This window comes from Pseudorhodobacter ferrugineus DSM 5888 (genome assembly GCF_000420745.1).
GTDB lineage: Bacteria > Pseudomonadota > Alphaproteobacteria > Rhodobacterales > Rhodobacteraceae > Pseudorhodobacter > Pseudorhodobacter ferrugineus.
The window spans coordinates 1-57671 of record NZ_ATVN01000019.1; the positions used below are offsets into that span (position 1 = coordinate 1).

Sequence of the window (57671 nt, forward strand, 5' to 3'; positions counted from 1 at the left end):
CGACAAATGATGAGGCAGGATGTCGTAGCGCGCCGCGACATCCACGACCCGGGCACCGGGCTGCAGGCTTTCAGCCACGATCCGCGCTTTCACATCATCCGGCCAATGCCGCTTGCCGCGCCGTCGAGGTTCCACGACCTCGCACCGCCCCACAAAACCCTCACCACCATCCGCCATGCAAAACCTCCATCTGCTACCGCAGACCTTCTCGCAGGCGCATCACGCGTCAGGAATACATCAAATCAATGGGCTGGAACCACCGCATACGGTAAACCTACGTCATTCAAAACTGTATAAAAATCATGGCGTTGAAAGGTAGATTCAATATTCCGCCACTCTGGTTTCGAGTACTTTCCAAACTTGTCACAGGAAGTGAACCAAATATTTTTCCTGTTTTCAGAGAAGTATCTCTGAATTGCCTTCGGAACAAAATGGTGTCGACGCGACCGCCCACTCATCACTCACCCCTCCAGGCCGCGCAGGCGTGCGCGCCCGTTGTTCACTCAAAACGCTCCACTGGAGCGTTTTGACCCTGCTCACGCAGGGTCGTTCACAACCCCAATAAACTCCCGCCATTCCCCCTTGCTCATGCCCGAGGTCTCTTGCGTGACCTGCTCACCTTTAAGCATCCGCCGCACGCAATCAATCGCTTTTGACGAGAGTGTCGCCCCGCCCATCCGGTAGTCCTCAAACGCGGCAAAGGCGATGGGCACCCAGTCGGCGACCACTTTGCAAATCACATCGGCATAGACGCGGATTTCATATTGGGCGTGGGGGTCGGCGCGTAGGCGGAGGAAGTGGAACAGGTTGTGCAGGTCCACCTTCCAATACCATTGGGTATAGATATTGGCGGGCAGGTTCATGCGGGCGAGTTCACGGGCGAGGCCTTGCTGGGGGCTTCCGTCGGCTTGGGTTTCAGACAGCATCGCCTCATAATGGTCATAGGCGGTATTCGAATCGCGTTTGAGCATTTCGAGCACGCGGGCGGCCTCGGCCCCCTCTAACACAGCGCCGCGGCCTTGGTTGTTGACCACCGATTGCGCGGCGAGTTGGTCGGGCGCGGGGATGTAAAACTCTCGGTCCAGAATCGAATAGCGCGCGGAATATTCGTTCACATTGGCGGTGCGGTGGCGGATCCATTGGCGGGCCACAAAGACCGGAAGTTTGACGTGCAGCTTGATTTCGCACATCTCGAACGGGGTGGAATGCCAGTGGCGCATCAGGTAGCGGATCAGGCCTTCGTCGTTGGAAACATGTTTGGTTCCAGCACCATAGCTGACACGGGCAGCCTGCACGATGGCGGCATCATCGCCCATATAGTCGATGACGCGAACAAAGCCGTGATCCAGCACTTCGTGGGCGTGGTACAGATGCGCCTCCATCCCTTCACTCACCGCGCGCAAGGTGGGTTTGGGGGTGGCGCGTTGGGCGGCGATTTCGGCAAGCTGGTCGGGGGATAGGGGCATGGCGGCCTCGTGTAAAATATGTGTTCAGGGTGTAGGCCCCATATCTATGGGCCGCTTGGGCTGCAGCATACGAGATAGGGGCGGGCATGGGCAAGTGGGGCTGGTTTTGCCCGCGCGTGCCGTTTGGGGCTCTTGGCCGCTCGCCTTTGCTGCGGTTTACCCTATAGTCAGGCCAGAACGGATAAGAATAGGAGATGTTTATGGCGATCAAATACCTGCACACGATGGTGCGCGTATTGGATTTGGAAAAATCCATCGCGTTTTTTGCGCTGTTGGGGCTGGTGGAAACCCGCCGCTACGAGAATGAAAAGGGGCGGTTTTCGTTGATTTTCATGGCACCGCCGGACCAGCCGGAGTGCCCTGTCGAGCTTACCTATAACTGGGATGGCGACGAGGGTTTGCCAAGCGACGGGCGGCATTTTGGGCATTTGGCGTACCGCGTTGATAATATTTATGAGACCTGCGCCCATCTGGCGGCCAATGGTGTCGTGATCAACCGCCCGCCGCGGGACGGGCATATGGCCTTTGTCCGCAGCCCCGACAATATTTCGGTTGAATTGCTGCAAGCAGGCGACGCTTTGACACCCGCCGAGCCTTGGGCCAGCGCGCCGAATATCGGGCATTGGTAAAGGCGCGGGTTGCGGGGTTTGGGTATAACCGCGCAACCCGACGGCTTGGCGGGGCCAAGGGCGGATAGATATTTAAGCCAAAGAGAATTTGGGGTCGTGGTCTTTTAAACCAAGGGTTTGTTCAGCAGCGCCATTGCGGCGGTGTGGATATCGGTATTCGCGGCGGCGAGAACTTGGCCGCCCTGATGCGCCGGGCCGCCTTGCCAGTTGGTCACCAAACCGCCTGCCGCCTCGATCACCGCGATGGGGGCTTGGACGTCATAGGTTTGCAAGCCTGCCTCGATCACCAGATCAACCTGCCCTGCCGCAAGGAGGGCATAGCCGTAGCAATCCATCCCGTAACGCACGAGGCGCATGTTGGGAACCACACGGCGGAACGCGGCGTGTTCGGCGGGGGTCCCCACCTCGGGAAAAGTCGACAGCAAGATCGCCTGCGACAAAGGGCGCGGGGCGCGGCATTTGAGGGGCGCGCTGCCCATCGGGCCGTTCATTTGCGCCGTACCAAAGCCGCCTTCAAAGCGTTCCTGGATATAGGGTTGGTCGATCAGGCCATAGATGGGGCCATTGGCATCCGCGATGGAGATCAGAACGCCCCAAGTGGGTGTACCAGACAGGTAGCCACGCGTGCCGTCGATCGGGTCAAGTACCCAAGTCAGGCCGGATGTGCCAGAGGTGGTGCCGAATTCTTCGCCCAAGATGCTGTCTTGCGGGCGGCGACGGGCCAGAATGGCGCGCATGGCGGACTCGCTGGCGCGGTCGGCCACTGTAACAGGGTCAAAATGCGTGGTTTCTTTGGTATCGGCTGTCAGCCCCGGGGTCCGGAAATGCGCCAAGGTGGCAAGGCGTGCTGCATCGGCGAGTTCAGCGGCAGTTGCGCGAATATCGGCGATTTCAGATTGGCTGAGCATTGGATGTCCCCATAAAGCACTGTCCCGCGCTACCCGTTTCGGCAGCGCAGGTCAATAACGGGGTACTGTCAGGCCGCTTCGCTAAGGACGCGGGCCAGGTCGAACAGGCGACGACGCTGTGCCTCGGGGATGGCATAGTAGGAGCGCACGAGTTCGAGCGCCTCTTTATCTGCCAACATATCGCCTTCAACGCCGCGCGGCACTTCGCGGGCGTCATCGATCCCTTCGAAGAAAAAGCTGATCGCAACGCCCAGCACTTCGGCGATATCCCAAAGCCGCGAGGCCGAGACACGGTTCATCCCCGTTTCATATTTCTGGATTTGCTGGAATTTAATGCCAACACGATCTGCAAGCTGTTGTTGCGTCATGCCAACCATCCAACGACGGTGACGGATACGCTTGCCAACATGGGCGTCTACAGGGTGCTTCATCACATACTCCGCTAGTTTTTGTACAACCGATACAAGTTAACAAGCAAAAATCATGCCAAAATGGAAAAGGGTGGCAAAAATTGTGAAATTGCAACTTAGGCCGACCCAGACCTATCCTTTTAGACAGGTCGCCCTGACCCGAAAAACAGGTCTTGCGTGTGGCGTGCGGCGTTCTCCGTACAGGTGCCCCGAAGTCGCATCACTCGCTATATGCGTGTTTTCTATTTTGCATTGCATTATGCGATGATTTTCGGAATTGGTTGCAAAATGCAATGACTCATTCCGCTGGCCATTGGCAATCTTGGCGGGTATTTTCGGGGAAACAGGTACAAGGGGGCAACGGATGCGAGCATTTCAGGTGGAAACGATTGGCGCGGCGCCGCAATTGCGCGATGTGGCAACGCCAGTGCCTGCGCGGGGGCAAGTGCGGGTGCGCATCATGGCCTGCGGTTTGAACTTTGCCGATTTGCTGATGGTCAAGGGGACGTATCAAGAGCGCCCCGCCCTGCCCTTTACGCTGGGCATGGAAATGGCCGGTGTGGTGGAGGCGCTTGGTCCGAATGTCACCGAATTGGCTTTAGGTCAGCGGGTGGCGGTGTTTGCGGGCATGGGCGGGCTGGCCGATATGGGCTGCTTTGATGCGCGCGCCTGCACGCCCTTGCCCGATGCGATGGGGTTTACCGATGCGGCGGCGTTTCAGGTCGCTTACGGCACCAGCCATTTGGCGCTGAACCACCGCGCCCGGCTGCAACAGGGCGAGACGCTGCTGGTCATGGGCGCTGCGGGCGGTGTGGGCCTGACGGCGGTTGAAATTGGCAAACGCATGGGCGCGCGGGTGATAGGTACGGCGCGCGGCGCGGACAAGTTGGCGGTTGCCAAGGCTGCAGGCGCCGACCATGTGATTGACAGCGAGGCGGGCGGGCTGCGTGACGCGCTCAAGGCTTTGGGCGGCGTTGATGTCGTCTATGACGCGGTCGGCGGCCCTGCGTTTATGGAGGCGATGCGCGCAACCAACCCTGAGGGGCGGCTGATCCCGATCGGCTTTGCCGGTGGCGAGGTGCCGCAGATTCCCGCAAACCATCTGCTGGTGAAAAACCTGAGCGTGATCGGCCTTTACTGGGGCGGCTATCTGAAATTCGCGCCCGAAACCTTGTCTCGCAGCATGGCGACCTTGTTTGACTGGTATGACGCAGGCGGATTGCGCCCGCATATCAGCCATGAAATCCCCCTGCCCCGCGCCCAAGAGGCCCTTGACCTGCTGCGCGACCGGAAATCTACGGGCAAAATCGTGGTCACCATGACCGACGCCTGATTTCATCTTTGTCCAAATACTCCCGCCGGAGGCAAAGGTTGGGCCAAGACACTCCTTCGCAAGCCGATCCCGCCTATTGCCTGCCTTAATCGGCCAAAAACACGGGCGCGGTCATGCTGGCCGGAATTTCGGCCCCCAGCCGCGACAGGATGGTCGGCGCAAGGGACAATTGGTCCAGCAACACCTCGCGGCTTGGCCCTTTTGCGGGGCCGAAATAATACAGCGCGAAATCTTGCTGGTCCTCGCCCGCGCCGCCGTGATGGCCGCGCATCGACTGGCCGTGATCGGCGGTCACGATCACCTCATACCCCGCTTTGCGCCACCGCGCGATCCACGGGGCCAGCGTGGCATCAAGGGCATAAACCGCATGGTCCATTTCGCGGCAGTCATGGCCAAAACGGTGGCCCATGCTGTCCAGCGTGCAGGTGTGCAGCATGCCGTAATTCAGCCCGAACCGTTCGGTCAGCATGGTCAGCGTGGCGAACAGGTCATAATCGGCGGGGGTGGTCTGATTGATCAGGTTATAGCCATACATCGTGTGAAAGCGGCCGTGGTTGATGGTCTGGCTGTCCGGTTCATCATATTCCAGATCGCGCACCGGATCAAAGGGCGCGCGGTTGAAAAACTCGGACCAAAAACTGTGGGCAACGGCCCCCGTGACACCGCCTGCCTTGCGGGTTTGGCCAAAGATATCGGGTTGGGTCAGGCGTTTCACGGCCTCATTCCCCCAAGTGCCATGCACCTGCGGCGGGGTGCCGGTGTGAATGGTGGCATAGCAAGACGCGGATGTAGACGGCAGCGTGGCGCGCATTTTCCACACCTGCGCCTCGCCCTGCGCAACCCAGCCTTCAAGATTGCCAAACAGGCGGCGCCAATTGGCATAGGGCACGCCGTCGAGGATGATGAGGAGGAGTTTTTTGCCCATTGAACCACCTTTTGCGAAGGTTGCCAGCGGCAGGAGCCTCCGGCGGGGATATTTTCAAACAGAAAAAGGGAGACAGGAGTTGCGGGGTTAGTTTCCCGCCGCCTCCATTTTACGGTTCGCGATGGTGCGTTCCAGCCAGCCGAGTTCCATTTCAGGGACCGAAGACAGCAGCAGGTCGGTATAATCATCAAAGGGCGGCGCCAGAACTTCGGTTTTGGAACCGTAGCGGACCACGCGGCCTTGATACATCACAGCGATGCTATCGGCGATGGCGCGGACGGTGGCAAGGTCGTGGGTGATGAACAGATAGGCCACGTTTTCAATCTTTTGCAGATTGAGCAGCAGCTTCAAAATGCCGTCCGCGACCAGCGGATCAAGCGCCGATGTCACCTCGTCGCAAATAATCATCTTGGGCTTGGCCGCCAGCGCGCGGGCAATACAGACACGCTGTTTTTGCCCGCCCGAGAGTTCGGCGGGATAGCGGTCGATATAGCCTTCGCCCATCTCAATTTCATCCAGCAATTCCTGAATGCGCTTTTTCTTGGCATCACCGCGCAAGCCGAAATAAAATTCCAGCGGGCGGCCGATGATAGTGCCCACGGTTTGGCGCGGATTCATTGCGACATCGGCCATCTGATAGATCATCTGCACCTCGCGCAGATCATCGCGGGTGCGGTTTTCAAATTCGGGCGCAAGGGTGCGGCCGTTAAAGGTTATCTCGCCTTTCGATGGCGGCAAAAGGCCGGTGATCACACGGGCAAGGGTGGATTTGCCCGAACCAGATTCGCCCACGATGGCCAATGTTTGCGCCTCGGGCAGATCGACAGTGACATCCTTTAGCACGTCAAACTTGGTCCCGCGATAACGCGCGGTGATGCCTTTGACCGAAAGTACAGGCGCGCCGCCGGTTTTTTCCTGATGATCGATAGAGCGCACCGACACCAACGCCTGCGTATAGGCCTGCGCGGGCGTGTTGATGATATGGTCTGTGGTGCCGTATTCCACCATCTTGCCGCCTTGCAGCACCAAAATATGGTCGGCTATCTGCGCCACAACGGCCAGATCATGGGTGATATAAAGCGCGGCAACTCCGGTTTCGACAATCGCGCGTTTGATCGCGGCCAGAACCTCAATCTGCGTGGTGACATCCAGCGCGGTTGTGGGTTCATCAAACACCACCAGATCGGGTTTCGGACACAGCGCCATCGCCGTCATCACCCGCTGCAACTGCCCGCCCGACACTTGGTGCGGATAGCGATTGCCGATGGTTTCGGGCTTGGGCAGGCCAAGCTGGGCAAAGAGGGAAATGGCGCGGGCCTCGGCCTCTTCCTTGCCCATCAACCCGTGGTGCAAGGTTGCCTCGATCACCTGATCCATCAGTTTTTTCGCGGGGTTAAAGGCGGCGGCAGCGGATTGGGCAACATATGTCACTTCGCGCCCGCGCAAGGCGCGCAGGCCGGAAGGCCCGACCTTCAGGATGTCGCGGCCGTTGACGAACACCTCGCCCCCCGTGATGCGCACACCACCACGCCCATATGCCATAGACGACAGGCCGATGGTGGATTTCCCCGCGCCGGATTCGCCGATCAGCCCCAGCACCTTGCCCTTTTCCACCGTAAAACCTACGCCTTCGACGATGGTAATATCGCGTGGCGCCTCGCCCGGTGGATAGGCGGTGGCCTCGATCTTCAGGCCTTTGACCTCTAGCAAAGCATCGCTCATCCGCGGCCCCCTTTCAGGCTGGTGGTCCGGTTAAGCACCCAATCGGCCACAAGGTTGACCGAAATCGCAAGGGTCGCAATGGCAAAGGCAGGGTACAGCGCGGCAGTGATCCCAAACGAGAGCCCCTCTTTGTTTTCCTTCACAATCCCGCCCCAATCGGCCATCGGCGGCTGCACCCCAAGCCCAAGGAAGGACAGGGTTGAAATGAACAGCACAGCAAAAATGAACCGCAGGCCCATTTCCGCCACCAAAGGCGATAGCGCGTTGGGTAGAATTTCGCGGAAAATGATCCACAACTGCCGCTCGCCACGCAGGCGGGCCGCCTCGACATAATCCATGACAGTAATATCCACGGCCACCGCGCGCGACAGACGAAACACCCGCGTGCTGTCCAAAATTCCCATCACCACAATCAGAATAGGCAGCGTCACCGGCATCACCGTCAGCACCACAAGGGCGGAAATCAGGGTCGGGATCGACATCATCAAATCAACCAACCGGCTGAGGATTTGATCGACCCAGCCGCCTTTGACAGCTGCAAAAAACCCAAAAATCGACCCCAGCCCGAACGAGATCAGCGTGGCCATTGTCGCCACGAAAATCGTGGTCTGACCGCCATAAATCATCCGCGACAGCATATCCCGGCCAATCGTATCGGTGCCCAGCCAATGGGTGGCAGATGGCCCCTCCCATGCGTCGCCCACAATTTCGGCCACGCCATACGGCGAAATAAAATCGGCGAAGATGGCGATAGAGAAATAAAGCCCGGTAAAAAACAGCCCGATCAGGGCCGAGATTGGAATGCGCATCAGCGTGCCCCCTTCATTTCGGATGCCGCAAGCGCGGGTTGGCAAGGATCGACACCACGTCAGCCACAAGGTTCAGCCCGATATAAACGGCGGCAAACACCAACCCGCAGGCCTGCACCACCGGCACATCACGCTTGGACACATGATCGACCAGATATTGCCCCATGCCGGGATAAACGAACACCACCTCGACCACGACCACGCCCACCACCAGATAGGCAAGGTTCAGCATGACCACGTTGACCACCGGCGCAATCGCATTGGGAAGGGCGTGGCGCGCGATAATCGTAAACTTGCGCAGCCCCTTCAGTTCGGCAGTTTCGACATAGGCCGATTGCATGACGTTCAAAATCGCCGCCCGCGTCATTCGCATCATATGGCCCAGAACCACCAGAACCAGAACCAGCACCGGCAAGGCGATAGAGTTCAATTTTTCAAAAAACGTCATCCCGTCATTGATCGCGGCAAGGGACGGGAACACCCGAAACTTGACCGACAGGAAAAACATCGCGATGTATCCCAGCAGGAATTCGGGCACCGAAACGGTGGCCAGCGTCACCGTGGAAATAACGCGGTCGGGCCAGCGGCCCTGATAGCGGACCGCGATCAACCCCAGCAAAATAGCCAGTGGCACGGCCACGACAGCAGCAGAGATTGCCAGAAACAACGTATTGCCCAAACGACTGCCCATTGACGTGGCGATATCCTGACCATTGCTAAGCGCTTTGCCAAGATCCCCTTGCAACGCATTGAACAGCCATGAAAAATATCTTGATATCGCAGGCTCGTTCAGCCCCAGTTCCGCCCGCAGGTTGGCCAGCGATTGCGGGGTGGCGGATTGGCCCAGAATGGATTGGGCCACATCCCCCGGCAGAATCTGCGTCCCGACAAAGATCAAGACCGACGCCGCCAACAGCAGGAGCATGCCCAGCGCCAAACGCTGGGCAACAAGTTTTACGACCGGATGCACCCTTAGGCCTGCCAGCACTTAATGGCGGCTTGGTCGTTCATCATGTCGCCGTTCGGGTTGCCAACCCAACCGGCCACTTTGTCATTATGCGCATCAAGGAAATCGTTGAACATCGGCAACAACAAACCACCTTCGTCGCGCACAAGATCCGCCATTTCGCGGTACTGCGCCTTGCGCTTGTCCTGATCCAATTCGGCCCGCGCCATCATCAGCAGCTCATCAAACCGCGCGTTCTTGAACTTGGTGTCGTTCCATTCCGCAGATGAGATATAGGCCGTGGCATACATCTGATCCTGAGTCGGGCGACCGCCCCAATAGGACGCGCAGAACGGCTGCTTGTTCCACACTTCGGACCAATAACCATCATTCGGCTCGCGCTTGATTTCCAGCGGAATCCCGGCCTTTTGGGCCGATTGCTGGAACAGCGCGGCCGCATCAACAGCGCCCGGAAACGCTGTGTCTGCGGTGCGCAGAATGATAGGGCTGCCGTCATGGCCGGATTTCTTGTAATGCTCGGCCGCTTTTTCCAGATCGAATTCGCGCTGTGGGATGGTGTCGTCAAACAGCGGATAGGCCGCGTTGACAGGGATGTCATTGCCAACCGACCCGTAGCCGCGCAGCACCTTGTCTACCATTTCCTGACGGTCCATCGCATATTTCAACGCCAACCGCAGATCAACATTGTCAAACGGCGCAGTATCCACATGCATGACAAACACGTTTTGGCCACGGCCTTGGGTTTGTTGCAGCGTGACGCCCGGTGCCTTGCCCAACAATGCCGCGATTTTCGGATCAATCAGGTTGGCCATATCGACCTGCCCCGATTGCAACGCAGAGGTGCGCGCCGTAACATCATTGATGATCAAAATCTCGGTCGTATCGAAATGCCCGACGCTGTCATCCCAATAGCCGGCATAGCGTTCAAACGTGTGGCGCACGCCAGGTTCGTTCACGATAATCTTGTACGGGCCGGACATGATGCCGCTTGCCGGATTGTCGATGCCACCGCCAGGCTGGATCAGCAGGTGACGGTCAGCCATCAGATAGGGAAGGTCGGCGTTCGCATCGGTCAGGGTGATTTCAAACAAATCGCCTTCGGCGCGCATCGACGCAATGCCCTTCATGATGCCCAAAGCACCCGAAGTGGCCTTTTCATCCGAATGGCGCTGCATGGTTTTCAGCACGTCATCGGCAGTCAGCGGGCTGCCGTCATGGAAGGTAATGCCCTGACGGATCTTAAACGACCAGACCTTGGCATCGGGGCTTGCGCTCACCTCTTCGGCTACGCGCATATCAAGGGTGTTGTCGGGATGCACCCGCACCAGCGGCTCACCGATATGGGCCATGACGTTATAGGGGGCCTGGCTTAGCGTCAGCGCGGGGTCAAGGCTGTTCGAGCTTTCCCCACCGCCAAGGCCCAGCTTCAGGTGGCCGCCTTTTTTCGGTGTACCGCTTTGCGCAAAGGCAATCCGTGGCATGGCGGTGGCCGCCCCCAAGGCCGCAACACCACCAATGAAACCGCGGCGGCCCATGCGGGCTGCGTCAATCCGGTCAATCAATTTTGCAAGGTCGTCTTTCATTCTCTTCTCCCCTAAATTCAGCACGCGCTGTTTTTGTTGTTTGTTGAGTCAATAAAGCCGCATAAATCTGTTCAAGCAACATTTACTTTCGTTCCAAACGCCGTTTTTGCTGGCTTGGCTGTTGAAAAAATGTCGCCTGCAAACAAGTTCTTGTCGCGTTTAGACAGCTTTGCCCAAAAGCGCAACCGTTTGCCCCCCCCGCTGTGCCGGCCTGTGCCGGCCTGTGCCGCCAGCTTTAAACAAAGTCACGCGGCACCGACTCGTTAAACGCGCGTTCAAAAACCAGCGTTTCCCCATCCCACGCGCGCAAAGTGGCATGAAACACCAGCGCCTCGGGCGTGCTGCGCATCTGGGCCACCGCTTGGGTGCGAATAGCCCAATCACCGCCCGCCGTGGTGCCCGCCGCGTTGCCCGCCTTGCCTTGGCGTGACAGGCTTTGCTCCCACACAATACGCGTCACGGCATGGCTTGGGTCGGCGGGGTCAACTTCGAACCGTTCGACCATGTCTTCGGCAGTGATCAACCCGTGATCCAGATATTCAATCCGCCCCGAACCGTCCTCGACCACCAGCGCCACCCGCCCCGAAAGCAGGTCGGTTTCCACCCGCCGCGCCGCATTGGCGGGGGTCAGAAAACGGCAGTTGATGGGCTTGGCCGATGTCGGTGGCGGCGGCACCCACTCCCCCGCCCCTTCATGCGCTGGCCCCTCATGCGCCCCCTCATGCACTGGCAACGCCAAACGGCCCTCCAGCAGGGTCAAGGTGGCAGCAACAGGGCTGGGCACAAGGAACGGGAAATAGGTGGTGGACAGGGCCAACCGCAGATGATGCCCCGCTGCAAGACAATAGGCCATGTCGTCCAGCACCACCTCGGCAGTCACCGCCTCGCCAGGGGTCAGGCGGCAGGGCTGTTCCATGCTGTCGCGGTGGCACAGGTTCAACATGCCATGCGCAATACGCACCGATTGCCCATTTGGGGCCACATCACACAGTCGCGCCACAATAAACGCGCGCGGCTGGTCAGACCGCAACCGCAGCCGCAACCGCGCCGCCCCCAGCAGCGCCAAAGGCGCGTCCAAGACCGTGCCGTCGAAACACACCGACAGCGCATCGTCGGGTGCCTGATCGCCCGGCATTTCGGCATTCAACCCCATCGGGAAAAACTCGCCCGCCGTCAGGCCAAGGTCGGGGCGGGTGCAAACGGCGGTTGCCAGCGCGCCCCCCGAACCACCCAAAACCCCACCTGCGGTCAATGCCAGTTCCTGCACCATGACCCGCGCCGATGGCAACGCATCCTCGGCCACCCACCGCCCCGCGCGGTCTTTGGTGCTGGCATCGGGTGGGGCGCTGTCCATCATCCAGACACGATAGGCAGGGTCCGCCTCGGCCCCGTTCTCCACGCCCTTCAACCACCTGTCCCACCAGCGCAGCGCCTCATCCAGAAAACCGATCGCAGGCCCCGGCACGGCCTGATGCGGGTATTGATGCACCCAAGGGCCGACAATCGCCTTGGCCCCCGCCACGCCGCGCACCAAATGCGCCGATGTGTTCATATAGTTGTCTGCCCAACCTGAAAAGCTAAGGACAGGCACCTCTATGCGGCTGAAATCCTCACAGATCGACCCGTGTTTCCAATAGGCATCGCGCGCCTGATGCCCCGCCCAGCGCGGCGCCAAAAACGGCTCGGCCTCTAGGCGCGCCAACCAATCCTCGCGCCAGTCGGCCCGCAAAACGCGGTCCGCAGGGCGCGACGAATAGGACAACATCACCGCCCCCCAGCCCAAATTCTCGCCCAGCAAACAGCCGCCCTTGAAATGAATGTCATCGGCAAAACGGTCGGTCGTCGAACACACCGCCACCACCGCCTTCAAAGCAGGCGGCTGCAAAAACGCCGTTTGCAAGCAATTGAACCCGCCCCAGCTTTTGCCCATCATCCCCACGCTGCCCGAACACCACTCCTGCGCGGCCAACCACGCAATCACATCGCAGGCATCCTGCAATTCCTGCGCGGTATACTCATCCGTCATCAAGCCTTCACTGTCGCCATTCCCGCGCATATCCACCCGCACCGCGGCATAACCATGCCCCGCAAAATACGGATGCATCCGCGCATCGCGCCCCCGCGTGCCGTCCCGCTTGCGATACGGGATATATTCCAGCACAGCCGGAACGGCACCCGCCCCCACCGCCCGCCAAATCCGCGCCGACAACCGGCAGCCATCGGGCATCACAATGCCCACATCTTCCTCGACCATCACCTCATACGGAAACTCTGTCACCACGCGCATAACCCGCCCCCGATTTCATCTTTGCAAAAATACTCATCTGTCTTTGCCCCCATCCCCGAGGTCGCAAAAAGAACAGACCGCCCTTGCCATCCGCCCCATCAAAGGCGCAGACAGCCACAAAGGCAAGCGCACAAACGGGGGATACCATGACCAAACCGAACATCCTGATCTTGATGGTCGACCAGTTGAACGGCACCCTGTTCCCCGATGGCCCCGCCGATTGGCTGCATGCCCCCAATCTGCGTAAACTGGCCGCCAAATCCGTGCGCTTTGCCAACGCCTACACAGGGTCCCCCCTCTGTGCCCCCGGTCGCGCCAGCTTTATGTCCGGCCAGCTGCCATCCCGCACCCGCGTCTATGACAACGCCGCCGAATTTCAGTCCGACATCCCCTGTTTCACCCACCACCTGCGCCGTGCGGGGTATGAATGCACGCTCTCGGGCAAAATGCACTTTGTCGGCCCCGACCAGATGCACGGCTTTGAACAGCGCCTGACCACCGACATCTACCCCGCCGATTTCGGCTGGACCCCCGATTACCGCAAACCGGGCGAACGGATTGATTGGTGGTATCACAACCTCGGGTCGGTCACGGGTGCAGGCGTGGCCGAGATCACCAACCAGCTGGAATATGACGATGATGTCGCCCATCAGGCCCGCCAGAAACTGTTCGACCTGTCGCGCGGCAATACCACAGGCGGTGACGCCCGCCCGTGGTGCCTGACCGTCAGCTTCACCCACCCGCATGACCCCTATGTCGCACGCCGCAAATACTGGGACCTCTACAACGACTGCGCCCATTTAGACGCCCCCGATGCCATTCCTTACGCCAACCAAGACCCCCACTCAAAACGTCTGATCGACGCCTGCGACACCGATAAATTTACCATCACGCGCGATCATATCCGCCGCGCCCGCCAAGGCTATTTCGCCAATATCAGCTATATCGACGATAAAATCGGTGAAATCCTGCAAACACTGGAAGACACGCGGCAAGAGGCGATCATTATTTTCGTGTCCGATCACGGCGATATGCTGGGCGACCGTGGGCTGTGGTTCAAAATGAACTTTTTCGAAGGGTCGGCGCGCGTGCCCCTGATGATAAGCGCCCCCGGCCTTGACCCGCACCTTACAACCACGCCCGTCTCCACCATCGACGTGACCCCAACGCTGTGCGATCTGGCAGGTATTGATATGTCCGCCGTGATGCCGTGGACCGATGGCACATCGCTGCTGCCATTGGCCAAGGGCACGGAACGCACCGACCCCGTGGCGATCGAATACGCCGCCGAAGGGTCGATCACGCCCTTGGTCATGCTGCGCTATGGCAAGTGGAAATACACCCGCTGCTTGGCCGACCCAGACCAGTTGTTTGATATCGAGGCCGACCCGCAGGAACGCCAAAACCTTGCCACCGACCCCGCCCACGCAGGCACCCTGCAAACCCTGCGCGCCAAGTCTGAAAAACGCTGGAACCTCGACGCGTTTGATGCGCAGGTCCGCGAAAGTCAGGCCCGCCGCTGGGTGGTGTACGAGGCCTTGCGCATCGGCGGCTATTACCCGTGGGATTTCCAACCCCTGCAAAAAGCATCCGAGCGTTATATGCGCAACCACATGGACCTGAATGTGTTAGAAGACAACAAACGCTTCCCGCGCGGGGAATAACCGCATCAGCCACGAACCAACAAAAAGCCACCACAGCCTATGACATCGAACAGCTTCACCTATAGCAAAACGCAGGGTCTTGCCGACCTGCGGATTACCTTTTTCCCCAAACCAACCGAGGGCCAAACCATCGCGCAGGCCCGCACCGCGTTTGAACTCATGTCCCAACACAATCCCGCAGGGTTCATGCCGCTGGGGGCCTATAGCTACAGCCATTCGGTGTTTCCGGCGGCCCGCATCGGGCGCTATTGCTCCTTGGGTGAAAACATCACGGTTATGGGACAGGCCCACCCGACAACTTGGGTCACCAGCAGCCCGCTGCCCTATAAACCCATGCGGCGCCGCCGTTTGGGCATTCAAGGTCAGGCCTTTCCGCTGGAATTTGACGAGGCGCAAAAACCCGTCACCATCGGCCATGATGTCTGGATCGGCCAGAATGTCCTGCTCAAAGGCGGCATCCATATCGGCACGGGGGCGGTGGTCGCCAGTGGCGCGGTGGTGGTCAAGGATGTCGCCCCCTACAGCATTGTTGGCGGCAATCCGGCCCAGCTTATCAAACCCCGCTTGCCCACTGATATTGCCGATGCCCTTCTGGCCTTGGAATGGTGGCAATACGACTATACCGGCCTGCAACATCTCGACTTTTCATCGCCCGAGGCGTTCTTGCAAGATTTCCCCGCCGCCACCGACCTGCGCCCCCTACCCGACATCCGCCGCACGGTGTTTGACCATATTGCGGCTAAGGCGTAACCTCGCGCCTCACGGACCCAAGGGCCTGATCGCATGCGTCACCTTACCCAAGGAACACGAAGTTGGGCCCCAAACCTAGAGCGTTTCGACGTTACATTGACCCAGCATACATCTCATAACAGGTTGAAAGGTTTAACCTCAGGCAAGGTTATGTGAGTCAGGGTTAAGTCGAAACGCTTTAGGCATGAAGCCGTGCCGCCGGCATCGCTCAGCTTTCCGCCAACCACGTCCGCGCGGCGTCCAGCTCGCTCAGATCAAAGGTCCGCAGCTTGGTCGCCATAAACGCCCCCGCCGCGCGTGATAGCGGGCTGATCCAGCCCATATCCGTCACCACGGCGCAATGCGTGATGTGGGGGATGATCTTGATATCAAATTTCATCCCCTTCCACAGCATCATCGGGTCAAACCCCTGAAAATCCTCGATGATTTCCAGCAGTTTGATCTTGCCATGTTCCTCGACAAAATCCTCTAACGGCCCCGACAGCGCGTCGAAATCGGCCTCCGTCACTTTGCCCGAAACGGTAAACTCGAATGTCTTGGTGTCTGGAATGGTGCGATAACTGGTGGTCATGGTCATACCCTCCGTTTGCGTGGAAAGACCAGTCTATCACAAAGCCCGATGGCGCGCTTTGAACCAGATCAACCGCAACCGCACCGCCCTGTTGTCCGCGTTGTCCGCGTTAAAATCAGGTTAATAAAAACCGCGTTACCCTGCGAAATCAACGGCTTGCAGAAATGTCCGCGCGCGGTCATTCAGCCGTTCTGATCGGCCAAAATCACCTCGGCCCCTTTCCAGCCCATCAAAATCGCAGGCGCATTCGTATTGCCCGCGATCAGGTTCGGAAAGGCCGAGGCATCACACACCCGCAAGCCGTCCACCCCTTTCACCCGCAGCCTATTGTCCACCACGTCCCCCATCCGGCAGGTACAGGATGGATGATAAACCGTCCCCGACCGCGCCCTGAAATCGGCAATCAAATCGGCGTCCGAACTCACCTCCGGCCCCGGCCGCAACTCCTCGGCAATCACCTTTGCCATCGGGCCCTGCGCGGCGATTTTGCGGATAAATTTCACCGCCGCTAACATCTCGGCCACGTCATGATCGGTCGAATAGGCGTTGCCCACAATTTGCGGCGCCTCAAACGGGTCAGAATTCCGGATTTTCAACCACCCCCGCGACGTGGGGCGGCAATTCGACAACCCGATCGACAGCCCCGAAAACGGGTCCGGCGTCAGCAAAGGCCGCTCACCCACCCGTGGCACAAGGGTCGAGAAAGCCTGCATATAAAGCTGCATATTCGGGCGCGTCAGATCGGGCGAGGTGCGGAAAAAGCCCCCGGCATGGTTGATACTTTTCGACAGCACCCCCCGCCCCTGCAACAGGTACTGCATCCCCACCAACGCCTTGCCCCACCACGGGCGCAGAATGTCATTATAGGTCGGCACCGTCATGCGGTAGGTATAGTTCAGCCCCTGATGGTCGTTCAAATTCCCGCCCACATGGGCATTGTCAACCACCACAGGCACACCCATTGCACCCAAATGCGCAGCAGGCCCGATGCCCGAAAGCTGCAAAATCTGCGGCGAATTGATCGCCCCACCGGCCAAGATCACCTCGCCGGCAAGGATCACATCGCGCTTGCCGCCGCGCACCACCTCGACGCCAATCGCCCGCTTGCCTTCAAACACCACCCGCGTCACATGGCAGCCGGTCCACACCTCCAGATTGGGACGCTTCATCGCGGGCCGCAAAAACGCGCGCGCGGTCGAGTTGCGCCGCCCGTTCTTGATGGTCATCTGGTAAACGCCTGCACCTTCTTGCCGCGCCCCGTTAAAATCCGCCGTCTCGGGCAGGCCCGCCTGCGCACAGGCGTCTAAATAATTGCGGACCAACGGGTGCAACCCGTCCTTGTTGGCCGAAATAAACAGCGGCCCACCCGCGCCCCGCCACGCATCCGGACCCGCCTCATTATCCTCAATCGCGCGGTAAGCGGCGAGTGCCGCGTCCCAGCCCCAATCGGCGCCGCCAACCGCGCCCCATTCATCATAATCTTCGCGCTGGCCGCGGATCCACACCATCGCGTTGATGGATGACGACCCCCCCAAAACCTTGCCCCGTGGCCAGTAATCGCGGTTGCCACCCAGCCCCGGATCGGCATCGGTTTCATAGGCCCAATTCACGGCCTTGTTGTAAAACAACTTGCCATAGCCCAAGGGCATAGCCACAAAAAACCGCCGGTCCGACCCGCCCGCTTCCAGCACCAAAACCTTGTGCTTGCCTGATGCGCTCAACCGCTCGGCCAGAACCGACCCCGCCGATCCCGCCCCCACAATCAGAAAATCAATCTCGGCCACTCAGGCACCCCCATGCTGTTGCCGCCACCCTAGCGCCGTATCCCGCCCGCGCCTTACCCGACAGCGACCAGAAATGTCGAGTTTTGGCTATGCATCCCATTCAAACCGCGGCGCATAGGTCACAGGAAAATTCACCGACCGCGCGATGAAACACACCTCATGAATGCGGTGATGAATGGCCTCGGCCACACCCAAATCGGCCCCCGCCTGCACCCAAATCACCGGCCGCAATTCGGCCGATACAAACCGCCCCGCGCCACCCTTACCCACCTCACCCACGCCCACCGGCGCATCCTCATACCGCGTCACCACGATCCCCGCCTCGGATGCATAGTGCAAATACCACAGCATGTGACAGGCCGACAAAGCCGAGATCAGCAAATCCTCGGGGTTCATCTTGCCCCGATCACCGCCCAGCAAAGGATCGTTGGAACAGTGCACCACAGGCTTGCTCGGCACCGCAATATCCCACGTCCGCGCATAACCCTTGTAATGCGCCGTGCCCTCGCCGGTATTGCCCGTCCAAACCACGCGGCTGGTATAATTATGCACAGCCAACCCCCTTCATCTTTGCCCAAATACTCTCTTTTCAACCCTTCGGGGCCTTAACGCCCCTTCCAAACCGGATCGCGCTTTTCCGCAAAGGCCCGCGCGCCTTCCAGCTGATCGTCCGAGGAATAGAGCTTATCCACCGTTGCCAACTGCCGCTTGGTGATCCGGTTCAACGCATCTTGGAACCGCATATCCTCGGCCTCGCGCACCACTTCCTTAATCGCGGCATAGACCAGCGGCGGACCGGATTCGAGCAACCGTGCAAGGTCCCATGCCCGCGCCTGCAAATCACCGGGTGCGCAGATATCCTTGATCAACCCCCAACGCTGCGCTTCATGCACGTCAAACCAGCGCCCCGTCAACAACAGGTCCATTGCCACATGGTAAGGAATCCGCTTGGGCAGCTTGATCGACGCGGCATCTGCCACTGTGCCCGACCGGATTTCGGGCAGCGCAAAGGTGGCGGTTTCAGACGCCAAAATCAAATCACACGACAGCGCCAGTTCCAACCCGCCGCCACAGCAAATCCCGTTCACGGCGGCAATCACCGGCTTGTTCATCTGCGGCAATTCCTGCAAACCGCCAAAGCCGCCGATACCGTAATCGCCGTCCACCGCATCGCCATCCGCCGCCGCTTTCAAATCCCAACCGGGGCAAAAGAATTTCTCGCCCGCCGCGCGCAAAATGCAAACGCGCAAGGCATCGTCATCGCGAAAGTCGCGAAACACCTCGCCCATGATCCGGCTGGTGGCCAGATCAATCGCATTGGCCTTGCCGCGTGACAGGGTGACTTCTAAAATCGCGCCTTCTACCCGCGTCAGGATCGGCCCGTCTGGTCGCATCTGCATCATGTCTCTTCCTTCCAAATCACAGCATCCGCAGCCACAGCTCCATGCGCACGGACCATCAGCGGATTGATCTCTATTTCCTCGATTGAGTCGTCTTGCAGCAGGTCTTGCAGCCGCAAAGCCACATCGGCCACCGCCGCCACATCGGCATAGGCCCGCCCGCGATACCCGTCCAGCAGCGGCCACAGCCGCAAACGGCGCAGGCCTGCGTCTATTTCTGGCGCGGTTACCGGACACACCAACGTCACCGTATCGGCCAAAAGCTCTGCCGTCACCCCGCCAAAGCCAAGCGTCAGCGTGGCCCCATAAACCGGATCGCGCCGAAGACCGAGCAGCAGTTCAGCAACACTCCCCGTCACCATTTCCTCGACCAGATAGCCCGTGGCTCCGGGCATTTCAGCTTGGCCACCAAGATCGGCCAACCCCAAACGCACCGCGCCATTCTCAGATTTATGCGCAAACCCAAGACCTTTGAGCGCGAGGGGCGGTGTAAGTCTGGCTGCCTTCGGGCGCAATTGGTCAAGGCTTTGGGCCGAGCCCCCGCGCGGCACCGCAACACCCGCCTTTGCAAGCATTCTCTTGGCCACGGCCTCATCGAGCAAGACAGGTCGGGTCGGCTTGCGCGACGGCCAAGGCCGCCACCCCGCCAGACCCGGCGGCGTTTGCGCCGCTGCCAAGGCCCCAAGGGCAGTTTCCAACCCCATCAACGGCACCGTACCCCGCGCCATCATGGCAATGGCAAGGCCTTCATCAAAATTTTCGGGCAGTGAGGCCACAGGGAACGCAGGCTTTCCGGTGATGCCCGCCGCCGCCTCAATCGCCTGCAAGGCAGGTTCAAATGACGCAGGATCGCATAAATCCGGCCGCGGCGGGTCGATGATAAAGATGCCTGCATCATAGCCCGCCAGCATCGTGGCAAATACATTAGTGGTGCGCGGCCCATCGCCCCAAATAAAGGTGTGATAATCCAAAGGGTTGGCAATCGTCACAATCGGTCCAAGAACGTCCCCCAACCTTGTCCGCTGCGCATCTGACGGCGGAGGAAATTCAATGTTGAAAGGCGCCGCAAGATCGGCCACCAAACCTGCCTCGCCCCCCGAACAGGACAGCGAACACAGCCGCGTCCCAATCTGCGGGCCATGAACGTGAAAGATTTTCAGCGTTTCCAACAACTCGGGCAAAGTCGTAACCTCGGCAACACCCGCTTGGCGCAAGAACGCCGATGATGCCGCCCCCCCCCCCGCCAAAGCGGCAGTATGCGAGGCCGCAGCCGTGCGCGACGCTTCGGTTTTGCCGGATTTGATGCAAACGATCCCTTTGCCCGCTGCGCGTGCCATTTCGGCCAGAGCCGCAAAACCGGGCGCATCATCGATACCTTCGACATACAGCCCCAAAGCGGTCACGCGCGGATCGGTGAGCATAGCCCCCGCCAGTTCCGCGAGCCCCACCTGTGCAGCATTTCCTAAACAGGCGACATAGGCCACGGGCAAGCCCCGCGCCTGCATGGTCAGGTTGATCACGATGTTGGACGATTGAGACAGCAGCGCCACCCCCCGCTCCACCCCCCGTCCACCATGCTGATCGGGCCAAAGCAGCGCGCCATCGAGATAGTTGATAACGCCATAACAATTCGGACCAAGGATCGGCATATCCCCCGCCGCCTGCACCAACGCGGCCTGCAAACCCGACTCGCCCGCCTCGGTCCAACCCGAGGCAAAACAGATGGCCCCCCCCGCGCCCATTTTGGACAGCTCGCGGACCATCTCGACAGTGATATGGCGGTTCACCCCAATAAATGTGGCGTCAGGAGGAGCTGGCAGGTCGGCGAGGGTCGGATAGGCCTTTAAACCGCCAATTTTAGCCTTGGTAGGATGGACCGGCCAGACAGGGCCATCAAACCCCATCTTGTGGCATTGCGCGATGACGTTTTCCGCCCAGACAGACCCCATAACGGCAATAGAGCGCGGGCGGAGAAGGCGTGAGAGGTCTCTCATCCCATCACCGCGCGGTTTGGGCAGCAACCGGGGCGCTGCCCCGGACCCCGGGATATTTGTAAACAGAAAAAGCCATCGTCAGCGCCCTGCCCCCGTGTAAGGGACAAGGCGCCTTTTCCTGTTACGGTCATCGGCGTCCCCGCCTGTACCGTGAATTGATTTTGGCGCAACACAGTTAACACTCCGTTACTTTTTCTGTTAAAAAATATCCTCGGGGGGTGAATTGGCCTACAGGCCAAGAGGGGGCGTGAGCGCCCCCTGCCAGCCTCAGGCCCCGTGCGCCCGCAGAAGTTGACGGCTGATAATATGGCGCTGGATCTCGGATGTGCCTTCCCAGATCCGCTCCACCCGTGCATCGCGCCAAATTCGTTCCAACGGCAGGTCATCCATAAGACCCATCCCGCCGTGAATCTGGATCGCTTCATCTGCCACCATCGCCAGCACCTCGGTCGCTTTCAGCTTTGCCATCGACATATCCGCCTCAGTCACCGTGCCCTCATCGAACCGCCAGGCTGCTTCCCATGTCAGCAGTTCCGCAGCCTTCAGCTCCATCGCCATATCGGCCAGCTTGAAACTCACCCCTTGGAACTTCCCAATTTTTTGTCCAAACTGCTCTCTCTCCGCGGCATATTGCACAGAATGGCCCAAGGCACGATCGGCCCTGCCAAGCGAAGTTGCCGCGACTTGCAGGCGGGTGGCGCCCAGCCAAGTGTTGGCAACTTCAAACCCCTTGTGCACCTCACCCAGCACCTGAGACGCTGGCAATCGACAGTTATCGAATTCCAAAATCGCGTTCGTATAGCCACGGTGCGACACGTTGCGATAGCCATCGCGCACCGTGAACCCCGGGGTGCCCTTATCCACAAAAAACGCGGTGATCAGGCGTTTGGGGCCGCGGGGCGTATCTTCCTCGCCGCTGGCCATGAACACGATCGCGAAATCGGCGATATCGGCGTGGCTGATGAAATGCTTGGTGCCGTTCAGCACCCAATCCTCGCCGTCACGGCGCGCTGAGGCCTTCATCCCGCGAAGGTCTGACCCGGCCCCCGGTTCGGTCATCGCCAGACAATCCCATTTTTCACCGCGAATGCACGGGTGCAGATACCGTTCGCGCTGCTCCTCTGTGCCCGCCAACAAAATATTCGACGGCCGCGCCACGCAGGTCCAGTGCAGCGCATAATTCGCGCGCCCCAACTCGCGCTCATACAAAAGCCACGACAGCGTATCGAGGCCTGCGCCGCCCACATCTTCGGGCATATTGGCGGCATAAAGCCCTGCCGCAATCGCCTTGGCCTGTACGTCGCGAATAATTTCCATCGGCAGATGGCCTGTGCGTTCCACCAGCGCCTCATGCGGGTACAACTCTGCCTCCACAAAGGCGCGGGTGGTGTCTACGATCATGCGTTGTTCGTCGGTCATGCCAAAATGCATATGCTATACCTTTGGATCAGGATTGATTGTAAAGCCATCGACAGCAATGACTTGGCCGGAAATGCGCGGGGCATTGGCCAGAAACACCGCCATATCGGCCACGTCTTGGGCTGTAACCAAACAGCCCAGCGCCGTGCCCGCCGCGTATCCCGCAGCCACCGCCTCGGGTGTCATACCCTTGGCTTCGGCCTCGGCGGCAAACACACGGTCAATGCGCGGGCCCTCAACGGAACCCGGCGCAATGGCGTTGCAGCGAATACCGCGCGCACCCAACTCCATCGCTGCTGTCTTCATCAGCCCAATAATTGCCCATTTCGCCGCCGCATAAGGACTGCGATAAGGAAAGCCGTAAAGCCCGGCGGTTGATGACGTAAACACCATCGCCCCGCCTTGCGCCATCAAGGGGGCAGCATGTTTGACCGTTATAAACGCGCCGTCAAGACACACCGCCAAACACGCGCGCCAGTCGTCCAGATCCGTATCCACAATCGCTGCGGTCGGCCCTTTGATCCCCGCATTCACGCAGACCACATCCAACCCGCCCCAATCAGCAGCGATGTCAGCCGCCAGTGCCGCCATCCTCGCCTCATCCGCCACGCTGACGTAACTGCCGCGCATATCCTCCGGCAGGCCCGCAATCGCGTCCGCATCCACATCCGTCACCCAGACCCGCGCCCCCGTCGCGGCAAAGGTTTGGGCCATCACCAGCCCAATCCCACTCGCCCCTGCCGTGATCAGAACGCGGCTCATTTGCGCTCGCCGGTGAACCGCCCCGCCGCTTCTGGCCGCGCCACGCCGGCATGGGCCGCAGCCACCGGCATCAACCGGTCCAAGATCGCCTCAGGTGCCGCCACGGCGCGCCCCGCTGTCATATCGACATGCAACAGCATCTGCTCAATCGTCGCCACATCCACGCCATTCTTTTGAATAGCAATGAAAATGTGCATCCGCTTGGCGTCCGCACTCAGCACCTGCAAGGTTCCGGTCAACCGATCCCCCAGCTTGGCCTCGCCCTTATGCATGATGTGGCTTTCCGCCGTGTAATAGCTAAAACCGCTGGCCACATAGTCCATATCCGCGCCGATAAACCGCAAAAACGCATCTGAAGTTTCGGACGCCGCAAACAAATAGCGGCTTTCGGTCATATGCCCGTTGTAATCAATCCAAGACGGTAACACCTGCATCTGCGCCATGGCCAAGGGAGCCGCCGCAATCTCACGACTCCCATCGGTAAACGCCACGCGGCGGCGCGCGTCGTGTTCCCGTAGCACCTTACCAGCGCCCCAATTCCGGTCCTTTAGACTGCGCAAGAACCCCACAAGATTGCCATCCCTTATCCGCTCCAACTCACGAATGGTATGATGCCCCGATTGGGCATCCGATTGCCCCGCGATCAGGTCCACCAATTCGTCGGTAAACTCTGGCACATCGGTCAGCTTGGTCCAGGGCCACTGCAAACACGGGCCAAACTGCGCCATGAAATGCTTCATCCCTGCCTCGCCCCCCGCCACGCGGTAGGTTTCAAACAGCCCCATCTGCCCCCAACGCAACCCGAACCCCATGCGAATGGCCTCGTCAATTTCCTCGGTCGTGGCAATCCCGTCCTTGACCAGCCACAACGCTTCACGCCACACGGCTTCCAAGAACCGATCCGCGATATGCGCATCTATTTCCTTGCGCACATGCAACGGAAACATCCCGATTTCGCGCAATATCTCCTTGGCGCGCTCAATCGCTGCGGGGTCAGAGGCAGGCGATGGCACCACTTCGGCCAAGGGCAGCAAATAGACGGGGTTGAACGGATGCGCGACAAAGATCATCGCAGGGTTGGCCGCGTTTTGCTGCAACTCGCTTGGCTTGAACCCCGATGTGGATGAGCCGATCAGCGTATCAGGGCAAGATTGTTGGATTTGTGCAAACACCCGGTGCTTCAACTCCAGCCGCTCTGACACGGATTCCTGAATATAATCCGCCCCCTCCACCGCTTCGGTGATGGTGTCGGCAAAGCTTAACACGCCTTCCTCCAGCATCGGAATGTCCGATAATGCCGGAAGCGAGGCCCGCGCATTCGCCATCACCTCGCCGATCTTGCGCGCCGCTTCGGGGTCGGGGTCAAACACCGACACGTTCCAGCCGTTCAGCAAAAACCGCGCCGCCCAACCGCCGCCAATAACCCCACCACCAATGATTGCTGCTTTCCGTGTCATCCCGTATCCGCCCCTTGTTGCCTAAGTCTGTAGCAGGGCAAGGACGGTCACCACCGCCATCATGCCCCATCCAATCGCGCGCGTTGACCAAACATGATCCGGCCCACGCACCAAAACCACTGCCTGAATGGCCATCCCCCAGATCCCGAACCAAGCCGCCGTGGCCACAACCAAAAATGACACAGTATCTTCAAGCCATGCGCCTTTTGAGCTGTATTTCATCAGTTCAAACAAACCGATCAACACGGCAATCCCGACACCCAACATCACGCCCCACATATTCCAGTTGCGCGCAAATAGCGGGGCAACAATACCAGCGATCACAAACACAAAAAAAAGCAACTCAACCATATATGCACCTTTCTAAATGGGGCACACCACGCGCAACGCGGTGCGCTTATGCCATTTTACTGCGCTGCAAAGCATACGATATAACCTGCGTGCATTCTGCATTTAGGAAAGCAGCCCCCCTTCAAACCCGCAACCGCCCTCACCGCGCGACCGGCGCCCGTTTTTCCAGCTTCAACCGCGTGCGCACCTCGGCAGGCGTAATCACCCGCGCGCCCATTGCGGTGATGATCCCCACCGCGCGTTCCACCAATTGCGCATTGGTCGCCAGCACGCCTTTGTCCAGCCACAGGTTATCTTCCAACCCGACCCGCACATTGCCCCCCGCCAAAACAGATGCCGCAACATAGGCCATCTGGTTGCGCCCGATGGAAAATGCCGACCAATGCCAACTGTCGGGCACATTGTTCACCATCGCCATAAAGGTGTTCATGTCATCGGGCGCGCCCCACGGCACGCCCATGCACAGCTGCACCAAGACCGGATCAGGGATAATCCCTTCTTTTGCCAGTTCCTTAGCCAGCCACAAATGGCCGGTGTCAAAGGCCTCAATCTCAATCCGCACACCGCTTGCTACCATCCGCCGCGCCATATCGCGCAGCATGCCGGGGGTGTTGACCATCACATAATCGGCCTCGTTAAAATTCATCGTGCCGCAATCGAGCGTGCAAATCTCGGGGCGGCATTCCACCACATGCGCCACGCGCTCCTCGGCCCCCGCCATGTCGGAACTCGCCGCCATCTGGCCCATCTTTTCCGTGCCATCAAACAGCAAGTCGCCGCCCATGCCCGCTGTCAGGTTGAGCACAACATCCGTGTCAGAATCGCGAATCCGCTCCGTCACTTCGCGGTAAAGCTTAGGATCGCGGCTCGGCTTGCCGGTTTCGGGGTCACGCACATGGCAATGCACCACCGCCGCCCCCGCCTTTGCCGCCGCAATCGCACTCTCGGCGATTTGCTGGGGCGAGCGTGGCACATGCGGGCTACGGTCTTGCGTCCCCCCCGATCCGGTCACGGCACAGGTGATGAAAACGTCGCGGTTCATTTGCAGCGGCATGGGTGTTCCTCCTTGATTGCGTTCAGCTTAACGGGCTTGGCAAAGCCTGTTTTGCAATTTACGAAGGATACATGGCAAAACCCGCAACTATTTTCGCCCCCTCAACCGCCCCCCTCACCCTCGCGGTGCTAGTCCTGCCGCAGGCGTCGATCCTTGAGGTGGCAAGCACGCTCGACCCCATGCGCGCGGCCAACCGCCACTTGGGCACGACAGATTACCGCTGGCGTATCGTCACCCCCGAAGGTGGCCCCGTCCCCCTGACCTGCGGCATCGAACTCCCATCTTCGGGCACGCTGGATCAGGCGACAGGCGCCGATGCGCTGGTGGTCATTGCAGGTTTCAAACAAGCCGAGGTGGCAACCCGCCCCCTCATCGCCACCTTGCGCCGCGCAGCCCCCCGTTTTGCGGCAATTGGGGCCATCGATGCAGGCCCTTGGGTGCTGGCCCGCGCAGGGCTCTTAGACGGATACAGCGCCACCGTGCATTGGGAAGACTTTGAGGATCTCGCCGCCGCCCACCCCGAAATTGAGGTGGTGCCAGACCGCTTTGTCATCGACCGCAACCGCTTTACCGCAGGCGGTGCCGCCCCCGCTGCCGACCTGATGCTGCATCTGATCACCCAACGCCACGGCACGGCCCTCGCCCACCAAGTCGCTGCCAGCTTTATCACCACGCCGCGCGACGGGTCTGATCCGCAAACCCAAAGCAATCGCCCGCGCCTCGACCCTCGCATCGCCCACGCAATCGCGCGGATGGAGGCGACGCTCGATGCCCCCGAATCCATCGCCACCCTTGCCCGCAACCTCGGCCTGTCACCCCGCCGCTTGGAGACACTCTTTCGCGACACGCTGAACCAAAGCCCCGCCGCCTATGCCCTCACCTTGCGCCTCGCCGCCGCCCGCCGCCTGATCACCGACACCCACCATCCGCTCGCCGACATTGCCCTGCGCACTGGGTTTTCCAGCCAATCCACCCTCAGCCGTGCGTTCACCCGCGCCTTCGGGCACCCTCCGTCACAGCTGCGAAAACCGCGCTCATTCATCTTGGATTAAATACCTCACGGTGGGCTGAGGGTGTGACCCCCAGCGCTCGGCCGCTTCAATCTACGTCCAACAACCCGCGCCCCTTCAACAACGGCTCCACCCCCGGCATCCGCCCGCGAAACTGCATATACAACGCCTCGGCGTCCTGCGACCCACCCGCCGACAGGATGAACCTTTCCAACCGCGCTGCTACCTCGGGATCAAACGCATCCCCCGCCTCCTCGAATGCGGCAAAGGCATCGGCGTCCATTACCTCGGACCACATGTAGGAATAATAGCCCGACGAATAGCCATCCCCCGAAAACACATGGGCAAAATGCGGGGTCGCATGGCGCATGCCGATGGCATGCGGCATCCCCAAATCGGCCAATACCTCGGCCTGCATCACCATCGGATCGGCCGGCGCCGCCCCCTCATGAAAAGCCAGATCCACCAAGGCCGACCCCAAAAACTCAACCGTCGCAAAGCCTTGGTCATAGGTGCCGGCCGCCAATAACCGCTTCAGCATGTCCGCGGGCATCGCCGCCCCGCTGTCCACATGCCGCGCGTGTTTTTCCAGCACCTCCGGCACTTCCAGCCAATGCTCATAGAGCTGGCTTGGCAGCTCTACAAAGTCCCGCGCCACGGATGTGCCCGAAATAAACCCATAGGTAACATTCGACAGCATCTGATGCAGCGCATGTCCAAACTCATGGAACAACGTCCGCGCATCATCATAAGACAGCAGCGCCGGATCGCCCTTGGCGAAATTGCACACATTCACCACGATGGGCCGCACCTCGCCGCCCAAATTCTTCTGCGACCGCATGGCCGAACACCACGCCCCCGACCGTTTCGATCCGCGTGCGAAATAATCGCCAATGAACACGGCGATATGCTTGCCCCCGCGCGTCACCTCCCAGGCCCGCGCATCGGCATGATACAACGGCACTTCCAATTCCCGAAACTCCAACCCGAACAGACGGTTGGCACAATCGAACTGCGCGGCCAGCATCGCCTTCAGCGACAAGTAAGGCTTCAACACCGCCTCGTCCAAATCATGCTCGGCCTTGCGGCGTTTTTCGGAATAATAGCGCCAATCCCACGGCTCCAACGCGCCATTGATGCTATCCGCGTGCATCATAGCCTCCAACACCTCGGCATCGCGCAGCGCTTGGGCCTTGGCAGGTTCCCACACCCGCATCAGCAAATCGCGCACGGCGGCGGGGGTTTTCGCCATCTCAGGCTCCAGCTTGAAATCGGCAAAACTGGCATAGCCCAGCAAATGCGCCCGCTCGTCGCGCAAGCGCAGCGTTTCCGCCGCAATCGCGCGGTTGTCATTGGCGTTGCCGTTTTCACCCCGCGCAACCCATGCCGCATAGGCCTGTTGGCGCAACTCCCTGCGCGGCGAAAATTGCAAAAATGGGACAATAAGCGACCGGTTCAGCGTAATCACGGGGTTGGATACACCCTTTTCCGAACCTGCGGCCCGTGCCGAGGCCACAACGAAATCCGGCAAGCCAATAAGGTCGGCCTCGGCCACTTCCATGAACCACGCGCGCTCATCCGCCAGCAGGTTTTGGCTGAACGCTGTGCCCAACACCGCCAGCCGCGCCTTAACGGCGGTCAACCGCGCCGCTGCGTCACCTTCCAACTGTGCCCCAGACCGGATGAACATGCGGCGGTACAGGTCCAGCACCCGCAACTGCTCCGGCACCAAGCCGTCACGCGCTGCCCAGACCGCTTCCACCTTCGCAAACAACGCCTTGTTGTTCGTCACCTCGGATGAAAACGCGCTCATCTTGGGCGCTAAATCGCGTTGCAACGCCTCGCGCGCGGGTGTGCTATCGGCCCCTGCAAGGTTGTAAAACACCCCTGCCACACGGTCCAAATCACCTTCGGCCAGTTCCATCGCCTCAATCACATTAGCAAAATCGGGAGTGGCAGGGTTTTCGGCAATCGCCTTGATATTGACGCGCTCGCGCTCCAGCGCCACATCAAAGGCAGGGCCGAAATCGGTATCCTCGATCGCGCCAAAGGGTGGCAGGGCAAATTCGGCGGCCCAATCGGACAAAAGCGGGTTGGTCATGGCAAGTCTCCTTTGCACACAACGCTATGCCCGCCCTTGGCAAAGGTCCAGTGCTTGCGACCTTGCCAAACGTTCCCCCTTCGTTCAAATTAGCGCGATGCACATCATTCCGCTGCCCCAAACCCTGACACCCGGCCAGAAACTCGCGCGCGGCACCTGCCGCCACCTTGCCAGCCTTGGTTTTGCCTGTGTTGAAGAATTGGTGCCGACCTCGGGTCTGCGCGTCGATGTCATGGCGCTGGGACCAAAAGGCGAGGTCTGGATTATTGAATGCAAATCGTCACGCCTAGATTTTCAGACAGACCGTAAATGGCAGGGCTATCTGGACTGGTGTGATCGCTTTTTCTGGGCGGTTGATACTGATTTTCCGGTCGAATTGCTGCCAGAGGGCACGGGCCTCATCCTTGCCGATGCCTATGACGGCGACCTTGTTCGCATGGGCCCCGTGTCAAAACTGGCAGGCGCGCGGCGCAAGTCGGTGACCCAGATCTTCGCCCGCACCGCTGCCCAGCGCTTGCAATACTATCGCGACCCTGCCCCAAGTCAAAACCGCATTGAAATCTGACAGGCTGGCCCCCAAAACAGGCAGCTTTAGTGGCGCAGATGGTCGGTGCTTGGCCGTGCCTGTTCGCAAGTTAATATTGGGTAAATAAAAACAGGAAATCCGTTCGCTTTCAAAACGTTACAAAGATGACCGCACGCGGTCATCTGCGCAGATTACCGCCGCTTCTTGCCCACACCGTCCCCCATCGCCCGTGCCGCCGCCGCCGCTGCGCGCAATTCCTCGGCAATTTCCTCGGCCTCCTCCGGATCGAAATCAAGGGGCAAGTCTACCCCCTCGCCTTCGACATAAATCCGCACCATCCCAAGGCTGGTGGGCCCAATCTGTAAATTGGCCGCAACTTCGCTTTGTTTGTCGATACCCATGACCTATTCCCTGACCAAGTTGGTTTTTTCCCGCATAAACTGAACAAGCGCGCCTTACAAGCGCTGCAAAGGGTCTTGCATTCATCCCTGACCCGGTCTAAATCGCCCTCAGTGCCGCGTTAGCTCAGTAGGTTAGAGCGCTTGATTGTGGATCAAGAGGTCCCCCGTTCGAGCCGGGGACGTGGTACCATCCCCTTCATACTTGTCGATTGTCCTCGCTTTCAGGCCGCATTCGCGTAGGGTTTGAACTTGCTTTGAATAGGATAGAACCATGAAAACGGTCTTCGCACTCACGCTTTTGACGCTGCTTTCGGCCTGTGGGGGCGGCGTGCCGCTGATTCCCTTGATCTAAGGTCTTGGCCCCGGCGCGCGGGCTGGCTATGGTCCGGCTTCCCTTAGGATCCGGATACCATGACCCAAGACCTTGCCGCCCGTATTGCCCGCCTGATTGCCACCGAAATCGCCGCCACCCCGGCCCAAGTCGTTGCGGCTGTGGACCTATTGGATGGCGGGGCCACCGTGCCCTTTGTCGCCCGCTACCGCAAAGAGGTGACAGGTGGGCTTGATGACACCCAGCTGCGCAATTTGGCCGAACGGTTGGTCTATCTGCGCGAATTGGAATCGAGGCGCGCGGCGATTTTGTCGTCGATCACCGAGCAAGGCAAGCTGACCGATGATCTGACCGCCAGCCTGACTAAAGCCACCACCAAGGCCGAGCTGGAAGACATCTACCTGCCTTACAAACCCAAACGCCGGACCCGTGCGATGATTGCGCGCGAAAACGGGCTTGGCCCCTTGGCCGAGGGAATTTTGGCAGATCGGGCCGCCGACCCTTTGGTCCTCGCCGAGGCCTTTTTGAACGCCGAGGTAGCCGACACCAAAGCCGCCCTTGAAGGTGCCCGCGATATCATCGCCGAAGGGCTGTCCGAAGATGCCAACTTGCTGGGCCGTCTGCGCAACCATATGAAATCGGTGGGCAGATTGGCGGCGACCGTTGTTGCGGGCAAGAAAACCGAAGGCGCCAAGTTTTCCGATTATTTTGCCCATTCCGAACCGTGGCACTCCGCCCCGTCGCACCGCGTTTTGGCCATGCTGCGGGGCCGGAACGAAGGCTTTCTGACGTTGGATCTGGAAGTCGACCCCGATGCCCCGCGCGGCCAGTCACCGTGTGAGGCAAGCTGCGGTGCTGCCTTGCAGGCGGGCGGCACGGGCAAAGGCGATGTCTGGCTACGAGAGGTCGCTGCTTGGGCGTGGCGGATCAAGTTGAAAACCTCTCTTACGCTCGACCTGATGGGCGACGTGCGTGACCGCGCCGAGGCCGAGGCGATCCGGGTCTTTGCCCGCAATCTCAAGGATTTGCTGTTAGCGGCCCCTGCGGGCGGCAAGGCGACGATGGGGCTTGATCCCGGCATCCGCACAGGCGTTAAGGTCTGTGTCATTGACGCCACGGGAAAGCTTCTGGCGCATGACACGGTCTATCCGTTCCAACCGAAAAACGATCTGCGCGGTGCACAAGTGACTCTCGCCCAGATGATCGGCAAGCATGGTGTCGGGCTGATCGCGATTGGCAATGGCACGGCCAGCCGTGAAACCGAAAAAATGGTCACCGATCTGCTGGCCGTTCTGCCAGCCATCGCAAAAAAACCAACCAAGGTTATCGTATCCGAGGCAGGCGCTTCGGTCTATTCCGCGTCGGAACTTGCCGCCAAGGAATTCCCCGATCTTGACGTTTCCATACGTGGCGCGGTGTCAATTGCCCGCAGATTGCAGGATCCGCTCGCTGAACTTGTCAAAATCGAACCTAAAGCGATTGGCGTGGGTCAATATCAGCATGACGTGGACCAACACCGTTTGGGCCGATCATTGGAGGCTGTCGTCGAGGATGCGGTGAACGCGGTTGGGGTGGATTTGAACACAGCATCGGCCCCCTTGCTGGCCCGTGTGTCTGGCGTGGGGCCAGGTTTGGCCGAGGCGATTGTGGCGCACCGCGATGCTAATGGCCCCTTTGCCAAACGCCGTGATTTGCTGAAAGTCGCGCGGCTGGGACCGAAAGTATTTGAACAGGCGGCGGGTTTTTTGCGAATTACGGGCGGGACGGAACCGCTTGACGCCTCATCCGTTCACCCAGAAGCCTACGATGTCGCCCGCAAAATCGTGGCTGCTTGCGGGCGTGACCTGCGCGAGGTGATGGGGTCACCGAAACTGGCGACCTTGGACCCGATGGCCTTTGTCGATGCGCGCTTTGGCCTGCCCACGATCAAAGATATCCTGTTGGAACTGGAAAAACCGGGCCGCGACCCGCGACCCGAATTCAAAACCGCCACCTTTGCAGACGGCGTGGATGATATCAAAGACCTGAAACCCGGCATGATGTTGGAAGGCACCGTGACCAACGTCGCGGCCTTTGGCGCCTTTGTCGATATCGGCGTGCATCAGGACGGGCTGGTCCATGTCAGCCAATTGGCGGATAAGTTCGTGTCCGACCCGCATGAGGTGGTCAAGGCCGGCGATGTGGTCAAGGTGCGGGTGGTCGAGGTGGATGTGGCGCGCAAACGCATCGGTTTGACGATGAAGAAAGACAGCGGCGAAGCCCGCGAGCAAGCCGCCGAGCGCAAGGGAGACAGACAATCCCCCAAAGCCGCGCCAAAACCTGCGCAAATGCAAAGCGCGCCTAAATCGGTCGGGGCTGCGAACCCTTTTGCCGATGCGTTGCGCGGGAAATTCGGGAAGTAAGTAATGGGCCAGCCCAATTAAGGTAAGCTTTTCAGTTCTAAATCAGTTTGTTAGCAGGTAGTAACTGTTCATCTTGTCACCCGTATTGGACACTGAAATGGTGAAATACCCATTCCAATGTGGTACAAAATCACAATAGAACCTGTCCCTATCCCGTGCGGGGCAGGTGATCCGATTGCCGTTTCCATCTGTCACCGACACCACAAGCGGCGTGTCGCCATCCCCTTTGACCCCGATTTCAGCCAAGGACCCGCCAAAAAACGGTACGGTCCACGTATCCACAGCGCCTGCAGGCAGCGCATTCAACTGGCGCTCTGCACCGCTGGTCTGGCCGTGGGGACCTTCGGCCTCGGCCTCTTCGATGACTACCATCAAGATATCATCATCGGCCGCAAGACTGCGCGCCGCGATCAACATTTGCGCAGCATCTGCGGGGGCGGTTGCGGCATCGGGGCCGTCCGTCAACGGGTCCGGAATGGTCTGCGCGCCGTCACGTTCCACATCCGTCATCTGAACGCCAGCGGCCAGCCGCGCGGCGGTCAGCGCCAAAATCGCATCTTTTTGCGCCACAGCTAGGGCAAAAAGAGCTTGTGCCATATCAAATTGCGCCACGCCACCAGGTTGGCCCGTGGCAGTCTGATCCAGATTCAGGCCAGTCTTGTCTTGGGCAAAGCCGGGCAGTGCGGCGCAAAGGATGGCAGAAATTGCACAGGAACACGTGAACAGTCTTAACGACATTTTGCAATAACTTTCAACGATATCAATTGTATGGCTAGCATATGTTTCAGCGGATGGCATGGGTATATCATAGGACGAGACGCAGCCCATTGAAACGGTAAACCCGCCCCCACTGCGTTATTCTGCTGCTGCGCGGTGGCGGGCCAACCGTTCCACCCCCCGCGCGCCACCTTGGCGGGCCAAGGCCACGCTTGCCACCCGTGCGCCTGCATCCAGACATTCCGTCAAATTTGCGCCGTCTAACCAGCGATCCAGAAACCCTGCGTTAAACGCATCGCCTGCACCAACCGTATCGACGACCTTCACGGGCAAGGCGGGGCGATGGGTCTGATGACCTTGCGCAAACGCCTCGGCTCCGTTTTTGCCATTCTTGACAACAACAAGCGGGGCGTAGGCGGCAAGCGGCGCGTGGCGTGCCAAGGCCGCGGCCTCGACCCGATTGGGCAAAAACACATCGGCACCTGCCAGCAGGTCAACCAAATCCCCACGGGCCAGAACCTGTGTATCCCATGCACAATCGACCGATACGGTCATATGCGCGGCCTTGGCGCGGGCGACGATATCGGGCATCTCGGCAAGGGTTGCCAGTTCGCCGATATGAAGGTGATCATAGCCACCAGCAGCGATCAGATCGGGCAGATCGCTGGGCACGGCAGGACCGCTGCGGCGGGTGACAAAGGCACGATCATCGCCCATGACCAAGGCGACGGTGATCTGTGGGTCAAGGCCTGCCGGGGCAAAGGCGCAAGGCGCAAGGTCAATCCCCGCGGCGGCAAGTTCCGAGGCAATCGGGCCGGCAAAGGGTTCGGCAGGGATAAGGGCGGACAGGCCCACTTCGCGGCCCAAAGCCACAAGATAAGCCGCTGTGATATAGGCCCCGCCCCCCGCCGTCATCGCCAAAGTATCGGCATAAACCTCTTGCCCCGCAATCGGGGCGGTGGGCAAACCGCCCATGACCAGATCACAATAAAGGCGACCCGCGCATAGCACCCTTTTGCCCCGTAATCTGGGTGCAACACCTTGCTTAATCGTCATTCCACAGCCTTTCCGTCGCCGTCAAACAAATGCAGGTTTTCGGGGGCCACATGCAGTTGCACCACCGCCCCCAACGCAGGCGGATTGCGGCCATCGGCGCGCGCGACCACCTCTTGCCCGCCGATATCGACATAGGCCAAGGTTTCGGCCCCCAAGGGTTCCAACAGCACAACGCGACCTTCAAAGCTGCTGGGCCCATCGGTCACGCGCAGATCATCAGGGCGAATGCCAACCGTGATTGGCCCTGTTTGCCCCGCATCACGTGCAAGGCTGCGGCCTGCAACCGTAATGCTGCCCGCAACCGCCTGCCCCGCCAACAGGTTCATCGACGGCGCGCCGATAAACTGCGCCACAAAGATGTTTGCAGGTTGGTGGAACACCTCTGCCGGTGTGCCGACCTGTTGAATATGCCCGTCTTTCATAATCACGATCCGGTCGGCCATAGTCATCGCCTCGACCTGATCATGGGTCACAAAAACAATCGTGGTATGCATCCGCTGATGCAATTTCTTGATCTCCAACCGCATCTGGCTGCGCAATTGTGCATCAAGGTTCGACAAAGGTTCATCAAACAAAAACACGGCAGGATCGCGCACCATCGCACGGCCGATGGCCACACGCTGTCGCTGACCACCCGAGAGCTGCGCCGGCTTGCGGTCAAGATAGTCGGTCATCGACAGGATCGCTGCGACCTCTTCGATCCGGCGGGCCTTGTCGGCGGCGGGCATTTTGGCGCGGCGCAGGCCAAAGCCGATGTTTTTGCGCACCGTCATATGTGGATAAATCGCATAGTTTTGGAACACCATGGCGATATTGCGGTCTTTGGGTTCCAGATGGTTCACCACTTGGCCGCCAATGCGCACTTCGCCGCCCGACACATCCTCTAACCCCGCAATCATGCGCAGCGTCGTGGATTTGCCACAGCCCGACGGGCCCACCAGCACAACAAATTCGCCGTCGGCCACATCCAGCGACAGGCCATGCAGCACCTCGGTTTTGCCATAGGTTTTGCGCAGGTTTTGTAAACTTACAGTGGCCATAACCTATTCTATCCTTAAGGCATCAAATGCAGCGTTCAGGTCGTGATGGCCCTTTGCCATCCGCTCCGCGCGCAAACGGTTCACTTCGACGCTTTCTTCCATTTCATAGGTATAGTGCTGAAACGCTGCCTCCAAAGCGGCAGGCGCTGGCCCGCCAAAGCGGTCGCGCTGTGCGATGAAGTTTTCAGCACTGACCGCGACGGCAAAACCGCGGCTATCCAAGGCAGGCTTTCGCCCTGTCTCGGCCAAAAATGCGGTGGAAAATGCGGCGTATCCCTGCCCGAGCGGCACCGAACGCGACAACACATCCCGCGCGGTTATTGCTGCTATTTCATGCGCTTGACGAAAGCTCAATCCTTCGCGGCGCACCAGTGTATCGGCCAATTCGGTGACGGTAACGCAGGCCGCGTCCATGTTGGCTGCAACCCTATCGCTTTGGATTTTGCACGCCGGTATCAGGGCATGGAGCAAACTCAGCACCCGCCCCGCGCTGTCAAAGGCTGCATAGCCCGCGACCTGCACCTCGCCTTCGCTGTCGTTCATATCGGTAAAGGGGGTGTTGTGCATGGTGTTCACAACTGAATCACAGCGCCCTACGGTCATGCTTGCCAAATGACGCAAATGTTCAATCGGCACGGGGTTACGCTTTTGCGGCATGATCGAACTGATCTGCACCATCGCATTGGGCACATAAAGCTGCCCCACCTCAAATGCGCTCCAAAATTGCATGTCTTGCACCACGCGCCCCAGATGCAGGAACATCAGCTTGATCGCGGAATATAGGCCTGTGACATAATCCACACTGGCAATGCAGCCATAGGAGTTGCGCAGCGGTTCGGCAAAGCCCAACAATTGCGCCACGCGATGCCGGTTGATTGGAAAGCCCGACGTGGTGATCGCCGCCGCCCCCATCGGGCAATAATCCAAAGCCTCGCGCGCATCACACAAGCGTTGACCATCGCGGATCAGCCCCTCCAGCATCGCCGCAAGATAGTGGCCATAGGTGCTGGGCTGTGCGGGTTGGCCGTGGGTATAGGCCACGATCAGCGTATCGCGCTCGCGCTGGGCCGTTTCAAGCAGCGCAATCGCAAGCCCCATAATCTGGGCCAGCAGCGCATCGGTTTTATCCCGTAGCACCATCTTGAACACCGTATGGTCCATATCATTGCGCGACCTTGCGGTGTGCAACGCGCCTGCCACATCGGGGCCAAGACGGCGTTTTAGTTCGGCCTCCACAAGGAAAAAGTAATCCTCATGCTCTCCGGTATAGCGCAGGGTTGCCACGTCGATGTCGGCATCAATCGCGACCAAGGCTTGTGCGATTTTGCGGGCTACATCGCGGGGCAAAATCCCCTCTTCGGCCAACATCACCAGATGCGCGCGGTTGATCACCCGCACCGGCCCCGCATAATGCTGCTTGGCCGCGTCAAACAAGGGTTGCAGCACCGTGTCACGGTAAACCGGGTCTGGAAATATACTGTTGTCGGTCATCCTTTTAGCCCCGCCATTGCCACGCCGCGAATGATGTACCGCTGGAACAGCAAGAACACGATCAACGTGGGGATTGTGGCCAAAGCGGCCCCTGTCATAATCAGTTCCCATTCCACGGCTTGTTCGACGCTGAACGTCGTCAGGCCCACAGGCAGGGTGTAAAGGTCTTGGGAATTGGTCACTATCAACGGCCACAAAAACGCGGTCCAATTGCCCAAAAAGATGAAAATCGCCAGCGCGCTCAGGGCTGGGGCGACAAGCGGCAAGGCCACCGACCACCAAATCTGAAACTCGTTCAACCCGTCGATCCGCGCGGCTTCCAGAAAATCATCGGGGACCGTTTCAAAGAATTGTTTCATCAAGAACGTGCCAAAGGCCGTCATGATGCCTGGAAACATGATGCCCCAATAACTGTCCAGCCAGCCAAAGCTTTTTGACATCAGATACCACGGGATCACCAGCATTTCGGTGGGGATCATCAGGGTCGACAAAATGGCGATAAACATAAAGGTGCGGCCGCGAAAGGTGAATTTGCACAGCGCATAACCCACCAGCGCATCGAAAAACACGGCCGAAATGGTGGTCAGCGTGGCAATCAGAAAGCTGTTGCCGAACCAACGCAAAAACCGCCCGTCTGACAGCACATAGGTATAGTTTTCAAAGGTCGGTTCCTTGGGGATGATGTTCAGATCATACATCTCAAACGGGTATTTAATGCTGGCCGACAGCATATAGACAATCGGCATCACCATCACGATCGCGCCCATGGCCAGCAACGTCCAGCGCAGCACGGCATAAGGGTCGCGCGGCCCCTTGGCCGCACGGGCGCTGGATTGGCCCTTCATCAGGCTGTCAGCGCTGGCGCGGATATCGGTCATGGCTTTTCCCTTAGCACGCGCAACTGGATCAGGCTGACGACCAGCAAAATCGCGAACAGCACAACGGTTTGGGCGGCGGCATAACCCATGTCAAAACTGGAAAATGCGGTTTGATAGATCATCAACACAAGCGGTTTGGTGCTGTCCAATGGCCCGCCGGGATTGTTGGTGGTCATGTTGAACACCTGATCGAATATCCGCAAAAACCCGATGCTGGAAAACACCACCAGAAACACGATTGTCGGCTTTAACAACGGCAGCGTGATTTCCCACAGGATTGTCCAGGTTGACACACCGTCAATCCGCGCGGCTTCATAGTAACTGGTTGGAATGGCGCGCAATCCTGCCATGAAAATGATGATCTGAAAGCCAAGCCCCGCCCAGATCGCGGGCAGCAAGATGGACGGCAGGGCATTGCTGGTGGAATTCAGAAAGTCGATTTGCGCAATGCCCATTGATGCAAGAAAATTGTTGAACAACCCAATCGGCACAGGTTGGTAAAACCAGCGCCACACCCATGCCATCGCTACGGTCGAGGTGAGGAAGGGCAGGAAATAAAGCGCGCGCAACGTGCCATGCAGCAGCTTGGTTTTGTCCAGATGGTAGGCGATCACAAAGCTGATCACCAAGGAAATGGGGGTGCCAAGGATCAGGTACATGAACGTGTTGCGGAACGCCTTCCAAAACACCGGATCGTCCCACAGCTTTGCATAATTATCCAACCCCACCCATTCGCGCGGGCCCAGCAGGTTCCAGCTTTGGAAACTCAGGACAATGGCGTTGAAGGTCGGGTAAAACCGGATGACACAGTAAAAAACGATAGGCAGGGCCAAAAAGCCCCAAGCCCAGACCACCTGTTTTTGGCGGATCGAAAGGTTACGATACAGCGACATAGGCCCCAAGCGACAGCTCGTCCCGAATGGCGCGGCTCGGATTGCCCGAACCTCGCATCAGGTTTGATTACTTTTTATAATAGCCATCCAGAATGACCTGTTCTGCGGTTGCCGCAGCAGCAAGGCTATCAGCGGCGGATTGCCCCTCAAGCATCATGCGACTGATTGCGTCGACCAACACCTGCCGTTGCCCGCTTTCATCCACGAACACAGTGGTGTTGGCATAACCAAGCCCTGCGACAAACGGCCCGAACACCGGATCGGCAAGGTTGGCATCGGTCATCGCCGCCGATGGTTTGGCGGGCAATTCGCCAACGGTGTCCAGCCAGATCTGCATCGCTTCATCGCTGGTAATGTATTCCATGAACTTGACCGAAGCGTCGTATTTTTCGCCCTGCGCCTTGGTTGTGATCGCGTTCACCCAGTAGCTGGCATAGTTCGATTTGGTCCCGTCCGGCCCCGCAGGCAATTCGGCCACGCCCCAATCAAGGCCGCGCGTATCTTTCAGCGCGCCAATGCGGAACGACCCGTCAATATGCATGCCCGCGCGCCCCGCTTTGAACGCGGCTTGGGGTTCATCCATAAAGGTCGATTTGGTCACGCCATGCTTGGCCTCCAAATCAGCATAAAACTGCAACGCTTTTACACCGCCCTCAGAATTATAGGTCACGGTTTTATTGTCGTCGGAATAGGGTGCGCCGCCAAACTGGCGCAGCACCACTTCGCGCCACCAATGGTGGTCTTGGGCGGTCATGCCGCTGGTCAGCCCTTCGGCTGTGATGTTACCGGCACCGTCTTTGGTGGTCATCTTGGCCGCCATTTCCACCAGCTCATCCAAATTGGCAGGTGGTGCCGTTAGCCCTGCCTCGGCAAACATGCGCTTGTTGTAAAACAACGCAAGCGAGCGGACAGCCGTAGGCAGCGCCATATAATTTCCGTCGATTTTCATCGCGCGCACCATCGGGAAAAACTCGGCCTCAATCTTGTCGGCGGGGAAATTCGCGGCAGGCAGCGGCTGGATCAGGTCAGCTTGCACGTAGTCGTTCAACCAGCCATAAAACAGCTGCACGACATCCGGCCCCTCGCCTGCCGGAATGGCGGCGGCAACCTTGGTCCGGTAATCGGCATATGGGAATGTGCTTTGCTTGACCGTAATATCTGGATTGGCCTTTTGGAAATTGTCGATCAGCACATCCATCGCGGTGATGCGCGCGTCAAAGATATACTGCCAATACTCAATCTCAACCGCGCTGGCCGGTGCCGCAGCGACAAGCGCCGCAAAGCTGGTTGCCGCCGCATAGGTGAACGCCTTAAATGTTCGCATGTTTGACCTCTCGCAAAACGGGCTGCCCCAATGTGCGCCCCCCAAAACCAGCCCTTGCCACCCCAGCGCGGCCAAAAGCCATGAACGTGACAGAAGTGTTGACGCCTTCGCGACAAAGATCAATATTTAAATCAAATGCTTTGAGTTAAGGCGGCCCCTTGTCCTTTCACCTCCATCAAATCGCCGGAAAAAACGCTGAAAAGACCAAGGCGCATAATCGCAGGGTGGTGCTGGGATATCTGCGCGGGCAGCCTGCGGGGCGGGCAGAGATCGCAAAGGCATCGGGACTATCGACTCAGACGGTGTCCAATTTGATGGCCGAACTTGTGACCGAAGGCTTGGTCGTGCCGACTGGGCGCAGGCGCGCGGCGCGGGGGCAACCGCCGGTGGTCTACGCCTTCAACCCATCAGGTGCCGCCGTTTTGGGGTTCGAGGTGCGGCCCGATACGCTGACCATGGTGCTGACCGATCTGGGGGGCACGGCGCTGGTAACCCGCCAAATCCCGCTGGCGCAAACCGATCCGGCCCATGTGTTGGGCCAAATGGCCATGCTGGCACAGGCCCATATGCCGCATATGCCCGTTTTGGGGGCAGGTTTGGTCATTCCTGGCCCGTTCGGGGTGGATGGCCTAAGCGGGGTTGGCCCAACGGCCTTGCCCGATTGGGACCCCGCCCAAATTCCACTGCAAGCAGAGGCGGCGCTCGGCCTGCCCGTGCATTTTGACAAAGACGCAACTGCGGCGGCTTTGGCAGAAGGCATGGCAGGGGCGGCGTCTGGCCTGTCGTCTTATGCGTTCCTTTATTTCGGCACAGGTTTGGGGTTGGGTGTCGTGGCCCAAGGCCAACCGATCCGCGGGGCTTTTGGCAATGCGGGCGAGGTCGGGCATATCATCGTCCACCCTGGCGGGTTGATCTGTGAGTGCGGCAATGCTGGCTGTCTGGAACAATATGCCAGCAGATTGTCCGTCCAGCGCCACCTGATTGCCATGGGCGCGCTGCCGCCAGATGGGACCGGATTAGACGCGGCTTTGGTGCAGCTATTGGCCAACCAGAATCAGGACCTGATGGTGTGGGTCGACACCGCAGCCGAAGCATTATCGCGCGCCATAGGTCTTTTGGAAAACCTGTTTGATCCGCAATGCACGGTGTTGGGCGGGGCCTTGCCGGATGCGCTGATCGACCTGTTGATCGCGCGGCTATCCTTACCGCCTGGGTCGGTTGCGCGCCATTCGGGGCGCCGCAACCCGCGTGTGTTGCGCGGCACCTCCGGCACGCTGACCGCCGCCTTTGGGGCCGCAGCCCTTGTCATCCATGATACCGTGACACCGCGCCTTGATGCGCGCGCACCTGACATCGCCGCAACAGAAAGCCCGCCATGCCCCTGACAGACGCCGCCCGCATCCGCGCCCAAACCACGCAACCTGCAGGCCTTATGTTATGGCGCGCGCTGCAACCCTTGCGCGGGTTGGTCCGTTTCATGAATTCCGGCGCACATCCTGATGATGAAATCAGCGGCATGCTGGCGGCGCTGACCTTTCGCGACGGATTGTCGGTCTCCTATGTCTGTTCCACGCGCGGCGAAGGCGGACAAAACGACATCGGACGCAAGGCAGGGGCGGCCCTTGGCACCTTGCGCACGGCGGAAATGCACGGGGCGGCAGATGTACTTGGCCTGTCGATGTACTGGCTGTCCGATGCGCCGTCCGATCCGATCACCGATTTCGGCTTTTCCAAATCGGGTGTTGAAACCCTTGGCCGCTGGGGCCATGCGCATACCCTAAAGCGGCTGGTCGAGGCGATCCGCGCTGACCGCCCCGACATCTTATGCCCGACCTTTCTGGATATCCCCGGCCAGCACGGCCACCACCGCGCCATGACCCAAGTGGCACATGAGGCGATGGACGCCGCCGCCGACCCCGATTTCGACGCGGCAGGCGACCCGTGGCAGGTGGCCAAACTCTACCTGCCCGCATGGTCCGGCGCAGGCGACGCCTATGATGATGACCTGCCCCCGCCGCCCGCAACAGTTCATGTCGCAGGCGCAGGGCATGAGCCCCCTTCGGGCTGGACATGGCCCGAGATCGGCCAGCAATCGCGCGTCTTCCACGCCACCCAAGGCATGGGCCGCTGGACGGCGGGGGTTATGCCAAATGGCTGGCCGCTGCATCTGGCGCGCAGTTTTGTAGGGTCGGATCAGGGTGGCAAAAAGGCGGTAATCACCGACAACCTGCCCAATTGCTATGATGACTTGCTGCCTGGCAACGCGGGGGCGGTGCCGCTCGATACGGCGCTTCAGGCCTGCGTTGCGGCCTATCCCGATACATCCGGCGTGCTGCACCATGCCTTTACGGCGTTGCGGCATGTAAAAACCACCCGCCACCAATGCCAAGAGCGCCATCAACCCTATGCCTTGCACCGGCTTGACCGCACAGCGGCGCAACTTGCGCGGGTTGTGTTTCTTGCATGCGGCGCGCGACTGACCGCGCGGCTTGGTGTTGATCTTGCCGAACCGGGGCAAACCGTTCCGGCCAGCCTGACCCTGATCGCCCGTAATCCTACTTGCCACCTGCACGCAGCATGGCACCTGCCGCAGGGCTGGCACAGCACCGATGACAGCATCACCCTGCCCGATGATGCCGCGCCGTTTAATCCCTATCCCATGACCCACCATGCCCATGCCCCCCAAGGACCGGTCGCGGTTGCGGTCACGATGACATATGAAGGCATCACGGCGACCTTGCATCTGCCCCCTGAACGGCAATTGCTGGTCTTGCCCAAACACCGCGCATCGGTGGACCCCGCAGCCGTATTTTTCAATAGCGCAGGCCCGCCCCAACCCATCCCCCTACAGCTGACCCAAGGGGCAAGTCTGCAAACGCCTGAAGGCTGGACCCAAACGCCAACCGCAGACGGCCTGACCCTGACACCCATCGCGCCCGAAACAGAACTGTTCACCTTGCCAGTCACGCTGGGCGACCAACCGGCCCAAACCGTCAGCCACAGCGATCACCCCCATACTGGCCCGCTGATAACCCCTGCCCCTGCCACGCTTCGGCTGCGCGTGGCCGATGTTGCCCTTGCCCCTGCCCGCATCGCCTATATCGGCGGCGGTAATGACCGCGTTGACCATTGGCTGCGCGCAATGGGGGCGGATGTAACGGCTTTGCCAGATACCGCCCTGATCCCGTCAATGCTGCAAGGCTATGACAGCCTTGTCATCGGCATCTTTGCCTTGCGGTTCCGCCCTGCGCTTGGTGCCCTGATGCCTGCCATCCGCGATTGGGTCGAACACGGTGGCACGCTTTTGACGCTGTACCACCGTCCTTGGGACAATTGGGATGCCGCCCATACTGCCCCCGCACCGCTTGAAATCGGCAAACCCAGCCTGCGCTTTCGCGTCACCGATGCAGGCGCAGCCGTGACCCACCTGATCCCCGATCATCCCCTCCTCAACGCGCCCAACCGGATCACTCCAGATGACTGGGCAGGATGGGTCAAAGAACGCGGTCTCTATTTCGCCAAAAGCTGGGATGCGGCCTACCGCCCCGTCCTGCAAATGGCCGACCCAGATGAGGCCCCGCACCAAGGTGCGCTGCTGTCAGGCCAGTTCGGCGCAGGCCAACACCACCATTGTGCCCTGATCCTGCATTTGCAAATGGAGGCGCTGGTGCCCGGGGCCTTTCGCCTGATGGCCAACTTGACGGCCCCCTTGGACCGGTCCCGCTAAATGGCCATAATCCCCCGCCTGACGGCCCCGCACACCACGCCCGACACAGGGCCCGCCCGTGACAACCGGCGCGGCGCGCTGTGGTTGCTGACCGACATGTGTTTCAACGTCTGGGCGCTTGCGATCGCCAAATCGCTGGGCATGGACTTGCCACCGATCCAGATCGTGCTGGTCCGCGCGCTGGTGGGTCTCGCCCTCTTGGTCCCGTTTGTGGTCTATAATGGCGGCATGGTGCGCCTAACCAATCCCCGCCTGCAAGTGATGCGCACCTTGCTGTCCACCATCGCCATGACGGGCAATTTCTTTGCCGTGGCCAAGCTGCCCTTTGCCCTGTTTACCACCGTCAACTTCACCCGCCCCTTGCTGATGATGACGCTGGCAGCATGGCTGCTGCGCGAACGCATATTGCCCAAACAATGGTTGGCAGGCGGCATCGGCCTGATCGGTGTCGCCATCGCCGTCGATCCGTTCAGCCTTGGCGCATCCTCGCTTGGCGGGCTGGCGGCGCTGTTTGCATCCGTTGTCGCGGGCACTATCGCCGTCATCATCCTGCGCCGCCTGCGCAACGAAGACGCCTTGGCCCAAATGATCTGGCAAACCGCAGGCCTGTCCCTTGCCGCCCTTATCCCTGCCGCCTATTTCTGGCAGCCGCCCGGTGCCCATTGGCCGATTCTCGTCGCCATCGGCCTGTTCAGCCAAACCGCACAGTTCTGCTTCATGCGCGCACATTACTGGGCCGATGCAGGTGTGATCGCCCCTTTGGGCTATGCTTCACTCATCCTCTCGGTCTCGGTCGGGTATTTCGTGTTCCATGAAGTGCCAACAACTGGCCTCTACTTCGGTGCCGCCCTTATCATCGGCGCCGCCCTCATGGCGGGCAACAGACGCAAACGCCCCTAAATCAAACCACCCCGCTTTCTTTTCGGCACAAATATCCCGGGGGGAATGGCCCACAAGGGCCAGGGGGCAGCGCCCCCACTCCCTTCCCCGCCTCAGGGCTGCGTCATCGCCGCATCCCACTCCCCCAAAAAGTTCCGCCGCTTGATCTGGTCTAAATAGACCAACAACCCCGGGTCCAACCGGATGGGTCGCAAATGCGGCGCAAGGGCGGTTTGGTCCAAGGGCGGCAAATCGGCCACCCCGTCAATCAAGGCCCGCCCCTGCGGCCCCAACATAAAATCCAACAGCGCGCCCCCCAACGCCCCCTGCACTGCCCCCTTCGGCACAAAGGCCGTGCGCAATAGGGCCACCGTAAAATCCTCAGGCTCGATCACCTCGATATCGGGTGCATCGGGCAGGCGCGTCAGCGCGTAACTGCCCACGACGTTATAGGCCATCGCCAGCTTCCCACTTTCCAGATCATCAATCATCGCCCCCGAACAACAATAAAGCTGCGCATTCAACCGCCCCATCACCTCGGCCAGCCGCCAAAACGCATCGGTTTGCCGCGCGTCTTGGGTCGCGAACAAATAGCCCGCCCCCGACACATGCGGATCATACGTCGCAATCCGGCCGTTGAACCGCCCTGGATTGGCGCGCAATAAATCAATCAAATCCCGCCGTGTGCGCGGCATGTCCAACCCCGCCATCGCCCGACGCGATGCCAGCAAGACCACGGGTTCCAACGCAAATCCGAACAGGCGGTCACGCCACCGCGCCCAATTTGGCAATGCAGCCACCGCGTCTGACTCATACCCCGCCGCAAACCCGTCATTCGCCAGCTTCATCTGCAAATCCATCGCGGATGAAATCACCAAATCAAACGCCGCCCCCTCATCGCGTATCGCGCGGTACACCTCTTGGCTTGATGCCACGACATAGCGCAGCCGCAGATTTGGGTTGCGCGTCAAAAACGCCTCTATCAAAGGCGCGAAAATCTCGGTGTCGGTGGTCGACAACACGGCAATTTCGGCGCCCGTGCCCGTGCCAAAAACGCGGTCGTCCTCAACCTCGAACGCCTGCACCGCAAAGGCGCACAGGCTTAAAGCGCTGGCAAGGATAAGCTGGCGCATGTGCCCCCCGTTTCCATTTCACGCAAATCAAACTGCCCGCCAAGGGCCTGCGCAACCTCGGTCACAATCGTCAGCCCAAGGCCCGATCCCACCACATCCCCCACATTCCCGCCACGGGTAAACCGCACGGCCAGCTGCGCCATGCTCGCCCCCGACAAACCGCGCCCTTGGTCGGCCACCTTCACCTGCACCATCCCGTGTTCCCGTGACAGCCCGATACGCACCTCGGTTTCCGTCCCTGAATATTTGATCGCATTGTCCACCAGATTGCGCAGCGCGCTTTCAATCAACAACGGATCGCCTTGCGTCATAAACGCCCCATCACCGCCCGTCACAATCAAAGACACCTCACGCAATTCCGCCGTCGGCTCAAAGGCGCGGGCCACGTTGCGCACAACGGCAGATAAATCCACCTCAACCCGTTCCAATTGGTCCGACCGGTACAACACCATCGCATGATCCAGCAATTGGCTAGCCGACCGCGCGCTTGCCTCTACCCCGCGGATCATCGACCGCAGGCGCACCCGCGTCGGCTCATCTTCTGATTGGCGCAGGGCAATTTCCGCCTCGGTCCGCACCGTCGACAAAGGCGTGCGGATGTGATGCGCGGCCTCGGCAATAAAGGTTTCGGTTTGCGAGAGCGCCCCCCGCAACCGCGCCACAAACCCGTTCAAGGCCCCAAGCAAGGGCGCAAGCTCGCGCGGCGCAGGGTGACGCACGGGGCGCAAATCGCGCGGGCCACGCCGCCCCACGGCTTCGGCCAAACGGTTGATCGGGTTGAACACCGACCCCGCCGACAACAGGCTTAACGGCACCGCCAACACGAAAAACCCCACCCCGATCAACGCGGCACGGTTGGCCAGACTGTCGGCAATCGCCGCTTGGCCTTGCCGCGTTTGCCCGATCAGCACCAACACAGGCACCGGCCCTTTCCCCACCACAATGCTGCGCGCCACAGCCGCAATCCGCAGGTCTGCGTCCAGATAAGGACTGGAATAAAACTCGGGCGCAAGCGATGCAGGCCGCGCCGGAGGGGGCGGCAAATCGCTGTATCCCGTCACCGTTTCACCGGCAATATCAATGCGGTAAAACAAGCGGTCCTGCCCCATAGCCCCCAGCATGGAAAAGGTGGCATAGGCCAAATCCACTTCAATCCCATCCTCGGTCGCGCGCAATTGTTCGGCAATTGATGTCGTGGCCGCCCCCAAAATCGCATCCTGCGCGGCCTCGGCAGCACGATCCGCCGTGGATCGCACGGTGAAATACAACGCCACCGCCAACACCGCAGCAACTGCCAACAACTGCACCACCAGTTTGGCCCGCAAACTCCCATTCGGTAAAAACGCCCTCATCCGCCCGTCAACTTGTACCCAAGCCCCCGCACGGTTTCTATCCGCGCCGCCGATCCCACCAGTTTCTTGCGCAACCGCCCCACATACACCTCTATTGCGTTGTCGCTGACGGTTTCGGCATAGGAAAACAGGCGGTCACACAGCTGGTCTTTGCTGAAAATCCGGTCGGGTGCGCCTAGCAGAATTTCAAATAACCGCAGCTCGCGGTTGCGCAGGTCCCGCGCCTCTCCGGCGATGGTCACCGTGGCCGTCAGCGGGTTGAACGACAGGTCGGCATAGATTCGCACGGTCTGTGCCGCGCCCCCCCTGCGGCGCAAAACGGCCCGCACACGCGCCTCTAGTTCGGCAAAATCAAAGGGCTTGGTAATATAATCATCGGCCCCGCTGTCCAGCACATCGACCCTGTCCGACACCGCCGCGCGGGCCGTCATCACGATGACCGGCGTGTCATGCCCTGCCCGCCGCTGCGCCTGCAAGAATGCGCGACCATCGCCATCGGGCAACATAATATCCAGCAATATCAAATCATAAGATGCCGCGCGCAAACAGTCCTGCGCCTCGGCCAGCGTGGCCGCATGGTCTACGCCATGCCCGTCCAACGCCAGCAAATCGCACACCGACCTTGCCAGTTCCAAACTATCCTCGACCAGCAAAAACCGCACGTTTCTTTTGACTCCCCACACCCATGACAGGTTAGTGTCAGCTTTGACGGTAAACGTCGCGCTTGCAAGGGCCAGCGTAACCGCGCCCGAACGCATAAAAGTCTGGGAGGACTCAAATGAAAACGACTATGTTCAAGGTGCTTGGCACCTCTGCTTTGCTGTCGGCAATGGCCACATCTTCCGCCTTTGCCACAGAATGCATCGCCCCCGCCAACCCCGGCGGCGGCTGGGATTTCACCTGCCGTCAAATCGCCAACATCCTGTATGAAATCAAGGCGATTGACGCACCGATGCAAGTGACCAACATGGCAGGCGGCGGTGGCGGCGTGGCGTTTGCCGCTGTTGTGGCCGACCATAACGAAGACCCTGACGTGATCGTCGCGGCATCGTCCGCCACCACCACCCGTCTGGCACAGAACGCCTTTGCTGGCATGACCGCCGATCAGGTTCGCTTTGTCGGCGCCATTGGTGCCGATCCAGGCGTGATCGTTGTGGCCAAGGACAGCCCGTTCCAAAACCTGTCCGACATGGTTGAGGCGATCAAAGCTGATCCAGGTTCGGTTGCCTTTGCAGGCGGTTCGGCTGTTGGCGGCTTTGACCACATGAAGCCGTTGCAGATCATGAAAGCGGCTGGTTTCAACGACATCACCAAGGTCAAGTATATCGGTGTTGACGGTGGCGCAGATGCAATCACCCAAACCGTTGGCGGCTTTACCCAAGCGATGACCGGCGACATGTCGGAAATCGTTGGTTTCGTGAAATCGGGCGATGTGCGCGTGTTGGCAGTGCTGACCGAAGAGCGTGTTCCGGGTTTTGAAGACATCCCAACCGCACGCGAGCAAGGCTTTGACGTGGTCGCCGTAAACTGGCGTGGCGTTTACGTGCCAAAGGGTATTTCCGACGACCAGTTCAATGAATGGGGCGCGCGCCTGAAAGCTGTTGCTGAATCCGACCAGTGGAAAGCGGCCATGGCCGAAAACGGTCTGGCCCCCTTCACCAAGGTGGGCGGCGACTTCCAGTCTTGGGTTGATGGCGTGATCGCTGACACCGTTGTCCTGTCCAAGGAAATCGGGGTTATTCAATAATGCGCAGTGACCGGATTTTTGGTCTGGTCATGATCGTTGTGGCGCTGGGGTATATCCTCAGCGCCACGACCATCCGTTCCAGCTTTATGTCAGACCCCGTTGGCCCGCGGATATTTCCTTACATCATTGCCGTGGCCACCCTGCTGTGTGCTGGTGTCATGGTTCTGCGCCCCGACCCCGAGGTCGAATGGCCCCGCGGCCCTGCGCTTATGAACCTCGGCCTCGCCCTTGTGGTGCTGATCGGCTATGCCTTTGCCATCCGCCCGCTTGGCTTTGTCATTCCAACAATCATCGCTTCGGGTATCATCAGCTATCAAATCAGCCCGCAGATCCGCACGGCCATCCTGTCCGGCCTTGGCCTTGGGTTCGGCTTGCAAATGATGTTCAAAAGCGTGCTTGGCCTGAACCTGATCGCCATTCGCCCCGAAGCGGCCAAATTCTTGCCTGTCATCCAACCCGTTGTAGATGCGCTGGATTATGTCATCCAGATCCTGAAACTGATCCTCGTTTCGGTCTACGGCTATATCGCGCACCTCTTGTCCTTCATCTTTTAACGCCGCCCGCCATGACTGGAAATTGATATGATGGACCTTTACGCAAACCTGTCGCTGGGGTTTTCGATTGCGGCCTCGCCCTATACCCTGATGCTGGCCTTTGTCGGCTGTTTTGTCGGCACCATCATCGGCGCTTTGCCAGGCCTTGGGCCATCGAACGGCGTGGCGCTGCTGATCCCGATTTCGTTCTCGATGGGGTTTGATGCCATTTCCGCCCTCGTGCTTCTCACCTCGGTTTATTACGGGGCGATGTATGGCGGGCGCATCTCATCCATTTTGCTCAACATTCCGGGTGATGAACCCGCGATGATGACCACACTGGATGGCTATCCCATGGCAAAACAAGGCCGCGCGGGCGAGGCACTTGTTGTCTCAGGCGTCGCCTCCTTCGTCGGTGCCTTCCTTGCCACCATCGGCCTGATGCTCATGGCCCCATGGCTGGCCCGCGTCGCGTTTCAGTTCGGCCCCGCCGAATATTTCGCGCTTTATATGCTGGCGTTTTGCACGCTGGGCGGTGTTGGCTCGAATAACCAAGCCAAATCGGCCATCGCGGCTTGTATCGGCCTTGGCATCGCGATGATCGGGTTGGACCAAACCACCAACATGCAGCGCTTTACCTTTGGCAATATCCACCTGTTTGATGGCATCGATTTCCTTGTCGCCATCGTGGGCCTGTTCGCCGTGTCCGAGGTGTTTCATTTCATTGAATCCCACGGCAAAAACTCGGCCATCGGGGTGAAACTGGGCAAGGTCATGATCCCGTGGAAAATGCTGAACGATACCAAAGGCGCTATGCTGCGCGGCTCGGGTATCGGCTTTATCGCAGGCATTTTGCCGGGTGCTGGCGCATCGCTTGGGTCCTTCCTTGCCTATATGGGTGAAAAATCCATCGCCAGTGACAAGGAAACCTTTGGCAAGGGCAACCCGCGCGGCGTGGCCGCCCCCGAGGCGGGCAATAACGCCGCCGCCGGTGGCGCGTTGATCCCGATGCTGACACTGGGTGTGCCAGGGTCTGGCACCACCGCCGTGCTGCTGGCCCTTCTGCTCACGCTCAACATCACCCCCGGCCCCTTGCTGTTCACCGAACGCCCCGAGGTGGTCTGGTCCCTGATCGCGGCGCTGCTTATCGCCAACGTCATGCTGCTGATCATGAACGTGCCGATGGTCAAGGTCTTCGTCAAAATCCTGTCGGTGCCGTCCTATGTGCTGCTGCCCGGTGTCACGATGATCGCCTTTGTCGGCATCTACTCCCTCACCTCGTCCAGCTTTGAACTCAAGATGATGGTCGCCTTTGGCGTACTGGGCTATGTCTGCCGCAAGATCGACATTCCCACCGTGCCGATCATCCTTGGCATCCTGCTTGGCAACGCGATGGAGGACAACCTGCGCCGCGCGATGATCCTGTCGGATGGTGATTGGAGCTATCTTCTGTCCTCGCCCATCTCGATCGGGCTATGGCTCTTTGCGGTTCTGGGTTTCCTTGCCCCGATCTTCCTGCGCAAATTCTTGAAGAAACCGCCATTGCCAACGCTGGACGAAGATTAACACCCCAGCGCCCCCTGCACACAGTTGCAAGGGGCGCTTTCAATTCAGCCACAAGGACCACCCCCATGCCCACTCGCATCCTTATACCCTCCGGCGTATTGTGCTTGGGGTTTGACCGCGCAGCCCTTGCGCGCGGGGTGGCGGCAAAGCCTGATCTCATCGCGATCGACGGCGGCTCTACGGATTCTGGCCCATGGTCCCTCGGCGCAGGCCAATCCAAATACGCCCGTTCCGTCACCAAATCCGAATGGCGCGAATTGATGCTCGCGCGGGCACAGGCAGGCGTGCCCTTGGTCATCGGCACGGCGGGCACTTGCGGCGCAGATACGTGCGTCGACTGGATGTTCGACATCACCTGCGAACTGGCAACTGAACTCGGCCAGTCCCTCCGCATCGCGCGCCTCTATTCCAACCAGCCCAGCCCCCGTATCACCGATGCGTTGGCGCAAGGCCGTCTGCGCCCTTTGACCCCTGCGCCTGACATCAACGCAGAAGCCTTGGGTCAAATGACCAATATCGTGGCCCTCGCAGGGGCCGAACAAATTCAGGCCGCGCTGAACACCGGTGCCGATATCATCATCGCAGGCCGCACCACCGACACCGCCATCATCGCGGCCCTGCCCCTCATGCGCGGCGATCACGCAGGGGCCGCATGGCACGGCGCCAAAATCGCCGAATGCGGGGCCTTGTGTTCCACCAACCCCACTTCGGGCGTGATCATGGTCGATTTCGATGCGGATGGCTTCACGGTTGAACCCCTCGCCGATGGGGCCACCTGCACGCCCCATTCCGTCTCGGCCCATATGCTTTACGAAAACTCTGATCCGTTTATCCTGTATGAACCGGGCGGCCACCTTGACGTGACCGAAACCAAATACACCGCCCTCGATGCCCGCCGCACCCGCGCCACTGGGTCCAAATGGGTGCCAGGCCCCTATACCGTCAAACTGGAAGGGGCCCGCGCTGCTGGTTTTCAAACCACCCTGCTGGCCGTGCTGCGCGATGCCCATTACGCAGCCAACGCGCAGGCTTGGGCCGATAAACTGCACAGCTTCCTCGATGCCCTCATTGCCAAACGCATGGCCCTGCCGACCAACAGCTACACCCTCGACTTCCGCTTGATCGGCGTCAACGCAACCCTTGGCGCGATGGAAAACCGTATCGGCAGCCCCACCGAGGTGGGCGTGCTGCTGATCATCACCGCCCAAACGCAGGCGCTGGCGTCCGAAATCGGCAAACTCGCCAACCCCCACCTGCTGCACTATCCGCTAACCGAGTCCGAGGAACTCCCCACCTTCGCCTTCCCCTATTCCCCCGCCCAATCCGACCGCGGCGCGCTCTATGAATTTGCTCTCAATCATGTGCTGGAACTGGATGACCCGATGTCCGCCTTCCGCCTTGATGTGACCGAGGTAACCCCATGACCCAAGTCCGCGATATCGCCCTCAAAGTCCGCTCCAAAAACGCAGGCCCCTTTTGGGTCACCATCGACGTGTTCTGCGGCAGCTCTGATGCCTACACCACCCTGACAACGGCCCTCAAAACCGATGCAATCGCGGCCCTCTACCACCAGCCCACCCAACTGCTCAAACGCTTCGACATCCCCGACCTTAACGTCATCAAATTTTCTTTCCCCCGCCCCGTCATCCAAGGCCACCGCCTTGACCGCGACATGCACGGCGCCGGCTGGTCAACGCTTCTGGCTGAACTCGACATCTAAGCCCCCGACCTGCGCCACCTTGCCCGCACCCCCCAGTTCTTTGCGGTACAAATATCCTCCGACGGTTCATTGTCTCGTGGGACATCAATCATAGTGCACAGCCCCAAACCCTCATTGGGAACACAAAAGCGTCACCCCACCCGCGCCCCAACGCCCATCAACCCCGCATCCACGATCCTACGCTCCGCGCCCGTCAACACCTGCGCCCGCGGATACTGGGGCTTCGCCCGATCATCCAAAATCGGCGCGTCCCAGCCGCGCGTGGAGGCAAAAAACCCTTCCGCCCCCGCAGGCCCGAACTCGCGCAAAAACCCCTGCACAACCACATCAATATAACTCAGCAAAATCGGATGCGCTTCCACAGGCACCGCCCCTTCCCCCACCGGCACCGCGTAAACCTGAATATCGCGCGTGCCCCCAACACCCGTTGCTTGCGCCACGTGCCGTGAATACCCGTGTTCCCGTGCGTCCAACGCGGCCCAATCCCCGCCAGGCACATGGGCGATCAACCCGTCAATCACCGTCCCCGCATCCCGCTCGACCGACAAATAGGCCAAGGGTCGCACCGCAGTATGCACCCAAACCCTGCGCCAGCCCCGCAGTCGCGCAGGCTCGGCCTGCCCATACCCATGCGTCGCACGGTTCACCAATGATCCATAGCCGAAAAAATGCTCACGCATGTCGCATTCCCCTTGTATGCAGTCGTATTCATTTCCCCTTGCTTGGCCCCCAAAGCCGCGCTAGGTTTCGGCCATCAGGATCGGGAGAATCCGGTTGGGGCGCAAGCCCTGTTCTGGTGCCGAAGGAGCAACCGCCCCGGTAAACTCTCAGGCGCAAGGGACCGGTTCTGGTGGTGGACTCTGGAGAGTGGCGCACACACGCGCCCGCCGAAGGGATAATGATCTCAGGCGCTTGCAAACCCAATGGGGCGCGCAGCAAGGACAGAGGGGGCATTTTACAGATGGGATTGGCCTGTCTGCAAAGTGCCGGGGTTTTTCCGGCGTGATCAATGGGGGCTATATGGCCGAACTTGCGCGGACGGAACTGTACGATCTTCACGTCGAATTGGGCGGAAAAATGGTGCCCTTTGCGGGCTATGAAATGCCTGTCCAATTCCCGATGGGCGTGCTCAAAGAACATCTCCACACCCGCCAATCTGCTGGTCTGTTTGATGTGGGCCATATGGGTCAGGTCCTTTTGCACCCCAAAACCGATATGGACGCCCTGATCGCAGGGTTCGAGGCGATGATGCCCGTCGCTGTGGCAGGCGTGGCTAATGGTCGCCAGCGCTATGGCCTGTTCACCAATGACACGGGCGGGATCATTGACGATCTGATGTTTGCCAATCGTGGCGACAATCTGTTTGTCGTGGTCAACGCTGGCTGCAAGGCAGGCGATATCGCCCATATGACCAAACACCTCGCCGATGTCGCCACCGTCACCCCTGTGACCGACCGTGCGCTGTTGGCCTTGCAAGGGCCAGGGGCCGAAGATGCGATTTCCGGCATGATCCACGGCGTCATGGCCATGCGTTTTATGGATGTCATCACCGCCCATTCGGTCTTTGGTGAACTCTGGATCTCGCGTTCCGGCTACACGGGCGAAGACGGCTTTGAAATTTCCGTCCCCAACACGGGTGCCGTGGGTTTGGCCAAGGCGCTGCTGGCCCACCCGTCCGTCGCCCCCATCGGCCTTGGTGCCCGCGACAGCCTGCGGCTAGAGGCGGGGCTGTGCCTGTATGGTCACGACATGGACGAAACCATCACACCAGTTGAGGCAAACCTTGCTTGGGCCATGCAAAAATCCCGCCGCACGGGTGGCGACCGCGCAGGCGGTTTTCCAGGTGCGGCAACCATCCTGAACCAGCTTGAAAACGGCCCGTCAAAACTGCGCGTAGGCCTTTTGCCCGATGGCCGTGCGCCGATGCGCGAAGGCGTAGACCTCTTTGACACAGCCACAGGCGGCACGCCCATCGGCCGCGTCACCTCGGGCGGTTTCGGCCCCACAATCGACGCGCCCATCGCCATGGGCTTCGTCCCCCCCGCCCTTGCCGAAAATGGCACCCAGCTTTGGGGCGAGGTGCGCGGCAAACGCTTGCCCGTCACCGTGGCCCCGCTTCCTTTCCGTCCCTCCACCTTCAAACGCTAAGCGCGAATTTCAAGGAACCCGCACTATGATGAAATACACCGAAGATCACGAATGGCTGCGCGTCGAAGGCGATCTTGTCGTCGTCGGCATCACCGAACATGCCGCCACCCAATTGGGCGATGTGGTGTTTGTTGAACTGCCCGAACCCGAAACCGTCGTCGCCACGGGCGATGAGGTGGTGGTGATCGAATCCGTCAAGGCCGCGTCCGACATCCTTGCCCCTGTCGATGGCGAGATTGTCGAAGTGAATGAAAAACTGAATGACACTCCCGGTTTGGTAAATGACGACGCCACGGGTGACGCTTGGTTCTTCAAGATGAAACTCGATGACCTGTCGGTGCTGGACGCCTTCATGTCCGAAGACGAATACAACGATTTTATTGGATAACCCGCAGCCTCCCGCGCCAAGGGTTTGACTTTGGCGCGGTCGCAGGATGCCGGTATTTAGGGGATGGAAATGACCTATACGCCTGTAAACTATAACACTTATGATTTCGCCAACCGCCGCCACATCGGCCCCTCGCCCGAGGAAATGGCCGAGATGCTGCGCGTTGTAGGGGCCGCCAGCCTTGATGCGCTGATGGATGAAACCATCCCCGCCTCGATCCAGCAAAAAACTTCGCTGGGCTGGGCGCCGCTGGCGGAACATGAGTTTTTGGCCAAAATGCGCGATGTCGCCTCGATGAACAAAGTGATGACCAGCCTGATCGGTCAAGGCTATTACGGCACCGTCACGCCGCCTGCGATCCAGCGCAATATCCTTGAAAACCCCGCATGGTACACAGCCTACACCCCCTATCAGCCCGAAATTGCCCAAGGCCGGCTTGAGGCGCTGCTGAACTATCAAACCATGGTCGCCGATCTAACCGGCCTGCCCGTCGCCAACGCCAGCTTGCTGGATGAGGCAACGGCCGCCGCCGAGGCGATGACAATGGCCGAGCGCAGCGCCAAATCCAAGGCGCGAGGGTTCTTTGTGGATCGCAACTGCCACCCGCAAACCATCGCCGTCATCCAAACCCGCGCCGCCCCCTTGGGGATTGAGGTGATGGTGGGCGACTCGTCTTCAATGGATCCAAGCACCGTTTTCGGTGCGATTTTCCAATACCCAGGCACCTATGGCCATGTCACCGATTACACCGACCAAATCGCGGCCCTGCACGCCGCCAAGGCAATCGCAGTGGTGGCCACAGACCTTTTGGCACTGACCATGATCAAAGAACCTGGTGCTATGGGGGCCGATATCGCCATTGGCTCCAGCCAGCGTTTCGGGGTGCCTTTGGGCTACGGCGGCCCCCACGCCGCCTTTATGGCCTGCAAAGATGACCTCAAGCGGTCCATGCCCGGCCGCATTGTCGGCGTGTCGATCGACAGCCACGGGAACATGGCCTACCGCCTGTCGCTGCAAACGCGCGAGCAACACATCCGCCGCGAAAAGGCCACGTCCAACGTCTGCACGGCGCAGGCATTGCTGGCGGTTATGGCCTCGTTCTATGCGGTGTTTCACGGCCCCAAAGGCCTGCGCGCCATCGCCGATCGCGTGCATTTTTCCGCCGTCCGCTTGGGCCGCGCCTTGCGGGCTGCGGGGGCCAAAGTATCCCCCGATGCGTTTTTCGATACCATCACGGTTGAGGTGGGCGTGGGCCAAGCTGGCATCCTTGCCGCCGCCCGCCATGAAGGCCTGAATTTCCGCAAAATCGGCAACGACCGCGTGGGGATTTCCCTCGATGAAACCACCGATGAAAAGGTCCTGATCCGCGTGTTGCGCGCTTTTGGTATTGAAGGTGTGCCCCCCCACCGCGCCGAAATCGGCTTTCCCGATGCGATGATCCGCGAAACCGATTACCTGACACATCCGGTGTTCCACATGAACCGCGCGGAATCGGAAATGATGCGCTATATGCGCCGCCTGTCCGACCGTGACCTAGCGCTTGACCGCGCCATGATCCCGCTGGGGTCTTGCACGATGAAACTGAACGCCGCCGCCGAAATGATGCCAATCACGTGGCCGGAATTTGGGTCGCTGCATCCGTTTGTGCCGCTGGATCAGGCCCAAGGCTATGCCTATGCCATCGACGATCTGTCGAAAAAGCTGTGTGAAATCACGGGCTATGACGCGATGTCGATGCAACCCAATTCCGGCGCGCAAGGCGAATATGCGGGCCTTTTGACCATCCAAGCCTATCACCGCGCCAATGGCGGGGCTGATCGTGACATCTGCCTGATCCCCACCTCGGCCCATGGCACCAACCCCGCATCCGCCCAAATGGCTGGGATGAAGGTGGTCGTGGTCAAATCTGCCCCGAACGGCGATGTCGATTTGGATGATTTCCGCGCCAAGGCCGCCGCTGCGGGCGATAAACTGGCCGCCTGTATGATCACCTACCCTTCGACCCACGGCGTGTTCGAGGAAACCGTGCGCGAGGTGTGCCAAATCACCCATGACCACGGCGG

Annotated in this window: 51 protein-coding genes, 1 tRNA gene and 1 riboswitch (1 of these 53 running past the window's edge); of the genes, 19 read left to right on the forward strand and 33 right to left on the reverse strand. The window is 59.8% G+C overall.

Features of this window, described 5'->3' with window-relative positions; translation table 11 throughout:
• Positions 1 to 177, reverse strand: a 177-nt coding sequence (locus tag G560_RS20770) for a transposase (RefSeq protein WP_022705131.1), incomplete at its 3' end; no start/stop codon positions are given.
• Positions 178 to 536: 359 nt separating this feature from the next.
• Positions 537 to 1466, reverse strand: a complete 930-nt coding sequence (thyX, locus tag G560_RS0115065) for an FAD-dependent thymidylate synthase (RefSeq protein ID WP_022705132.1) — start codon at positions 1464 to 1466, stop codon at positions 537 to 539.
• A gap of 200 nt (positions 1467 to 1666) precedes the next feature.
• Between thyX and G560_RS0115070 the strand changes: the two genes are divergently transcribed.
• On the forward strand, positions 1667 to 2095 hold the full coding sequence (locus tag G560_RS0115070; RefSeq protein WP_028914147.1) for a VOC family protein: 429 nt from the start codon (positions 1667 to 1669) through the stop codon (positions 2093 to 2095).
• Positions 2096 to 2199: 104 nt separating this feature from the next.
• Here the strand turns inward: G560_RS0115070 and G560_RS0115075 are convergent, their stop codons facing one another.
• Positions 2200 to 3003: an inositol monophosphatase family protein gene (locus G560_RS0115075; RefSeq protein ID WP_022705134.1), complete on the reverse strand. Its 804-nt coding sequence runs from the start codon at positions 3001 to 3003 to the stop codon at positions 2200 to 2202.
• Between the two features lie 68 nt (positions 3004 to 3071).
• On the reverse strand, positions 3072 to 3434 hold the full coding sequence (locus G560_RS0115080) for a helix-turn-helix domain-containing protein (protein ID WP_022705135.1): 363 nt from the start codon (positions 3432 to 3434) through the stop codon (positions 3072 to 3074).
• Between the two features lie 343 nt (positions 3435 to 3777).
• Between G560_RS0115080 and G560_RS0115085 the strand changes: the two genes are divergently transcribed.
• The gene (locus G560_RS0115085) at positions 3778 to 4746 is read left to right on the forward strand and encodes an NADPH:quinone oxidoreductase family protein (RefSeq protein ID WP_022705137.1); all 969 of its coding nucleotides are present in this window, start codon (positions 3778 to 3780) and stop codon (positions 4744 to 4746) included.
• Positions 4747 to 4831: 85 nt separating this feature from the next.
• On the opposite strand, the gene G560_RS0115090 is transcribed toward G560_RS0115085, so the two are convergent.
• The 6 genes from G560_RS0115090 to G560_RS0115120 all read right to left on the reverse strand — a co-directional run bounded on the left by G560_RS0115090 (position 4832) and on the right by G560_RS0115120 (position 13039).
• On the reverse strand, positions 4832 to 5671 hold the full coding sequence (locus G560_RS0115090; protein ID WP_022705138.1) for an alkaline phosphatase family protein: 840 nt from the start codon (positions 5669 to 5671) through the stop codon (positions 4832 to 4834).
• Between the two features lie 87 nt (positions 5672 to 5758).
• On the reverse strand, positions 5759 to 7393 hold the full coding sequence (locus G560_RS0115095) for an ABC transporter ATP-binding protein (protein ID WP_022705139.1): 1635 nt from the start codon (positions 7391 to 7393) through the stop codon (positions 5759 to 5761).
• The gene (locus G560_RS0115100) at positions 7390 to 8205 is read right to left on the reverse strand and encodes an ABC transporter permease (RefSeq protein ID WP_155947325.1); all 816 of its coding nucleotides are present in this window, start codon (positions 8203 to 8205) and stop codon (positions 7390 to 7392) included. The genes G560_RS0115095 and G560_RS0115100 overlap by 4 nt, the downstream gene beginning before the upstream one ends.
• A gap of 10 nt (positions 8206 to 8215) precedes the next feature.
• A complete protein-coding gene (locus tag G560_RS0115105) occupies positions 8216 to 9172 on the reverse strand; it encodes an ABC transporter permease (protein WP_028914148.1) in 957 nt (318 codons plus the stop codon).
• A gap of 2 nt (positions 9173 to 9174) precedes the next feature.
• On the reverse strand, positions 9175 to 10752 hold the full coding sequence (locus G560_RS0115110; RefSeq protein WP_022705142.1) for an ABC transporter substrate-binding protein: 1578 nt from the start codon (positions 10750 to 10752) through the stop codon (positions 9175 to 9177).
• Positions 10753 to 10987: 235 nt separating this feature from the next.
• Positions 10988 to 13039, reverse strand: coding sequence for a CocE/NonD family hydrolase (locus G560_RS0115120; protein WP_022705144.1), 2052 nt, complete (start codon positions 13037 to 13039; stop codon positions 10988 to 10990).
• A gap of 146 nt (positions 13040 to 13185) precedes the next feature.
• Here G560_RS0115120 and betC point away from each other — a divergent pair, with 146 nt between their 5' ends.
• Together betC and G560_RS19460 are read left to right on the forward strand one after the other, a co-directional pair.
• Positions 13186 to 14703 carry a choline-sulfatase gene (gene betC / locus G560_RS0115125; RefSeq protein ID WP_028914149.1) on the forward strand — a complete coding sequence of 506 codons (1518 nt, stop codon included), beginning with the start codon at positions 13186 to 13188 and terminating at the stop codon, positions 14701 to 14703.
• Between the two features lie 39 nt (positions 14704 to 14742).
• Complete coding sequence (locus tag G560_RS19460; protein ID WP_022705146.1) at positions 14743 to 15453, forward strand: CatB-related O-acetyltransferase; 711 nt, start codon at positions 14743 to 14745, stop codon at positions 15451 to 15453.
• 208 nt (positions 15454 to 15661) lie between these two features.
• On the opposite strand, the gene G560_RS0115135 is transcribed toward G560_RS19460, so the two are convergent.
• The 10 genes from G560_RS0115135 to bcoG form a co-directional block, all read right to left on the reverse strand.
• The gene (locus G560_RS0115135; RefSeq protein ID WP_028914150.1) at positions 15662 to 16024 is read right to left on the reverse strand and encodes a SpoIIAA family protein; all 363 of its coding nucleotides are present in this window, start codon (positions 16022 to 16024) and stop codon (positions 15662 to 15664) included.
• A gap of 182 nt (positions 16025 to 16206) precedes the next feature.
• A complete protein-coding gene (locus G560_RS0115145) occupies positions 16207 to 17808 on the reverse strand; it encodes a GMC family oxidoreductase (RefSeq protein WP_022705149.1) in 1602 nt (533 codons plus the stop codon).
• Between the two features lie 87 nt (positions 17809 to 17895).
• Positions 17896 to 18360, reverse strand: coding sequence for an OsmC family protein (locus G560_RS0115150; RefSeq protein WP_050525143.1), 465 nt, complete (start codon positions 18358 to 18360; stop codon positions 17896 to 17898).
• 53 nt (positions 18361 to 18413) lie between these two features.
• On the reverse strand, positions 18414 to 19211 hold the full coding sequence (locus G560_RS0115155; protein WP_022705151.1) for a carnitinyl-CoA dehydratase: 798 nt from the start codon (positions 19209 to 19211) through the stop codon (positions 18414 to 18416).
• The gene (locus G560_RS0115160) at positions 19208 to 21202 is read right to left on the reverse strand and encodes an acetate--CoA ligase family protein (RefSeq protein ID WP_022705152.1); all 1995 of its coding nucleotides are present in this window, start codon (positions 21200 to 21202) and stop codon (positions 19208 to 19210) included. The genes G560_RS0115155 and G560_RS0115160 overlap by 4 nt, the downstream gene beginning before the upstream one ends.
• Positions 21203 to 21469: 267 nt before the next feature.
• Complete coding sequence (locus tag G560_RS0115165) at positions 21470 to 22633, reverse strand: acyl-CoA dehydrogenase family protein (RefSeq protein WP_022705153.1); 1164 nt, start codon at positions 22631 to 22633, stop codon at positions 21470 to 21472.
• Positions 22634 to 22636: 3 nt separating this feature from the next.
• A complete protein-coding gene (locus G560_RS0115170) occupies positions 22637 to 23383 on the reverse strand; it encodes an SDR family oxidoreductase (protein WP_022705154.1) in 747 nt (248 codons plus the stop codon).
• Entirely contained in the window at positions 23380 to 24840 is a 1461-nt protein-coding gene (locus G560_RS0115175) for a carnitine 3-dehydrogenase (RefSeq protein ID WP_022705155.1), read from the reverse strand. The genes G560_RS0115170 and G560_RS0115175 overlap by 4 nt, the downstream gene beginning before the upstream one ends.
• A 21-nt stretch (positions 24841 to 24861) precedes the next feature.
• Positions 24862 to 25191 carry a hypothetical protein gene (locus G560_RS0115180; protein ID WP_022705156.1) on the reverse strand — a complete coding sequence of 110 codons (330 nt, stop codon included), beginning with the start codon at positions 25189 to 25191 and terminating at the stop codon, positions 24862 to 24864.
• A 139-nt stretch (positions 25192 to 25330) separates the two neighbouring features.
• A complete protein-coding gene (gene bcoG / locus G560_RS0115185; RefSeq protein ID WP_022705157.1) occupies positions 25331 to 26245 on the reverse strand; it encodes a 3-dehydrocarnitine:acetyl-CoA trimethylamine transferase BcoG in 915 nt (304 codons plus the stop codon).
• Positions 26246 to 26316: 71 nt separating this feature from the next.
• Between bcoG and G560_RS0115190 the strand changes: the two genes are divergently transcribed.
• Positions 26317 to 27297 carry a GlxA family transcriptional regulator gene (locus tag G560_RS0115190; RefSeq protein ID WP_022705158.1) on the forward strand — a complete coding sequence of 327 codons (981 nt, stop codon included), beginning with the start codon at positions 26317 to 26319 and terminating at the stop codon, positions 27295 to 27297.
• Between the two features lie 46 nt (positions 27298 to 27343).
• Here G560_RS0115190 and G560_RS0115195 read toward each other — a convergent pair whose 3' ends face one another.
• Positions 27344 to 29356, reverse strand: coding sequence for a M3 family metallopeptidase (locus G560_RS0115195; protein WP_022705159.1), 2013 nt, complete (start codon positions 29354 to 29356; stop codon positions 27344 to 27346).
• 97 nt (positions 29357 to 29453) lie between these two features.
• Here G560_RS0115195 and G560_RS0115200 point away from each other — a divergent pair, with 97 nt between their 5' ends.
• Positions 29454 to 29921, forward strand: a complete 468-nt coding sequence (locus G560_RS0115200) for an MmcB family DNA repair protein (protein ID WP_028914151.1) — start codon at positions 29454 to 29456, stop codon at positions 29919 to 29921.
• Positions 29922 to 30073: 152 nt separating this feature from the next.
• Here the strand turns inward: G560_RS0115200 and G560_RS0115205 are convergent, their stop codons facing one another.
• Positions 30074 to 30283 (reverse strand): DUF6324 family protein, encoded by a 210-nt coding sequence (locus G560_RS0115205; protein WP_022705161.1) that lies wholly within the window; start codon positions 30281 to 30283, stop codon positions 30074 to 30076.
• A gap of 113 nt (positions 30284 to 30396) precedes the next feature.
• Here G560_RS0115205 and G560_RS0115210 point away from each other — a divergent pair.
• Positions 30397 to 30473, forward strand: a tRNA-His gene (locus G560_RS0115210).
• Between the two features lie 221 nt (positions 30474 to 30694).
• A complete protein-coding gene (locus G560_RS0115220; RefSeq protein ID WP_022705162.1) occupies positions 30695 to 33016 on the forward strand; it encodes a Tex family protein in 2322 nt (773 codons plus the stop codon).
• A gap of 42 nt (positions 33017 to 33058) precedes the next feature.
• Here the strand turns inward: G560_RS0115220 and G560_RS0115225 are convergent, their stop codons facing one another.
• From G560_RS0115225 to G560_RS0115255, 7 genes are all read right to left on the reverse strand, one after another.
• Positions 33059 to 33754 (reverse strand): hypothetical protein, encoded by a 696-nt coding sequence (locus G560_RS0115225; RefSeq protein WP_155947323.1) that lies wholly within the window; start codon positions 33752 to 33754, stop codon positions 33059 to 33061.
• A 117-nt stretch (positions 33755 to 33871) separates the two neighbouring features.
• On the reverse strand, positions 33872 to 34789 hold the full coding sequence (locus tag G560_RS0115230; protein WP_022705164.1) for a carbohydrate kinase family protein: 918 nt from the start codon (positions 34787 to 34789) through the stop codon (positions 33872 to 33874).
• Positions 34786 to 35829 (reverse strand): ABC transporter ATP-binding protein, encoded by a 1044-nt coding sequence (locus tag G560_RS0115235; RefSeq protein ID WP_022705165.1) that lies wholly within the window; start codon positions 35827 to 35829, stop codon positions 34786 to 34788. Before G560_RS0115235 ends, G560_RS0115230 begins: the two co-directional genes overlap by 4 nt.
• Before the next feature lie 3 nt (positions 35830 to 35832).
• Positions 35833 to 37320 carry an argininosuccinate lyase gene (argH, locus tag G560_RS0115240; RefSeq protein WP_022705166.1) on the reverse strand — a complete coding sequence of 496 codons (1488 nt, stop codon included), beginning with the start codon at positions 37318 to 37320 and terminating at the stop codon, positions 35833 to 35835.
• Positions 37317 to 38198, reverse strand: coding sequence for an ABC transporter permease subunit (locus tag G560_RS0115245; protein WP_022705167.1), 882 nt, complete (start codon positions 38196 to 38198; stop codon positions 37317 to 37319). Before G560_RS0115245 ends, argH begins: the two co-directional genes overlap by 4 nt.
• Positions 38195 to 39091, reverse strand: coding sequence for a carbohydrate ABC transporter permease (locus G560_RS0115250; RefSeq protein WP_022705168.1), 897 nt, complete (start codon positions 39089 to 39091; stop codon positions 38195 to 38197). Before G560_RS0115250 ends, G560_RS0115245 begins: the two co-directional genes overlap by 4 nt.
• A 67-nt stretch (positions 39092 to 39158) precedes the next feature.
• Positions 39159 to 40415: an extracellular solute-binding protein gene (locus tag G560_RS0115255; protein WP_028914153.1), complete on the reverse strand. Its 1257-nt coding sequence runs from the start codon at positions 40413 to 40415 to the stop codon at positions 39159 to 39161.
• Between the two features lie 158 nt (positions 40416 to 40573).
• Between G560_RS0115255 and G560_RS19465 the strand changes: the two genes are divergently transcribed.
• From G560_RS19465 to G560_RS19470, 3 genes are read left to right on the forward strand one after another with little or no spacing between them, the layout of a single operon-like run.
• A complete protein-coding gene (locus G560_RS19465; protein WP_022705170.1) occupies positions 40574 to 41800 on the forward strand; it encodes an ROK family transcriptional regulator in 1227 nt (408 codons plus the stop codon).
• On the forward strand, positions 41791 to 44142 hold the full coding sequence (locus G560_RS0115265) for a PIG-L family deacetylase (RefSeq protein WP_028914154.1): 2352 nt from the start codon (positions 41791 to 41793) through the stop codon (positions 44140 to 44142). The genes G560_RS19465 and G560_RS0115265 overlap by 10 nt, the downstream gene beginning before the upstream one ends.
• Positions 44143 to 45042 carry a DMT family transporter gene (locus tag G560_RS19470; protein WP_022705171.1) on the forward strand — a complete coding sequence of 300 codons (900 nt, stop codon included), beginning with the start codon at positions 44143 to 44145 and terminating at the stop codon, positions 45040 to 45042.
• A gap of 92 nt (positions 45043 to 45134) precedes the next feature.
• On the opposite strand, the gene G560_RS0115275 is transcribed toward G560_RS19470, so the two are convergent.
• Genes G560_RS0115275 through G560_RS0115285 form a run of 3 tightly spaced genes read right to left on the reverse strand, consistent with a single transcriptional unit; the run spans position 45135 to position 48168 of the window.
• Entirely contained in the window at positions 45135 to 46154 is a 1020-nt protein-coding gene (locus tag G560_RS0115275; RefSeq protein ID WP_022705172.1) for an ABC transporter substrate-binding protein, read from the reverse strand.
• Entirely contained in the window at positions 46124 to 47506 is a 1383-nt protein-coding gene (locus tag G560_RS0115280; RefSeq protein WP_022705173.1) for a sensor histidine kinase, read from the reverse strand. The genes G560_RS0115275 and G560_RS0115280 overlap by 31 nt, the downstream gene beginning before the upstream one ends.
• Complete coding sequence (locus tag G560_RS0115285) at positions 47503 to 48168, reverse strand: response regulator transcription factor (protein WP_022705174.1); 666 nt, start codon at positions 48166 to 48168, stop codon at positions 47503 to 47505. The genes G560_RS0115280 and G560_RS0115285 overlap by 4 nt, the downstream gene beginning before the upstream one ends.
• 116 nt (positions 48169 to 48284) lie before the next feature.
• Between G560_RS0115285 and G560_RS0115290 the strand changes: the two genes are divergently transcribed.
• From G560_RS0115290 to G560_RS0115310, 5 genes are all read left to right on the forward strand, one after another.
• Positions 48285 to 49253, forward strand: a complete 969-nt coding sequence (locus G560_RS0115290; protein ID WP_197082853.1) for a Bug family tripartite tricarboxylate transporter substrate binding protein — start codon at positions 48285 to 48287, stop codon at positions 49251 to 49253.
• Entirely contained in the window at positions 49253 to 49807 is a 555-nt protein-coding gene (locus G560_RS19475; protein ID WP_022705176.1) for a tripartite tricarboxylate transporter TctB family protein, read from the forward strand. The genes G560_RS0115290 and G560_RS19475 overlap by 1 nt, the downstream gene beginning before the upstream one ends.
• A gap of 30 nt (positions 49808 to 49837) precedes the next feature.
• Positions 49838 to 51352 carry a tripartite tricarboxylate transporter permease gene (locus G560_RS0115300; protein WP_028914155.1) on the forward strand — a complete coding sequence of 505 codons (1515 nt, stop codon included), beginning with the start codon at positions 49838 to 49840 and terminating at the stop codon, positions 51350 to 51352.
• Positions 51353 to 51417: 65 nt separating this feature from the next.
• Positions 51418 to 52776 carry an acyclic terpene utilization AtuA family protein gene (locus tag G560_RS0115305; protein WP_022705178.1) on the forward strand — a complete coding sequence of 453 codons (1359 nt, stop codon included), beginning with the start codon at positions 51418 to 51420 and terminating at the stop codon, positions 52774 to 52776.
• On the forward strand, positions 52773 to 53072 hold the full coding sequence (locus G560_RS0115310) for a DUF4387 family protein (protein ID WP_022705179.1): 300 nt from the start codon (positions 52773 to 52775) through the stop codon (positions 53070 to 53072). Before G560_RS0115305 ends, G560_RS0115310 begins: the two co-directional genes overlap by 4 nt.
• Positions 53073 to 53203: 131 nt before the next feature.
• Here the strand turns inward: G560_RS0115310 and G560_RS0115315 are convergent, their stop codons facing one another.
• Positions 53204 to 53752, reverse strand: a complete 549-nt coding sequence (locus G560_RS0115315; protein WP_022705180.1) for a gamma-glutamylcyclotransferase family protein — start codon at positions 53750 to 53752, stop codon at positions 53204 to 53206.
• 71 nt (positions 53753 to 53823) lie between these two features.
• A riboswitch (glycine riboswitch) is annotated at positions 53824 to 53926 on the forward strand.
• Positions 53927 to 54092: 166 nt separating this feature from the next.
• On the opposite strand from G560_RS0115315, the gene gcvT reads away from it, so the two are divergent.
• The 3 genes from gcvT to gcvP all read left to right on the forward strand — a co-directional run.
• Positions 54093 to 55220, forward strand: coding sequence for a glycine cleavage system aminomethyltransferase GcvT (gene gcvT / locus G560_RS0115320; RefSeq protein ID WP_028914156.1), 1128 nt, complete (start codon positions 54093 to 54095; stop codon positions 55218 to 55220).
• A gap of 28 nt (positions 55221 to 55248) precedes the next feature.
• On the forward strand, positions 55249 to 55608 hold the full coding sequence (gcvH, locus tag G560_RS0115325; RefSeq protein ID WP_028914157.1) for a glycine cleavage system protein GcvH: 360 nt from the start codon (positions 55249 to 55251) through the stop codon (positions 55606 to 55608).
• Positions 55609 to 55677: 69 nt separating this feature from the next.
• On the forward strand, positions 55678 to 57671 hold the 5' portion of the coding sequence (gene gcvP / locus G560_RS0115330; RefSeq protein WP_028914158.1) for an aminomethyl-transferring glycine dehydrogenase. The gene runs 850 nt beyond the window's last position; 1994 of the gene's 2844 nt are visible here — the first part of the coding sequence; it begins with the start codon at positions 55678 to 55680; the stop codon falls past the right edge of the window.

Coding starts and splice junctions, on each gene's coding strand:
- thyX (WP_022705132.1), bottom strand. CDS start 1,466: ATGCCCCTATCCCCCGACCAGCTTGCCGAAATCGCCGCCCAACGCGCC.
- G560_RS0115070 (WP_028914147.1), top strand. CDS start 1,667: ATGGCGATCAAATACCTGCACACGATGGTGCGCGTATTGGATTTGGAA.
- G560_RS0115075 (WP_022705134.1), bottom strand. CDS start 3,003: ATGCTCAGCCAATCTGAAATCGCCGATATTCGCGCAACTGCCGCTGAA.
- G560_RS0115080 (WP_022705135.1), bottom strand. CDS start 3,434: ATGAAGCACCCTGTAGACGCCCATGTTGGCAAGCGTATCCGTCACCGT.
- G560_RS0115085 (WP_022705137.1), top strand. CDS start 3,778: ATGCGAGCATTTCAGGTGGAAACGATTGGCGCGGCGCCGCAATTGCGC.
- G560_RS0115090 (WP_022705138.1), bottom strand. CDS start 5,671: ATGGGCAAAAAACTCCTCCTCATCATCCTCGACGGCGTGCCCTATGCC.
- G560_RS0115095 (WP_022705139.1), bottom strand. CDS start 7,393: ATGAGCGATGCTTTGCTAGAGGTCAAAGGCCTGAAGATCGAGGCCACC.
- G560_RS0115110 (WP_022705142.1), bottom strand. CDS start 10,752: ATGAAAGACGACCTTGCAAAATTGATTGACCGGATTGACGCAGCCCGC.
- G560_RS0115120 (WP_022705144.1), bottom strand. CDS start 13,039: ATGCGCGTGGTGACAGAGTTTCCGTATGAGGTGATGGTCGAGGAAGAT.
- betC (WP_028914149.1), top strand. CDS start 13,186: ATGACCAAACCGAACATCCTGATCTTGATGGTCGACCAGTTGAACGGC.
- G560_RS19460 (WP_022705146.1), top strand. CDS start 14,743: ATGACATCGAACAGCTTCACCTATAGCAAAACGCAGGGTCTTGCCGAC.
- G560_RS0115135 (WP_028914150.1), bottom strand. CDS start 16,024: ATGACCACCAGTTATCGCACCATTCCAGACACCAAGACATTCGAGTTT.
- G560_RS0115155 (WP_022705151.1), bottom strand. CDS start 19,211: ATGATGCAGATGCGACCAGACGGGCCGATCCTGACGCGGGTAGAAGGC.
- G560_RS0115160 (WP_022705152.1), bottom strand. CDS start 21,202: ATGAGAGACCTCTCACGCCTTCTCCGCCCGCGCTCTATTGCCGTTATG.
- G560_RS0115165 (WP_022705153.1), bottom strand. CDS start 22,633: ATGCATTTTGGCATGACCGACGAACAACGCATGATCGTAGACACCACC.
- G560_RS0115170 (WP_022705154.1), bottom strand. CDS start 23,383: ATGAGCCGCGTTCTGATCACGGCAGGGGCGAGTGGGATTGGGCTGGTG.
- G560_RS0115175 (WP_022705155.1), bottom strand. CDS start 24,840: ATGACACGGAAAGCAGCAATCATTGGTGGTGGGGTTATTGGCGGCGGT.
- G560_RS0115180 (WP_022705156.1), bottom strand. CDS start 25,191: ATGGTTGAGTTGCTTTTTTTTGTGTTTGTGATCGCTGGTATTGTTGCC.
- bcoG (WP_022705157.1), bottom strand. CDS start 26,245: ATGCCGCTGCAAATGAACCGCGACGTTTTCATCACCTGTGCCGTGACC.
- G560_RS0115190 (WP_022705158.1), top strand. CDS start 26,317: ATGGCAAAACCCGCAACTATTTTCGCCCCCTCAACCGCCCCCCTCACC.
- G560_RS0115195 (WP_022705159.1), bottom strand. CDS start 29,356: ATGACCAACCCGCTTTTGTCCGATTGGGCCGCCGAATTTGCCCTGCCA.
- G560_RS0115200 (WP_028914151.1), top strand. CDS start 29,454: ATGCACATCATTCCGCTGCCCCAAACCCTGACACCCGGCCAGAAACTC.
- G560_RS0115205 (WP_022705161.1), bottom strand. CDS start 30,283: ATGGGTATCGACAAACAAAGCGAAGTTGCGGCCAATTTACAGATTGGG.
- G560_RS0115220 (WP_022705162.1), top strand. CDS start 30,695: ATGACCCAAGACCTTGCCGCCCGTATTGCCCGCCTGATTGCCACCGAA.
- G560_RS0115225 (WP_155947323.1), bottom strand. CDS start 33,754: ATGTCGTTAAGACTGTTCACGTGTTCCTGTGCAATTTCTGCCATCCTT.
- G560_RS0115230 (WP_022705164.1), bottom strand. CDS start 34,789: ATGACGATTAAGCAAGGTGTTGCACCCAGATTACGGGGCAAAAGGGTG.
- G560_RS0115235 (WP_022705165.1), bottom strand. CDS start 35,829: ATGGCCACTGTAAGTTTACAAAACCTGCGCAAAACCTATGGCAAAACC.
- argH (WP_022705166.1), bottom strand. CDS start 37,320: ATGACCGACAACAGTATATTTCCAGACCCGGTTTACCGTGACACGGTG.
- G560_RS0115245 (WP_022705167.1), bottom strand. CDS start 38,198: ATGACCGATATCCGCGCCAGCGCTGACAGCCTGATGAAGGGCCAATCC.
- G560_RS0115250 (WP_022705168.1), bottom strand. CDS start 39,091: ATGTCGCTGTATCGTAACCTTTCGATCCGCCAAAAACAGGTGGTCTGG.
- G560_RS0115255 (WP_028914153.1), bottom strand. CDS start 40,415: ATGCGAACATTTAAGGCGTTCACCTATGCGGCGGCAACCAGCTTTGCG.
- G560_RS0115265 (WP_028914154.1), top strand. CDS start 41,791: ATGCCCCTGACAGACGCCGCCCGCATCCGCGCCCAAACCACGCAACCT.
- G560_RS19470 (WP_022705171.1), top strand. CDS start 44,143: ATGGCCATAATCCCCCGCCTGACGGCCCCGCACACCACGCCCGACACA.
- G560_RS0115275 (WP_022705172.1), bottom strand. CDS start 46,154: ATGCGCCAGCTTATCCTTGCCAGCGCTTTAAGCCTGTGCGCCTTTGCG.
- G560_RS0115280 (WP_022705173.1), bottom strand. CDS start 47,506: ATGAGGGCGTTTTTACCGAATGGGAGTTTGCGGGCCAAACTGGTGGTG.
- G560_RS0115290 (WP_197082853.1), top strand. CDS start 48,285: ATGAAAACGACTATGTTCAAGGTGCTTGGCACCTCTGCTTTGCTGTCG.
- G560_RS19475 (WP_022705176.1), top strand. CDS start 49,253: ATGCGCAGTGACCGGATTTTTGGTCTGGTCATGATCGTTGTGGCGCTG.
- G560_RS0115300 (WP_028914155.1), top strand. CDS start 49,838: ATGGACCTTTACGCAAACCTGTCGCTGGGGTTTTCGATTGCGGCCTCG.
- G560_RS0115305 (WP_022705178.1), top strand. CDS start 51,418: ATGCCCACTCGCATCCTTATACCCTCCGGCGTATTGTGCTTGGGGTTT.
- G560_RS0115310 (WP_022705179.1), top strand. CDS start 52,773: ATGACCCAAGTCCGCGATATCGCCCTCAAAGTCCGCTCCAAAAACGCA.
- G560_RS0115315 (WP_022705180.1), bottom strand. CDS start 53,752: ATGCGTGAGCATTTTTTCGGCTATGGATCATTGGTGAACCGTGCGACG.
- gcvT (WP_028914156.1), top strand. CDS start 54,093: ATGGCCGAACTTGCGCGGACGGAACTGTACGATCTTCACGTCGAATTG.
- gcvH (WP_028914157.1), top strand. CDS start 55,249: ATGAAATACACCGAAGATCACGAATGGCTGCGCGTCGAAGGCGATCTT.